Here is a 57,129-nt window from a genome sequence, read left to right as displayed (position 1 = left end):
TCGTGCTGTCCTACCTGCGGGACGAGCCCGTCGAGGGGACGCTGTCGTGGGAGGAGTTCGAGGCGGCGGGCGAGGGCGGTGAGCTGACCTTCGAGGAGGTGCCGTTCGACCACCCGCTGTGGGTGCTGTACTCCTCGGGCACCACCGGCCTGCCCAAGGCGATCGTGCACGGCCACGGCGGGATCCTGCTGGAGCAGCTCAAGAACCTCCACCTGCACTTGGACGCGCGGGCCGACGATCGGGTGTTCTGGTTCACCACCACCGGCTGGATGATGTGGAACTTCCTGGTCAGCGTGCTGTTGACCGACGCCTCCATCGTCTTGTACGACGGCAACCCCGGCCACCCCGACCTGGGCGCCCTGTGGGACCTGGCCGAACGGGCGCGTGTCACGGTGTTCGGCACCAGCGCCGGATACCTGGCCTCGTGCATGAAGGCGGACGTGCATCCGGCGCGGGGGCGTGACCTGTCGGCGCTGCACGCGATCGGTTCGACCGGATCCCCGCTGTCTCCCGAGGGGTTCGCGTGGTGCTACCGCGAGTTCGGCGACGGCCTGTGGCTGTTCTCCACCAGCGGCGGCACCGACGTGTGCAGCTGCCTGGTGGGAGGCGTGCCCACGTTGCCGGTCTATGAGGGGGAGATCCAGGCCCGCTCGTTGGGCATGGCCGTGGCCGCCTGGGACCCCGAGGGCAGGGAGGTGGTGGGCGAGGTCGGGGAGCTGGTGGTCACCGAGCCGGCGCCGTCGATGCCGTTGCGCTTCTGGGGAGACCCCGAGGGGACCCGGCTGCGCGACAGCTACTTCTCGACCTATCCGGGCGTGTGGCGGCACGGCGATTGGATCGAGATCACCGAGCGCGGCACCGCGGTCATCTACGGCCGTTCCGACTCCACGATCAACCGTGGCGGTGTGCGCATGGGCACCAGCGAGATCTATCGCTCGGTGCTGGCGTTGGACGAGGTCGTCGACGCCCTGGTGGTGGACGTCCCGCAGCCCGACGGAGGATCGCGCATCGAGCTGTTCGTGGTGTTGAGGGAGGGGGCGGTGCTCGACGACGAGCTCACGGCGCGGTTGGTCCGGGGCATTCGTGAGGACTGCTCGCCGCGGCACGTCCCCGACGCGGTGCGCGTCATCCGCGAGGTGCCGCGCACCCTGTCGGGCAAGGTGCTGGAGGTTCCGGTCAAGCGGATTCTCATGGGGGAGCCGCCCGAGAAGGTGGCCAGTCGTGACTCGCTGGCCAACCCGGAGGCGCTCGACCACTTCGCGAAACTCGCCGGGGAGCGGAAGGGCTGAGGTGGGGCCGGCCTCGTCCGTTCTGGCGCGTGGGCGGGGCCGGCCAGGAAAAAGCCACAGGTGGAACAAATGCCTTCAAGACGCCCTAGCCTGGACGCCGTGGCTCAGCACGCGCCCGGAACGGGCACACAGGAGGCGGTCCGGCCGGACAGCGGGCGGATCGTGGGGGTGGACGTCGCCCGGGCGCTGGCGGTGTTCGGGATGTTCACCGTCCACCTCGGTGTGGGCGCGTCGGGGCTGCTCTCCGATCCGGCCATGGAGACCCTGCACGACCTGGCGCGGGGCCGCTCCTCGGCGCTGTTCGCCTTCCTGGCCGGAGTGTCGATCGCCCTGTTGTCGGGGCGCACGGTCCCGTTGACGGGGCCCCCGCTGCACCGCGCCGCGGCGCGCATCCTGGTCCGGGCCGTCATCCTCGCGCTGCTCGGCGGCCTTCTGGACCTCCTGGACACCCCGATCGCGATCATCCTCGCCTACTACGGAGGGTTCTTCCTGCTGGCGCTGCCCCTGCTGCGGCTGCGCGCGCCGGCGCTCGCGGCGATCGCGGTGGGCATCGGCCTGCTCGGCCCACAGGTCTCCTACCTGCTGCGGTCCGTTCTGGGCGAGGAGGGGGCGCGGCAGGGCTCCATCGGTGGGATCACCGATCTCCTCCTCACCGGTTACTACCCGGTGTGCACCTTCATGGCCTTTGTCGTGGCCGGTATGGCGGTGGGCCGGCTGGATCTGAGGGCGGTGTCGACGCGGGTCGGCCTGGCGGCGACGGGGCTGGGCCTGGTCCTGCTCGGGTACGGCGGTTCCTGGGTGCTGCTGCGTCCGCTGGGGGTGCTGGACCGGCTCGTCGTCGCCGAAATGACCGCCTACGGTTACTACGGGCCGGGCGACACCGCCTTCCTTAGCGACGCCGACCTGGGACCGCTGCGCGCGTGGATGGTCGAGCAGATCGCCTCCCTGCACGGGACGGTGCCCACCACCAGCCCACTGTGGCTGCTGGTGGCATCGCCGCACAGCGGAACCTCCTTCGAAGTGGCCGGCGCCACCGGTACGGCGTTGATGGTCTTGGCGGCCTGTCTGGTGGCCGCGGACCTGCTCGGGCGTGGGCTGTACCCGCTGTTCGCGGCCGGTTCCATGGCGCTGACCCTCTACACCGGCCACATTCTGGTGCTCGCCGTGACCGACGCCGACTACGGGCCGCTGTCGGGCTGTCCGTTGGAGGCGTTCGTCGTGGGCGGGCTGTTGTTCGCCACGCTGTGGCGGGCGCTGTTGGGGCGAGGACCCCTGGAACGGGCGCTGGCCGTGGTGGGGGAGGCCGCCGCCCGCAACGTCGCCCCCGAGCCCGCCGTCCCCCGCTCCGCGCCGCGTAAGCCCGGTGTCTGAGGCGGCCTGGACCCGGTGTCAGGCGGGCCAGCGGGGAGGGCGTTTCTCCAGGAAGGCGGAGATCCCCTCGCGGGCCTCGGGGGTCTGGCTGGCCGCGGCCATCACCTCGACCGCATAGGCGTAGGCGTCCGGCTCGGGCCGGTCGAATTGGGCGTACATCGCCTGCTTGCCGAGCGCCTTGCTGTGCCGGGAGCCGCGGGTGGCGCGTTCGAGCAGGTGCGCGGTGGCCCGGTGGAGGTCGGGATCGGGCACGGCGCGGTTGACCAGCCCCCATTCGGCCGCGGTGACGGCGTCGACGACGTCGCCGGTCAGCGCCATCTCCATGGCCCGTTTGCGGCCGATGGAGCGTGAGACGGCGACCATCGGGGTGTGACAGAACCAGCCGCCCTTGCCCCCTGGAGCCGCGAACCCGGCGCTCAACGCGGCGACGGCGAGGTCGCAGCTGGCGACGAGCTGGCAGCCGGCAGCGGTGGCCAGGGCGTGGACGCGGGCGATCACCACCTGGGGGACGGACTGGATCGTGCGCATGAGGCCGGTGCAGGCGCGTAGCAGGTCGCGCGCGCCCGCGTGGTCGGCGGCGGCGACGTCGGCGAAGTCGTGACCGGCGCAGAAGACCGGGCCGTTGGCGGCCAGGATGATCCCCGTCGCGTCGGTCCCGGCGACCTCCTCGAACGCCTCGACCAGCTCGCGCATGTGCGACAGGGACAGCGCGTTGCGCCGCTGCGGCCGGTTCATGGTGATGGTCACGTGGTCGCCGTCGCGGTCGACCAGGAGATGTTCATACCCCATGTCCAGACGTTACGTCGGTCGGGGAGCCACGTCACGTGTCCTTCCACAGGCCGCCCTTTGGGAGTGGTTTGCGCTGTTTTGCCAGGGGAAGGGCGCAGGCATGACAGCAGCCGATGGAGGAAGGGCGGCGAAGCGCAGGGCGCGCGCGGCGGGACGCGAGGCCGCCGACAGCACGTGGCTGCTCCGCCTGGCACGTGTCGGCCTCGCGGCCAAGGGCCTGCTCTACCTTCTGATCGGCTGGCTCGCGGTACGGATCGGCTTCGAGGGCGGTGGGAGCCGCGAGGCCGACAACGCCGGCGCGCTGCAACTCGTCGCCGGCACCCCCGGAGGCACGGTGGTGCTGTGGGCGGCGGTCGCGGGGCTCGCCGGACTGGCGGTGTGGCAGCTGCTCATCGCCCTGGTCGGCGGCCGCTACGGGGAGCGCGGCGCGGGGGAGCGGCTGGCCTGTGCCGGCCGGACCGTCCTGTACGCCGCGCTGTGCGTCACGGTGGCGAGCGTGCTGGTGGGCGGTGGGACGGGCTCCCAAGACGCCCGGTCGCAGACGTTGACGGCACGGATCATGGAGCTGCCGGCGGGACGCCTCCTCGTGGGGGCGGTCGGAGTCGGCCTGGTCGTCGCGGGCGTCGTGTTCGTCTGGATCGGGGTGACCCGCCGGTTCGGCAGGGATCTGCGGACCGGGGCCATCCCCAAGGAGGCCCGTCCCGTCGTCACCGTGCTCGGCGTGGCCGGAAACACCACCAAGGGGGTCGTCGTCGCGGCGGCGGGGGCGCTCGTCTGCTGGGCCGCGATCGCCTTCGACCCGGACCGGGCCCAGGGCCTGGACGGCACGCTGCGCACCTTCGCCGAGACGCCGGCGGGGCCGTGGCTCCTGGTCGCGGTGGCGCTGGGGGTCTGCGTCTACGGCCTCTACTGCTTCTGCGTCGCGCGCTGGCCCAGGGCCTGAGGGGAGGCCCCGGTATACGCGGCGGTGCGATGCCACTGGCCGAGGAACGAGTCGACGAACCGTTCGGCCCGCTCCAGGAGCAGGGGGGTCGTGCAGGCGCCGGGGTCGGCCAGGCGCCGGCGCGCCATCGATGCCAGGGAGTCGGCGGTCTCGTTGAGCAGGTCGCCCGAGTGGCCCTTGACCGCGGTGACCGTGATGTGGGGCCGGCGTGCCATCTCCTCGGCCAGGCGCACCAGGCTGGGACGCCCTCGCGACCTGCGCCGGGTGGCGTCGTAGCCGCCGGGGAGCCGCCGGGTGTGCCCCTGCTGCCACATCCGCAGGTGGTGGCGTGCCGAGGAGGAGTCGACGAGCAGCGTGAAGGGCGTCTCGGGGTCGACCGCCTCCAAGAGCAGCAGCACGGCGCGCAGTTCCTGGACGAGGACCCGCGAGGGGCCGCTGGGATCGTGGAAGGAGCCGCCCCAGGCGCGCATTCCCCACAACCCGTCGGAGGTCACATAGCCCATGCCGGCGTATCTGTCCTTGACGCTGGCGTCGGTCGCCGCGACCAGGGGGGAGGAGCCCGACCAGCGGCGGATACGCGCGTGGTGGCCGTTGAGGATCCCGGTGGTGCGCCGCGCGCTGATGCCGGCGTTGCGCTGCTCGGCCTCGGCGAGCATGGACGCGGCGGCGTCGAGGTCGCCGACGTAGGCCGCGTCGAAGGCCAGGGCCACGCATTCGGCGACCGGTTTGCGGCGGGCTCCACCCGGTTCGTACACCACGTAGTTGCGTAGCGACTCGGCGCGTTCGGCGAGTTCGCGAGGGAGCCGGCGGGCGCACGCGTCGAACTCTCCTGGAGTCATCGCGGCATCACCGCCCCCTCCGCTCACGGAGAAGTAGCGCACGGGTTCACGTAATGAGGATGTATACGCCTTCGCGGCGCCGCCGACAAGACCGTGCATGCCCGAGTCGGGAGGGGGAAGCGAAAGAGGGCAGGTGAACGGGGACGGTGGATCTGGGGCGGGGAAGCCGGTGGCGCAGCGGCACGACGACGGGACGCCGGAGCGGGACGAGAGCCGGATCGGACGGCTCTTCGCGAGGTTCAGGCGGGCGCGGGGATACGGCGGACACGAACGCGAGACGGTCCTGATCGTGCTCAAGTGCGCCCTGGCCGCCTGCGTGGCCTGGGTGATCGCCGACACCGTGGTGAAGGCGGACTCCCCGGCGTTCGCGCCCTTCTCGGCCGTGCTCATGGTGCAGGTGACGGTCTACCAGTCGGTGGTGCAGTCGCTGCGCTACGTCCTGGCGGTCACGCTCGGGGTCGTCGTCCAGGCGGTGCTGGGATTTCTGCTCGGCACCCACCTGTGGACCTTCACCCTGGTCGCGCTCGTGGCGCTGACGATCAGCAGGTGGCGCCGCCTCGGCCCGCAGGGGCCCCAGGTGGCCACGGCGGCGTTCTTCGCCTACTCGTCGTTTGCGACCGTCACCACCACCTACGACCAGGTGACCCGGTTGACGGAGATCGTGGTGCTGGTGCTCGTCGGCTGCGGCCTGGGCGTCGCGGTAAACCTGCTGGTGCTCCCGCCCATGCGCTACCGCAGCGCCGAGTACGGGATCACCACCCTGGCCCGGGCAATGGACGACCTGCTCGGGGACATGGCGCCGGGGCTGCGCGAGGGGGTCCCCGGTGAGGACCGCACGGGCGACTGGTGGCGCCGGGCGCGGCGGATCGAGGGCCTGGTGCCGCAGGCGCTCGCGGCGGTGGAGGGGGCCCAGGAGAGTGTCCGGTTCAACCCGCGGCGGTTGTTGCAGCGCCACCGGGGCGCCTCCTTCCACGGTTACCGCGACGTCGTGGAGGCCCTGGGGCGGATCACCGAGCAGCTCACCTCACTGACGCGCGGACTGTACTACGCCACCGGCACCGCGGCCGAGGACCAGCCCTACCCGGACTTCCTGGCCGAGTACGGCGACTTCCTGGAGGGGATCGGCGGCGCGACGCAGGAGCTGACGGAGCTGACCGGGCAGCGCCTGGCCGAGCAGGTGGACCGGCTGCGCGAGCATCTCGACACCGCGGGGGAGGGCTATGACCGGCTCGCGGCCACGGTGCGGCGCACGTCCCTGGACCCGGCGGAGATCTCCCACGCCTACGGGATCCTGCTGGTGGACGCCGCGCGGCTGCTGGAGGAGCTCCGGTTCGTTCAGGAACGGCTGGCCCGCTCGATCGGTCTGGCCGCCGACCCCCCGACCGCGCAAGGGGAGGGGCGGTGATCCGTCGGCGCCCTCACCCCGCGCCGGCGGCCACGGTGCCGGTCACACCATCGCTTCGAGGTCCCGCCACGGTTCGGTGATCGTCGCACCGAGGTGGTCGAAGCACCGCTCAAAGATGCGGAGGAGGTCGGAGACGTCCCCGCATCCGGTCTCGCACCACATGCTGTGGGCCAGACGGGCCATGGAGGCGAACGCGGCGGCCACCAGCCGTGGACGCGGGTCGATCCGCGGGTCCACACCGGTGCGCCGGGCGATCGCCTCGGCGGCGCGATCCTGGTGTTCGTTGACCTGACGCAGGTGGGCGGCCAGGAGCTGGGGACAGGAGCCGATCAGCCGTCCGGCCACCGAGTGCCGGTGGAGGGCCGGCTCGTCCATCTCGCCCCAGGTCTCCAGGAACGCCCCGCGCAGGGCGGTGAAGGGGTGCTCTTCGGCGGGGCGCCCGGCGAGCTTGGCGTGCATGGTCTCGGCGGTTTCCGCGTCCACGGCGAGGACGACGTCCTCCTTACCGGCGAAGTAGCGGAAGAAGGTGCGTTGGGAGACGTTGACGGAGGCGGCGACCTCCTCGGTGGTGGTCGCGTCGAAGCCGCGCTCGGCGAACAGGCGCAGGGCCGCGTCGATCAGCGCGTCACGGGTCATGGCCTTCTTGCGCTCGCGTAGACCGGCACGGGCGGGAGGTTCCGTCAGGGTCGTCACCGCCGTCACCTCCCGTTCGCCTTCTTGGCGGCGAGAATACACCTGCGTCGACCAGCGGGGCATGGGCTGTCAATGGTCGGCCGCTGACAGTTCTGTCCCGTCTGTCCCGCCGTCGTGGTCCTGGTGGGGGCCGATGCCCGGCGGATCCAGCGGTCACCGGTACGGGGAGCGTGTTCCGCCGGGGCGCCGCCGCCACGGCGATCCGGCGGGGACCGCCTCGACCCACAGGGGGAGGCCACCGTCCCGAGAGCGCGGGCGGCGACGTCTGGCCGGCGAATGCCCGTTCGGGGGCGCGGTCCGCATCGGCCGTGGCCCGGGGCGTGGCCGCGCGGCGCGAACGGCGTGGCCGCACCCTGTCCGTGACCTGGGGAAAGTCAAGAAAAAACTACGGAAGCCGGTAACAGGAGGATGGTTCGCTTCGCGGTGAATCGGTCAGACGTAGCGGGCGGAACGACAACCCCACACCACGAGGTGGCACCATGCCCGACGCGCAGCGCAAGACCGATCCCGCACGCGACGAGAAGGACCAGCAGCTGGAGCGGTACCGCACCGACTCCAGCGGCCCTCTCACCACCGAGACCGGTGTCCGGGTGGAGGACACCGACAACTCGCTGAAGGCCGGGGAACGGGGACCGACCATCCTGGAGGACTTCCACCTCCGCGAGAAGATCACCCACTTCGACCACGAGCGCATCCCCGAGCGGGTCGTGCACGCCCGTGGTTCCGGAGCCTACGGCTACTTCCAGCCCTATGAGTCCATGTCCCGCTACACCTGCGCCGACTTCCTCAGCGACCCCTCGCAGCGCACACCGGTCTTCGTCCGCTTCTCCACGGTCGCCGGTTTCCGCGGCTCCGCCGACACCGTTCGCGATGTCCGGGGCTTCGCCACGAAGTTCTACACCCGGCACGGCAACTTCGACCTGGTGGGCAACAACATCCCGGTGTTCTTCATCCAGGACGGCATCAAGTTCCCCGACTTCGTGCACGCGGTCAAGCCGGAACCGCACAACGAGATCCCTCAGGCCCAGTCGGCCCACGACAACCTGTGGGACTTCGTGGGACTCCAACCCGAGACCACGCACATGATGATGTGGGTGATGTCGGACCGGGCGCTGCCGCGCAGCTACCGGATGATGCAGGGGTTCGGCGTCCACACCTTCCGCTTCGTCAACGCCGACGGTGTGGGCACCTTCGTGAAGTTCCACTGGAAGCCGAAGCTGGGCACGCACTCCCTGGTCTGGGACGAGACCCAGAAGATCGCGGGCAAGGACCCCGACTACAACCGCCGTGACCTGTGGGAGGCGATCGAGAAGGGCGACTACCCCGAGTTCGAGCTGGGCGTGCAGATCGTGCCTGAAAGCGACGAGTTCGCCTTTGACTTCGACCTGCTCGACGCCACGAAGATCATCCCCGAGGAGCGGGTTCCGGTCACGCCCATCGGCAAGATGGTGCTCAACCGTAACCCCGACAACTTCTTCGCCGAGACCGAGCAGGTCGCGTTCTGCACGGGCAACATCGTCCCCGGGATCGACTTCACCAACGACCCGCTGTTGCAGGCCCGCAACTTCTCCTACCTCGACACCCAGCTCATCCGCCTGGGCGGGCCGAACTTCCAGCAGATCCCGGTCAACCGTCCGCTCGCCGAGGTCTCCAACAACCAGCGTGACGGCTACAACCAGCGCCGCGTCCACCGCGGGCGCACCAACTACTTCCCCAACTCCCTGGGCGGCGGCTGCCCCTACATCTCCGATGACACCGAGGGGCTTTTCCGGCACTACCAGGAGCGGGTCGACGGGCACAAGATCCGCAAGCGCAGTGACAGCTTCCAGGACCACTACTCGCAGGCCACGCTGTTCTACAACAGCCTCGCCGACTGGGAACGGGAGCACATGATCGCCGCCTTCCAGTTCGAGCTGAACAAGTGCGACGAGAAGTCGGTCCGGGAGCGGGTCGTCGCCAACCTCAACAACGTCGACCACGAGATGGCCGTGCGCATCGCCAAGGGCATCGGTGTCACGCCGCCCGAGCGCGAGGTCAAACCCAACCACGGGGCCTCCTCGCCCGCGCTCAGCCAGGCCAACACGGCCATGGACACCATCAGCACCCGCAAGATCGCCCTCCTCGCGGCCGACGGTGTCGACGCCAAGGGCGTCACCGCCCTGCGCGAGGCGATGGCCGCCAAGGGCGCGACCGTCGAAGTGCTGGCACCCACCGAGGGCACGGTGACCACCAGCGACGGCGGGACGCTGGAGGTCGACCACGCCATCAACACCATGGCGTCGGTGCTCTACGACGCGGTCGTCGTGCCCGGGGGAGTGGAGGGCGCCGCGGCGCTGGCCGCCGACGGGCTGGCGAAGTTCTATGTGATCGAGGCGTTCAAGCACGCCAAACCGATCGCGGCGATGGGCGCGGGCGTGGACGTGATCGCCAGGCTGCCACTGCCGGAACTGCGGCTCGCCGGCGGAGGCGACGGCATCGTCACCGACCAGGGGGTCGTCACCCACCGCAACGGCGACGACAGGGAGTTCCACGAGACCTTCGCCTCCCTGCTGGCCCGCCACCGCGTGTGGGACCGCGACGTGGCGTCGGTTCCCGCCTGAGACGCGCCCGGGCCGGGACCCCGGCTCCCGGACCGGGCCGTTCGTCCCCTCCCCGGTCACCGAAGACCGGTTTTCCCCCGGATGCGCCGGGGATGATGGGGGCGCCCGCAGGCACGGCTGAGGAGGAGCGGCGTGGGACGGCGCAACCTGATCTTCGACGCGGACGGCACCCTGTGGCGGGAGGGGGAGACCTTCGCCCGGGGAATCGACCTCTTCGTCCGCCACCTCGTCCGGCCGGGGCTCTCTCCCGGGCAGGTGCGCGAGATCCTCGACGAGGCCCAGCGCCTCAACTCCGCCACGCACGGCTACCGCGCCGGGGTCTTCGAGCGTAGCCTCACCGACTGCCTGGCCCGTCTACGCCCGGACTCGGCGCCCACCGAGGCCGACCGCATCGCCCTGGAACGGACCTGCGCGCCCGTCCGCGACCGCGCGCTTCGCCTCGTCGCCGACGCCTCGCCGACGCTGACCGCGCTGGCCGCGGACAACCGGCTGTTCCTCCTGGCCCAGGGCGCCCCGGCCGAGCAGGGCGCGAAGATCGAGGCCTCGGGGCTCGCCCCGATGTTCGCCGGAATCGGCAACGTCCGCCAGAAGGACCCCGCCACCTACCTGGCCTTCGCGCAGGGCCACCACCTCGACCCCGCCGACACCTGGGTGGTCGGCGACACCGCGCAGACCGACGTCTGGCCCGCGCTGGCGGCCGGGATGGGGGCGGTCCTCGTGGCACCGGCCACCGGCGGACACGACGACCTGCCCGAGGAGGACGACCGCTTCCGACGGGTCACCGGACTCGCGGCCCTCGTCGACCTGTTCGGTTGAGGTGCCCGCCGACGGCCGGGTCAGCCGGCGGACGGGGACGGGTCGGCCCGGGTGATGCGGGCCGCGGTGCGTTCGCGATGCTCCAGCGCGTTGCTGGTCGTGCGGGTGTGGGCGCGCATCAGCCGGCGGGCGTCGTCGGCGGCCGCGCGCGCCACCTCGGGCCGGGCGGCCTGGCGCGTCCGCGGCTGGTCGTCGGGGAGGCCGAGGTCCTCCGGCAGCCCGACACGGCCCACGATCCGCAGCTGCGCGCTCTCCTGCGACACCGACGGCCGGATGTCTCCGGTCGGCGTCTTCCAGTTGCGCAACCGGTGCTCCAGCCACTCCTCGCCCTGGTAGCCCTCGCCGCGCGGCCAGGGCTGCCCGTCGGGGCGATGGCTGAGCGCGTGCAGCAGGTCGGCGATCGTCCAGCCGGCCGAGAAGAAGCGGGCCGCCTCGGCGCGCATCCGGCCGAAGTCGACGCCCCGCAGCGAGGTGTCGCGTCGGCGTAGCAGCTCACAGGCGCGGTGCACGTCGCTGCGCGTGTGCACCGGGGTGTTCAGCGGGTCGGGTTCGGCCGTCTGGAGCAGCGCGTCGTCGACGGTCAGGACGACGCTGCCGTCGCGGTTGTCCCAGATGCCCACGCGGTCGCGGGGCCAGCCCTGCGACTCGGCCAACGCCGTCGCGAGCCTGCGCAGATCGAGACCGTCGTGCGACGAGATCCGCAACTCCGCCATGGCCCCTCCTCACCCTCGTGGCACCTTCGTCCCAGCCTAGGTCCTCCTCCGGGGCGTGGGAGGCGCGGCGTCGGCGACGCCGGCGGGCCGGAGGAGACCGGCGCGGGTTAGGGTGGTCGCTGCTGAGAAGCCGAACGATCGAGGTGGCCGTGCCCAGCACCACACCCGCGCCCGACATCGCGGCGTCCAACACGTCGCTGCGGGCCTATTTGCATGGACTCCCCGGGGTCGACGAGGTGGGCGCCCGCGAGCGCGCCGCCCAGCTCGCCACGCGGTCGGTCAAGACGACCGCCAAGGCCCAGGCCATCGACCTCGCCATCCGCATGGTCGACCTGACCACCCTGGAGGGCGCCGACACGCCCGGCAAGGTCCGCTCGCTGGCGGTCAAGGCCGCCCACCCCGACCCCGCGGACCGGTCGGTTCCCCCGGTCGCCGCCGTGTGCGTCTACCCCGACCTGGTCGCGGTCGCCGTCGAGGCGCTCGCCGACACCGGGGTCGCGGTGGCGTCGGTGGCCACCGCGTTCCCCTCCGGGCGCTCCCCCTTGGCGGCCAAACTGTCCGACACCCGCCGCGCGGTCGCCGACGGCGCCTCCGAGATCGACATGGTCATCGACCGCGGCGCCTTCCTCGCCGGCGACTACCGCGCCGTCTTCGACCAGATCGTCGCGGTCAAGGACGCCTGCGCCGGCGCCCACCTCAAGGTCATCCTGGAGACCGGGGAGCTCGTCACCTACGACAACGTGCGCCGCGCCTCCTGGCTGGCCATGCACGCGGGCGCCGACTTCATCAAGACCTCCACCGGCAAGGTCTCCCCGGCCGCCACCCCGCCGGTCACCCTGGTCATGCTGGAGGCCGTCCGCGACTTCCACGCGCTCACCGGCCGCAGGGTCGGGGTCAAACCGGCCGGGGGCATCCGCACCACCAAGGACGCCATCCGCTACCTGGTCCTGGTCAACGAGGTCGCGGGGGCCGCGTGGCTGGATCCGGCGCTGTTCCGGTTGGGCGCCTCCAGCCTCCTCAACGACCTGCTCATGCAGCGGGCCAAGCTGTCCACCGGCGTCTACGCCGGACCCGACTACTACACCCTGGACTAGGCGATGGCGGACGAGATCTTCGAGTACGCGCCCGCGCCGGAGTCACGCGCCGTCGTCTCCCTCAGGTCCTCCTACGACCTGTTCATCGACGGTGAGTTCACCCCGGCCTCCGGCGAGGAACGCATCACCACCCTCAACCCGGCCGACGAGGAGCCCCTGGCCGAGGTCGCGGTCGCCTCCGAGGCCGACATCGACCGCGCGGTCCGCGCCGCCCGTCGCGCCTTCGAGGAGGTGTGGGGCCCGATGCCGGGGGCCGAGCGGGGCAAATACCTGTTCCGCATCAGCCGCATCATCCAGGAGCGGGCCCGCGAGCTCGCCGTGCTGGAGACGTTGGACAACGGTAAACCCATCAAGGAGACGCGCGACGTCGACATCCCCCTGGCGGCGGCGCACTTCTTCTACCACGCCGGCTGGGCCGACAAGCTGGAGCACGCGGGGCTGGGGCCCGCGCCGCGGCCGTTGGGCGTGGCGGCCCAGGTCATCCCGTGGAACTTCCCGCTGCTCATGCTGGCCTGGAAGATCGCCCCGGCGCTGGCCACCGGCAACACCGTCGTCCTCAAACCCGCCGAGACCACCCCGCTGACCGCGCTGCTCTTCGCGGAGATCTGCCAGGAGGCGGGCCTGCCGCCCGGGGTCGTCAACATCGTGACCGGCGCGGCCTCGACCGGGCGCGCGCTCGTGGCCCACCCGGGCACCGACAAGGTCGCCTTCACCGGGTCCACCGCGGTCGGCCGTGAGATCGCCCGGACCGTCGCCGGAACGGACCGCCGGCTCACCCTGGAACTCGGCGGCAAGGGCGCCAACATCGTCTACGACGACGCGGCCATCGACCAGGCCGTCGAGGGCGTGGTCACCGGGATCTTCTTCAACCAGGGCCACGTCTGCTGCGCCGGATCGCGCCTGCTGGTGCAGGAGTCCGTCGCCGAGGAGTTCCTGCCCCGGCTGCGCGCCCGCATCGAGCGGTTGCGCGTGGGCGACCCGCTGGACAAGAACACCGACGTCGGCGCCATCAACTCCGCCGCGCAGCTGGCCCGCATCCGCGACCTCGCCGCCACCGGCGAGCAGGAGGGGGCCACCGCCTGGTCCCCTGCCTGCGACCTGCCCGAACGCGGCTACTGGTTCGCGCCGACCGTGTTCACCGGCGTCAGCCAGGCACACCGTGTCGCGCGCGAGGAGATCTTCGGTCCGGTCCTGTCCGTCCTGACCTTCCGCACCCCCGAGGAGGCGGTGCTCAAGGCCAACAACACGCCCTACGGCCTGTCGGCGGGGGTGTGGACGGAGAAGGGGTCCCGGATGCTGTGGACCGCGAACCGGCTGCGCGCCGGCGTGGTCTGGTCCAACACGTTCAACAAGTTCGACCCCGCGAGCCCCTTCGGCGGCTACAAGGAATCCGGCTACGGCCGTGAGGGCGGGCGACACGGGCTGGAGGCCTACCTCGATGGGTAAGGACGACAAGACGCGGGGACGGGCGCGGGCCGTTCGGGAGCCGGCCGCGCAACCGGCCCGCCTGGTGGTGCGCAAGACCTACAAGCTCTACGTCAAGGGCGCGTTCCCGCGCTCGGAATCGGGCAGGTCCTATCCCGTGACATCCCCTGACGGCCGTCACCTCGCCAACGCCGCGCTGGCCTCCCGCAAGGACGCCCGCGACGCGGTTGTCGCCGCGCGGGCGGCGTTCGCGGGCTGGGTCGGGCGTACCGCCTACAACCGGGGACAGATCCTCTACCGGGTCGCCGAGATGCTGGAGGGGCGCCGCGCCCAGTTCGTCGACGAGGTCGCGGCGGCCACCGGCGGCGACCGGCGCTCCGCCGAGACGGCGGTCGACGCCGCCGTGGACCGTTGGGTCCACTACGCCGGATGGAGCGACAAGATCGCCCAGGTGGCCGGGGCCGCCAACCCGGTCTCGGGCCCCTACTTCAACCTGTCCACGCCCGAGCCGAGCGGGGTGGTCGCGGTCCTCGCGCCCCAGGACGACCCGCTGCTGGGGTTCGTCTCGGTCGTCGCCCCGGTGATCGCCACCGGCAACACCGCGGTCGTCGTCGCCAGCGAGGAGCGGCCGCTCCCCGCCATCACCCTCGCCGAGGTGCTGGCGACCTCCGACCTGCCCGGCGGGGTCGTCAACATCCTCACCGGGCGCACCGCCGAGCTCGCCCCGACGCTGGCCGCACACGCCGACGTCAACGGACTCGACCTGACCGGGGCGGGCGGGCTCGCCGCGGAGCTGGAGCAAAGCGCGGCGGCGACGCTCAAACGGGTCATGCGTCCCCGGCCGGCACCCGACTGGGCCGCGAAACCCCCGATCGAGCGGATGACGCGCTTCCTGGAGACCAAGACCGTCTGGCACCCCATCGGCGTCTGACCAGGAGAGCCGTACGTCCCTTGTGTTTTCCATCGGCGTGGAATACACCGGTTCGTGGAGTCCCCGCGCCGGATCGGCGCGGGGAGCGGACGACGGCGAGGACGGACATGACCGACAGCAGGAGCATCGGTGCGCCGACCGTGACGGTCGGCCCCGCGGACGTGGAACTGGTACGCCTGGACGGCGACGACCCGCGTACCGGAAACCTGCGGGCGGCCGTGCTCAAACACCGGCTCGCCCCCGGACAGCACCGCTTCAGCGACCTCGCGGTCAACACCCTGCCCCGCGCCGACGCCGACTCCCAGCGGATCCCCTTCGCGGTGGTCGCCGAGGGGACCGCGGTCGGCTTCGGCATCATCGACCGCCGCGGCGCGCCCGCGGAGGTCGTCGCGGACCCCTCCCGCACCGTGTTGTTGCGGGCCTTCTACATCGACTCGCGCTGGCAGGGGCACGGGTTCGGGCGTGGGGCGTGTGCCGCGCTGGACCCGCTGGTGCGCGAGGTCGCCCCCGAGGCCGGCGAGGTGCTGCTCACCGTCAACGAGCACAACCACACGGCGATCCGCGCCTATCTCGCCGGAGGGTTCGGCCACACGGGCTACCGCTACCTGAGCGAGGACACGGGCCCCCAATTCGTGCTGCGTCGCGGGCTCAGGACGTGAAATCGGGGGCCGTGGCCGGGGCAGGAGGCGCCCGCCGGGCGGTTCGCCTTTGCCTCGACGGTCCTCAGCCGCCAGGATGCCACCAACGCGGGCGCGACGCCCCGCCGTGAACGAGGCGAAGGAGAGACGACTGTGAGCAGCAACCCCCATGAGGTGGCGCGCAAGGCCGCCGACGAACTCCGCTCCCGGGCCGGGGTCGACTCCTTCGACGTCGCGCTGGTCATGGGGTCGGGCTGGGTGTCGGCGGCCGACGAGCTGGGCGCGGCCGGCGAGGAGTTCCCGGTCCACGAACTGCCGGGCTTCCTGCCGCCCGCGGTCGAGGGACACGCGGGGTTGGTCCGGGCGGTCAAGGCGGGGGAACGCCGGCTGCTGGTATTCCTCGGGCGCACCCACCTGTACGAGGGGCACGGCACCGACGCGGTCGTGCACAACGTCCGCACCGCCACCGCGGCCGGCGCCTCGACGGTCATCCTCACCAACGCCGCCGGATCCCTGCGCCCGGAGCTGCGGGTGGGGCGTCCCGTCGTGATCGCCGACCACATCAACCTGACCGCCCGTTCCCCGTTGCGCGGAGCGTCCTTCGTCGATCTCACCGACACCTACTCGGCCGCGCTGCGCGCACTCGTCCGCGACATCGACCCCTCGCTCGCCGAGGGCGTCTACGCGGCGATGCCCGGCCCCCACTTCGAGACGCCCGCGGAGATCCGCATGCTGCGCGCCCTCGGCGCCGACCTGGTCGGGATGTCCACCGCGCTGGAGGCGATCGCCGCCAAGGAGCAGGGGGCCGACGTCCTCGGCCTCTCCCTGGTCACCAACGTCGCGGCCGGACTGTCCGATCGGCCGCTGGACCACGAGGAGGTCCTGGAGACCGGGCGCGACGCCGCCCCCGGGGTCGGAAGGCTGCTGGCCGCCATCGTCGAGCGGCTGTGACCCGGGCGGGCCGGTCCCGTCCCAACCGGACAAGGCGGAAAGGCGATCCACCCCCATGGGAGACGACCATCGCGAGCAGGCCCTGGCCTGGCTCGCCGACGACCCCGACCCGCGGACCCGGGCGGAGCTGCGCGCCCTGCTGGACGCCGGCGACGAGGCGGGGCTGGCCGACCGTTTCTCCGGCCGGCTGGAGTTCGGCACGGCCGGGTTGCGGGGCGCCCTGGGGGCCGGCCCCAACCGGATGAACCGGGTGACGGTCATGCGCGCCGCGGCCGGCCTCGCCGCCTGGCTCGGCCCCGGCCGCACCGTGGTCATCGGCTATGACGCCCGGCACGGTTCCGCCCGGTTCGCCCGTGACACCGCGGAGGTGCTCACGGGCGCGGGGTGCGTCGCGCTGACCCTGCCCCGCCCCTTGCCCACCCCGGTGCTGGCCCACACGGTGCGCGCCCTGGCCGCCGACGCCGGCGTCATGGTCACCGCCAGCCACAACCCGCCCGGGGACAACGGTTACAAGGTCTACGTCGGCGGCGCCGGTCCCCACGCCGGCAGCCAGATCGTCCCCCCGGCGGACAGCGAGATCTCCGCGCGGATCGACGAGGTCGGCGCGGTGCGCGCGCTCCCGCGCGGCGACGGCGGACGGGTTCTCGGCGAGGAGGCCGTCGAGCGCTACCTCGACGCGGTGACCGCGCTGCCCCTCGGCCCCGACCGCGGCATCGATCTCACCTACACCGCGCTGCACGGAGTCGGCACGGCGACCCTGCTCGCGGCGTTCGAACGGGCGGGCTTCCCGGCGCCCCGCGTGGTCCGCGAACAGGCCGAGCCCGACCCGGACTTTCCCACGGTGGCCTTCCCCAACCCGGAGGAGCCCGGGGCCATGGACCTGGCCTTGGCCGCGGGCGAGCGCGACGGCAGCGACCTGGTCGTCGCCAACGACCCCGACGCCGACCGGCTCGCCGTCGCGGTTCCAGGCCACGGCCTGCTCACCGGCGACGAGATCGGAGGGCTGCTCGCCGAACACGTCCTGACCCACACCCGCGGCCCCGACCGGATCGTCGCCACCACGATCGTCTCGGCGGGCCTGCTGCGCAAGATCGCGGCGGCACACCGGGTGCGCTACGCCGAGACGCTCACCGGTTTCAAGTGGCTGGTGCGCGCCGGGGACGCCACCGCCCGACCGGTCTTCGCCTACGAGGAGGCGCTGGGGTACTGCCTGGGAGGCGACGGGGGGCGCCCCGTCGCCGACAAGGACGGCATTAGCGCCGCGCTGGCCGTGGCGGCCCTCGCCGCGGGCGCGAAGCGGCGCGGCCGCACGCTCGTCGACCTGCTCGACGACCAGGCGCGCCGCTACGGCCTGCACCTGACCCGGCAGGTGTCGCTGCGCGCGGCGGGGATGGAGGGGATGGGCGAACGGATGCGCCGGCTGCGCGCCGAACCCCCGGACGACATCGACGGCCTGCCGGTGGAGTCCGTCGAGGACTTCGCGCGGGGACGCGGCGGCCTGCCGGCCACCGACGCGCTGCGCTACCGGCTGGGCGGTGAGGTGGCCGCCCGGGTCACGTTGCGCCCCTCGGGCACCGAACCCAAGCTCAAGGCCTACCTGGAGGTGGCCCTGCCGGCGCCCGACGACGTCGCGCGGGCGCGCGCCGAAGGGCGCGACCGCCTCGCCGGGATAGGCGAGGCGGTGTCCCGGCTGCTCGACGGGTGAGCCGCGAACGGCGCCGGGACGAGACGGCCCCGGCGCCGGGACTCACCCGTCGATCCGGTCGATGACCAGGGGCAGCGGGTCGTAGCCGCCGTCGATCTCATAGGCCCGCTCCAGCGCCTGGGCGGCGTGGTCGAAACGCCTCGGGTCGTCGGCGTGCAGGGTGAACAACGGTGCCCCGGCGCGGACCTCCTCGCCCGGTTTGACGTGCAGGGTGACGCCGGCGCCGGGCACGACCGGGTCCTCCTTGCGGGCCCGTCCCGCCCCCAGCCTCCAGGCCGCCAGCCCCACGGCGCGCGCGTCCAGGCGGGTCAGCAGCCCCGACTCCGCGGCGAGCACCTGGCGACGTTCGGCCGCCACCGGCAGGGGCGCGTCGGGGTCTCCTCCCTGGGCGGCGACCATCCGCCGCCACACGTCCATCGCCGAGCCGTCGCGCAGCGCGTCGGCCGGGTCCTTGGCCCCCGGGAGGCCCGCAGCCGCCAGCATCTCGCGGGCCAGCGTCACGGTCAGCTCGACCACGTCCTCGGGGCCGCCGCCCGCCAGCACCTCGACCGCCTCGGCGACCTCCAGCGCGTTGCCCACGGCCCGCCCCAACGGGGCCTCCATCGCGGTCAGCAGCGCGACGGTGCCCACGCCGTGGTCGCGGCCGATCCCCACCATGGTGCGGGCGAGCTCCCGCGCCGACGCGGTGTCGCGCATGAACGCGCCGGAACCGACCTTGACGTCGAGCACGAGCGCGCCGGTCCCCTCGGCGAGCTTCTTCGACATGATCGAACTCGCGATGAGGGGGATCGACTCGACCGTCCCGGTGACGTCGCGCAGCGCGTACAGCCTGCGGTCGGCGGGCGCCAGCCCGGGGCCCGCCGCGCACACCACCGCGCCGACGTCGCGCAGCACGCCGCGCATCTCCCCGGGGGTCAGCGACGCCCGCCAGCCGGGGATCGACTCGAGCTTGTCCAGTGTCCCCCCGGTGTGGCCGAGCCCCCGCCCCGACAGCTGGGGGACCGCGGCCCCGCAGGCGGCGACGGCCGGGGTGAGGGCGAGGGTGATCTTGTCGCCGACACCGCCGGTGGAGTGCTTGTCGGTGGTGGGCCGGCCTAGGTCGGAGAAGTCCAGGCGCTCGCCGGAACGCAGCATCGCCTCGGTCCACCGGCTGACCTCGGCCGCCGTCATGCCGCGCCACACGATCGCCATGCACAGGGCGGCCATCTGCTCGTCGGGGACCTCCCCGCGCGCGTAGGCGCCGATGACCCAGTCGATCTGGTCGGGAGCCAGCTCGGCGCCGTCGCGCTTGGCGACGATGATGTCGATGACGTCCATTCGCTCTCCTGTAACCCCCGGACGACCGCGGGCCGGCCCCGAGGGGCCGGCCCGGGCTCAACGGGACGGTGGTGCCTGAAGGGGTCGGTCGAGGTCGCCGGGGCCGAACGCCTGCGGCAGCACCTCGCTCATCGGTACCACGCCCTTGGGCGTGTCGATCAACAGCAGCGCGCCGCCGTGCTCCCACAGCAGCTGCCGGCACCGGCCGCACGGCATGAGCGTGTTGCCGGCGCCGTCCACGCACGTGAACGCCACGAGCCGGCCGCCGCCGCTGGCGTGTAGCTGCGACACCAGACCGCACTCGGCGCACAGGCCCACACCGTAGGAGGCGTTCTCCACGTTGCAGCCGGATACGAGCCGGCCATCGTCGACCAGGGCCGCGGCGCCCACGGGAAACCCCGAGTAGGGCGCGTAGGCGCGTCGCATGGCCGCGGTGGCCGCGGCGCGCAGCCGCGGCCAGTCCACCTCCGCCCCGCCGGTCACGATCCGCCTCCGCGCCGCCATGGCCGTCCGGCCGCGGCGGGTGGTCGGAGGCGTTGCGTGGCCAGCGCCATCACCAGCAGGGTCGCGATGTGCGGGCTGTAGGTGACCAGTTCGCGCGGCAGCGTGTCGGTGAGCAGGTACCAGGCTCCCAACACGACCGCGAACCCGAGCGAGACCCCGGCGACGATCCGCCGCCCGCGCAGCCACTGCCACACCGCCACCGCCACCAGGGCCAGCGCGATCAGCACCAGCAGCGCGTGCACCGCGCCACCGGAGCCGCGGACCTGGAGCGCGTCGGTGTAGCCGAACAGCCCCGCGCCCATCGCCAGACCGCCCGGCCGCCAGTTGCCGAAGATCATCGCGGCCAGGCCGATGTAGCCGCGTCCCCCGGTCTGTCCCTCCTGGTAGATGGAGGAGGCCACCATCGCCAGGAAGACCCCGCCCAGCCCGGCCAGGCCGCCGGACACCAGTACCGCGACGTACTTGTAGCCGTTGACGCGCACCCCCAGCGACTCCGCCGCGTCGGGGTTCTCCCCGCACGAGCGCAGCCGCAACCCGAACGGGGTCCGCCACAGCAGCCAGTAGCTCGCGGGGACCAGCAGGATCGCCAGCAGGGTCACCACCGACATGTCCGTGGTCAGGCCGATGACGAGCCCGGCCAGGTCGGAGACGAGGAACCACTGCCGCTCCTCGACCGGACCGAGCAGGCTGTCGACGAAGGGCAGGCCGACCCGGGGGAAACCCGGCAACGGCGGCGACTGCGACGCGCCACCGCCCGGCGCGTCCTGGAAGTACAGGATCGACAGGTAGCGCATCGCGCCGACCGCCAGGATGTTGATCGCGACGCCGGAGACGATGTGGTCCACGCCGAACGTCACGGTCGCCACCGCGTGGATGAGCCCGCCGAACACGCCGCCCAGGACACCGGCGACCAGGCCGGCCCACGGGTTGCCGGTCGTGTAGGCGGCGAAGGCGCCGAACCAGGTGCCGAACACCATCATGCCCTCAAGGCCGATGTTCACGACACCGGCGCGCTCGGCCCACAGGCCGCCCAGGCCGGCCAGGCCGATCGGCACGGCGAAGGCGAGGGTGGCCTGGATCGTCCCGCTACCGGTCAGCACGGGCTGGCCGGTGAACATGCGCACCGCCGACAGCGCCACGAACGCGGCGAAGACGATGCTGAGGATGCGCCAGCGGTTGCGGGCGCGCGGCGGCGCGACCTGTGGGGTCGCCACCTCCAGGGTCTGGCTCATGACGTCGCCACCTTCACCCGGCCGAGTTCCTTACCGACTTGCTGCTGTTCGTAGCGCCGGCCCCAGCGGTGGACGATCTCGTAGACCACCACGACGGTCAGCACGATCGTGGCCTGGGTGACCACCGCGATCTCCTTGGGGATGCCATCGATGTCGAGGATCTGCGCCGAGTGGTTCAAGAATCCCCAGAACAGGGCGGCCAAGGCGATGCCCACCGGGTGGTTGCGGCCCAGCAGCGCGATCGCGATCCCGGTGAAGCCGAGGCCCGTGGGGAAGTCCAGCGCGTAGTAGTGGGAGTCCCCGAGCAGCTGCGGCATGCCGACCAGCCCGGCCACCATGCCGGAGATGACCATCGAGATCAGCACCATCTTCTTGACGTCGACGCCGCTGGCCTGGGCCGCGGTCGCCGACTGTCCGGTGGCGCGCAGGTCGAAACCGAACCTGGTGCGGTTGAGCAGCAGCCAGTAGCCGACCCCCACCGCGACCGCCAGCAGGCTCAGTCCGAAGATCTCGCGGTCGGCCCCCATGAAGCCGGCGGGGATCCCGGGGATCCAGCCGGACTCGGGGATGGGGGGCGTGCCGACGTTGTTCGTACCGATCTCGATGGCCAGCCGGTCGGTGCTGAGCAGGTAGGCGGTGATGCCGGTCGCGATCGAGTTGAGCATGATCGTGGAGATCACCTCGGAGACGCCGCGCGTCACCTTCAGGTATCCCGCGATCCCCGCCCAGAAACCGCCCACGGCGACCGCGACCAGGATGATGACGAACTGGTGCAGGCCGGGGGGCAGCACCCACGCGCCACCGACGGCCGCGGCGAGCAGCGCGGCCAGCCGGTACTGGCCGTCCACGCCGATGTTGAACAGCTTCATCTTGAAGCCGATCGCCACCGCGACCGCCGACAGGTAGTAGGTGGTGGCGGTGTTGATGATGGTGACGATGCTGTCGGGCTGGCTGCCGTAGGACAGCATCCGCCCGAAGGTGTAGACCGGGTCGACGCCGGTGACCAGCAGGACCAGCGCGGTCAGGGCGAAGGCGAGCACGCCGGCGATGGCGACGGCCGAGATGGCCAACGACAGCAGCGTGCCCAGCCGGCGGTGCAGCCAGAACCCGAGAAGGGAGCCGACCAGCGCGCCCAGCGGGTAGGCGACCGGCTCGATCAGCCACAGGTCGGCGATGACCGCGGTGAGCAGGCCCAGGAGGATCGCGAGGGCGCCGGCGACCAGGGGGACGAGCCGGCGGTGCAGCGGCGAGGCCGCCTCGCCGGAGCCCCGGGGCCCCAGCAGCGCCGCGCAGGCCGCGGCGACGGCCACACCGATCGCCAGGGCGACGGGCGCGATGAGCCCCAGGTCCAGCAGGGCCGTGACGGCGACGCCGACCACGCCGGTGACCGCGGCGGCGACGGCGGGAGTGGACGTGATCATGCCTCAGCCTCGTCTTCCCGAGGGCCCGGTTCCTCGTCGTCACTGCTCAGGCCGGCGCCGGTCATCGCCGAGCCGAGCTGTTCGGGGGTGACCGTGGCGGGGTCGGCCTCGGCGACCAGCCTGCCGCGCAGGATCACGTGCAAGGTGTCGGACATGCCGATGAGCTCGTCGAGGTCGGCGGAGATCAGCAGCACGGCCAGCCCCTTGGCGCGGGCGGCCCGCAGGTGGCCCCAGATGGCGGCCTGGGCGCCGACGTCGACGCCGCGCGTGGGGTGCGCGGCCACCAGGACCTTGGGGTCGTGGCTCATCTCCCGGCCGACGATCAGCTTCTGCTGGTTTCCGCCGCTCAGCGCGCCGGCGAGGACGTCGATCCCCGGCGTGCGCACGTCGTACTCGGCGACGATGCGCTCGGTGTCGGCGCGCGCGCCGGCCCGGTCGATGAGGAGGCCCTTGGAGTTGGGGGGCTGGGTCTGGTGGCCGAGGACGCGGTTCTCCCACAGCGGCGACTCCAGCAGGACACCGTGGCGGTGACGGTCCTCGGGGACGTAGCCGATGCCGGCCTCCCGGATCGCCCGGGTCGTCCACCCGGTGATGTCGGTGCCGCCGAGCTCGACACGGCCGGAGACCGCGGGACGCATCCCCATGATCGTCTCGATCAGCTCCGACTGGCCGTTGCCCTCGACCCCGGCGATGCCGACGATCTCGCCGCGGCGGATCCGCAGGGACACGTCCTGGAGCACGGGTCGGCCGTCCGCGGCCTCGACCCGCAGGTCACGCAGGTCGAGCACGACCTCGTCGGTGACCGTGGACTCGCGCAGCCCGGGAACGGGCAGCTCCCCGCCGACCATGAGCGAGGCCAGGTCCCGGGCGGTGGTGCCCGAGGGGTCCACCGTGGCGACGGTGGTACCGCGCCGGATCACCGTGATCGTGTCGGCGACGGAGAGCACCTCGTCCAGCTTGTGCGAGATGAAGATGACGGTCAGGCCCTCGCGCTTGAGCTCGCGCAGGTTGTCGAAGAGCTCGTCGACCTCCTGCGGGACCAGGACCGCGGTGGGCTCGTCGAGGATGACGATGCGGGCGCCACGGTAGAGGACCTTGAGGATCTCCACGCGCTGACGGTCGCCGACGCCGAGTTCCTCCATGAGCCGGTCGGGGTCCACGCGCAGCCCGTACTGGGCCGACAGCTCCCGCACGCGTGCGCGCGCCCTGGCCCCGATGCCGTGCAGGCGCTCGGCGCCCAAGACGACGTTCTCCAGGACCGTGAGGTTGTCCGCGAGCATGAAGTGCTGGTGGACCATGCCGATGCCATGCGCGATGGCGTCGGAGGGCGAGTGCAGCCGTACGACCTGGCCGTCCACCGAGACGGTGCCCTCGTCGGGCTGGTGCATGCCGTACAGCGTCTTCATCAGTGTCGACTTGCCGGCGCCGTTCTCGCCCACGATCGCGTGGACGCTACCGGGGCGGACGGTGATGTTGATGTCGTGGTTGGCCACGACTCCGGGAAACCGCTTGGTGATCCCGCGCAGCTCGACGGCGGGAGGTGCCGCCCCGCCGCCGGATTGCGTGCTGCTCATCCGACTCCTAGATGTGGATTGAGGGCCGCCTCACGCCTCGTGGGCGCGGCGCGGCTGCGTCAACGACGGAACGCGACGCGATGAGGGCCGGGACGCCTCGGGGCACGCTCCCCGGACGGCCCGGCCGCGTGGACGACCGGCCGGGTCACGGCTCGGTCGGGACCTCGATCTCGCCGTCGATGATCTGCTGCTTGAGCTCGTCGAGCTGCTCCTGGATGTCGGCGATCTCCTCCTCGTTGGAGGTGCTGTAGTCGACGCCGCCGCCGGCCAGGTCGAAGCGCTGGATGCCGGACTGGGCGTTGCCCTCGGCCACCGACTTGACGAACTCGAACACCGCGACGTCGACGTCCTTGAGCGCGGAGGTCAGCACGTGCGGCTTCTGGTCGTCGGCGGCGTTCTGATACTGGTCGCTGTCGACGCCGATGAACAGCTTGTCGTTGGCGACCGCGGAGTTGAGCACGCCGTTGCCGGAGGCGCCGGCGGCGTGGTAGATGACGTCGGCGCCGGCGTCGTACTGGCCGTCGGCGGTGGACTCGCCGCGGGCCGGGTCCTGGAAGCCGTTCATGTCCGGCGGCTGGGTCAGGTAGGCCCGCTCGATCTCGATGTCGGGGGTGATCTCCTGGGCGCCGGCGACGAACCCGGCCTCGAACTTGCGGATCAGCGGGGTCTCGACACCGCCGATGAAGCCGATGTGGTCGGCCTCGCTCTTGAGGGCGGCCGCCGCGCCGGCGAGGAAGGAGGCCTCCTCCTCGGCGAAGACCAGGCTGGTGATGTTGTCGATGCCCTCGATCTCGGAGTCGACGATGGCGAAGTGGACGTCGGGGTACTCCGGGGCGACCTTCTTCATCGGCTCGGCGTAGGCGAAGCCGACGCCGATGACGACGTTGTAGCCCTCCTCCGCCATCAGCTTGAGCCGCTCCTCCTTGTCGGTGTCGGCCTCGCCCTCCGTCGGTTCGAGGTCGCGGACCTCGGTGACGTCGAGTTCCTCCTGGACCTGCTGGAGGCCGCGGTAGGCCGAGTCGTTGAACGACTTGTCCCCGCGCCCGCCGACGTCGTAGGCGAGACCAACCTTGAGGGCCTCGCCGCTCTGGTTCTCCTCGCCGCCGCCCTCGGCCTGGCCACCGGCGCTGCTGTCACAGGCGGTCATGGCCAGACACAGGGCGCCGGCCGCCGCGGCGGCGGCGGTCCTGGCGATCATGTTGCGCTTCACGCTTCCTCCATCCGAGCCCGCAGCGGCTCGCCGACGTGCGAACTCGCTGGGTTGTGCAGCCGGACACTATCCCGTCCGCTAAAAGTCACCAATCAGCGCATAAAGGTTGTTATGAAGGCGAGAGCGGAGCGAAACGGACGTTGCAAAGGCCACTCTCCCCTGTTCCCATCGTCACCTTCCCGCAGGTGACGACATGAATGCGGAACGACAGGACCGGCCGGGGAGAGACGGCCGGTCCTGAGTGGGAAAGCGATATTCAGGATGTCCGGAAAGAGGGGCTCTCCGCGGAGAGGAAATCCCGGACCGCTCGTTTGAACGCCTGAGCCGACACCGCGGTCAGGTGGTCGCGCCGCGGTATCCGCACCACGGCGTCACCCCGGCCCGGCGCGGCCAGGGCCTCCATCCCCTCCGCCAGCGCGTCGCGCTCCCCGGCGACGAGGAGGAGGCGAACCCCCACGGGAGCGGGATCGGGGGAGAAGGGCCGGGACATCTGCCCGCGCACACAGGCGGTCAGGGCCACAGGGTCGGCGCCGGGCGCGGCCACGGCGGCGCGGAACACCCGGTCGAAGGGGGCCTCCCCCGAGCCGGGGGAGGCCGGGTCCACGTCGGCGAAGGGGTCCGACGGACCGAACCCGCCGAGCACCACCCGACGCGCCCGCCCGGGGAAACGCGCCGCGAACTCCCACCCCAGCCGGGCCCCCATCGAGTACCCGACCACGTCGGCCCGCCCCACCCCGAGCGCGTCGAGCAACCGCGCCACGTCGCCGGCCAGCACCTCCGGGAGATAGGCGTCGGGAGTGTGGGGCCGTGCGCTGCCGCCGTGCCCGCGCAGGTCCAGGCCGACCACCTCCCCGCCCGCCTCCTCCAACGCGCGGACCCACCCGGTCCGCACCCACCCGGACTCGAAGTCCGACCCGAAGCCGTGCAGCAGTACAACGGGGGGACGGGAGGCGTGGGAAGGACCGAGGCGCGCGTAACGCAGTGGGACGGGACCGGGCAGCGTCTGGTACATGTCGGCGCTCATCTCGTGGTGGCCTGGCAAAGCCCGCGTCGGGTCGGGGAGAGGGGGTTTCGGCCGCCCGGATCACGGCGGCCCCGGTTCACTCGGCCGGAGGGCGCAGGCGCACCCTGCGGGTCGGGCGTTCCCCGCCGGGCACCGTCCCCACGATCCCGGCGGCGGAGTCCACCTCGAAGGTCACCAGGGCCGCGCCGACCCGCAGGGTCTCCTCCTCGGAGGCGTGCAGCCGCACGACGGTGCCGCTGCACGGGGAGGGGATCTCCACCGCGGACTTCGTGGTCTCCAGCTCCACCAGCGGCTGGTTGCGCTCGACACGCTCGCCGGGGCGCACCAGCCACTCCAACACGGTCGCCTCGACCAGGCCCTCACCGAGATCGGGCAGGGCGAACGTCTGTTCGGCCACGGGTCACGCCTCCAGGGTGCGCTGGACCGCGAGCAGGACGCGGTCGAGGGTCGGCAGGTACTGCGGCTCCAGGGGGCCGGCCGGATAGGGCACGTCGAACCCGGTGACGCGCTGCACCGGCGCCAGGAGATCGCCGAACGTCCGTTCGGTGATGAGGGCGGCGACCTCCGCGCCCAGCCCGGCGGTCAACGGGGCCTCGTGCACCACGACGGCGCGCCGGGTCCGCGCCACCGAGGCGGCCAGCCCGTCGGCGTCGATCGGCTTGAGCCAGCGCAGGTCCACCACCTCCAGGTCCACGCCGTCCTCGGCGGCCAGGTCGGCGACCTGGAGACACCGGTGCACCATCGCCCCCCAGGCGACCAGCGTCGCGTGCCGTCCGGGACGGACCACCCGGCTGCTCCCGATGGGCTCGGTGGGCTCGGCGAGCTCGGCCGGGCCGCGGTCCCAGTAGCGCGCCTTGGGCTCCATGTAGATCACCGGGTCGTCGGCGCGCACGGACTGCAGCAGCAGACGGTAGGCGTCGGCGGGATCGGAGGGGGCGCACACCTTCAGGCCGGGGACGTGGGCGAACAGCGCCTCCAGGCTCTCGCCGTGGTGTTCGGGCGCCTGGATGCCCCCGAAACTGGGCAGCCGCAGGGTGATGGGCATCGGCGCGGTGCCGCGGCTGCGGTAGTGCATGCGGGCCATCTGGTTGACGATCTGGTCCAGCGCCGGATAGGCGAACCCGTCGAACTGCAGCTCGGGGATGGGCCGCCAGCCGTTCATCGCCAGCCCCACCGCCAGCCCGACGATGCCGGACTCGGCCAGGGGGGTGTCGAACACCCGCTCCGCGCCGAACCGGCGTTGCAGGCCGTCGGTGACCCGGAAGACGCCGCCCAGCCGGCCGACGTCCTCCCCGAACACCAGCGTGGTGGGGTCCTCCTCCAGGACCTTCTCCAGGGCGAGGTTGATGGCCTGTTGCATCGAGGGGCCCCGGGCCGGTGCGGGCACGGGTTCCTCCGCGATCGACAGTTCGGTCACAGCTCTGCCTCCTCACGCCAGGCGCGCTGCTGGGCGCGCAGTGCCTCGGTGGGTTCGCGGTAGACGTGGGTGAACATCTCCTCGCCACCGGGGGGCGGGGCGCTGCTGACGCCGTCGCGGATCCGGATGGCCTGTTCGCCCGCCTCGCGTTCGGCCTCCTCGAAGAAGGCGGTGTCGGCGTGGCCGTCGCGCTCAAGGACGGCGCGCAGGCGCGCGATCGGGTCGCGTTCGCGCCATCGCCGTTCCTCGTCGGGGTCGCGGTAGCGGCCGGGATCGTCGGAGGTGGAGTGCGGCCCCAGGCGGTAGGTGCGCGCCTCGATCACCGAGGGACCGGCGCCGGAGCGGGCCCGTTCCAGTGCCTCGCGCACGGCCGCGTGCACGGCGACCACGTCGTTGCCGTCGACGGTGACACCAGGCATGCCGTAACCGGCGGCGCGCGCGGCGATCGACCCGCCGGCGACCTGTCGGTCGTTGGGTACCGAGAGCGCCCACTGGTTGTTCTGGCAGAAGAAGACGACGGGGGCGGCGAAGACGGCGGCGAAGTTCATGGCCTCGTGGACGTCACCCTCGGAGCTGGCGCCGTCCCCGAAGTAGGCGATCGCGCAGCCGGGGTCGCCGCGCAGGCGTTCGCCCAGCGCCCAGCCCACCGCGTGCGGCACCGGGCCGCCCACGACGGCGTTGATCGGGGCGAAGCGCGAGCGCATCGGGTCATAGAGCCCGCCGTGCCACAGCGCGCGGTGGCTGGCCAGGTAACCGACCATGTCCACGTCCAGCGCCAGGGCGACGGCCATCTCCCGGTAGGTGGGGAAGGCGAAGTCGTGGTCGCGGTCCAGCGCCGCGGCGCTGCCGACCTGGGCGGCCTCCTGGCCGCGCAGCGAGACGTAGGCGGGGAAGACGCCCTGGCGTTGCAGGGCGACGGCCTCCTCGTCGAGCAGCCGGGCGGTGAGCATGGTGCGGTAGAAGTCCCGCAGGAGGGCGGGGGAGGCGGTGCCGGTCGTCTCGGGGTGTGGATCCGCTGGTCGGGGCGCGGACATGGGGGGCGGCTCCCTCCGAACGGTGACAGGAGAGGACGGATCTCATCGTCCAGCCCTGATTGTGGGCAGGAGGTGAACGCCCGCGCCAGATCATGGCGAAAAATAGCAACGAATGTAGATGAAAACCCCTTTTTCGTGCGCTTCAGTCCAGAAACGAGGGGTGGAGAACGGGCCGAATAGGACACGATGCCAAACGCGGGGAATCGTCACCCGCATCTCCGCGGCGAACACCTGCCGGGACGTGGCTCACAGCCCCCCGAAGGGGTCGGGAGGCAGCGCGTCCTGCCCGGTCACCTCGGCGTCGGCCGCGTTGACCACCGGGACGTACTCATCGTCGATCTCGAACCGTTGACCGCCCAGCTCGAACGACGGGGGAGGACCGGGGTCGATGGGGCCGATGCGCACGTTCCGGGGGAAGACGTGCCAGACCCCCTTGGGGTGGTTGCGGCTCCACAGCCTGTTGGCCAGCACCGTCACGCTGGAGTCGGTGACGATCACCACGAAGAACGTCGTGTCGTTGTGCGAGGCTGGGAAGATGTAGCGGATCTCGGCGCCCTCGGGCAGGAGGGCGCGTGCGCGCTCGCGCACCGTGGTGGAGACGGGCACGGTCAGCGCCCCCTTTCGCGCGGCGGCGGTTGCGGCCGTTGTCCTCATAGTACGGGGGTGGGCCCCGGTGGTCCTCTGGGCCGCTACTGAAAAACCCGGAAAAAACGACGTTTCGTCTCGATAATTGAGAATGGCATGGACGCTGTTGTCCTTTTGCTGGTATTTCGTACCTTGTTGTCTTGAGTGGGGAGCGGGCGCATGGTCGGTGGAGAACAGGGGCGGGCCGGGCGGCTCCCGGATGCCGTCGACCGTACGATCATCGGCGCGCTGGCCGATGACGCGCGGACCGGCATCACCGAGGTCGCCGCACTGGCCAACGTCTCCCGGGCCACCGCCTACAACCGCATCAGGCGCCTCACCGACGACGGGGTCATCCGCGGCTACTCCGTCGTCACCGATCACGCCAAGATGGGGCTGGGGGTCACCGCGCTGGTGCTGATCTCGGGCAGCCAGCCCGACTGGCGCGCCAACCGCGAGGTCCTGTCCTCCTACCCCGAGGTCGAGTACTGCTGGTACGTCGTCGGATCGGCGGACATCGTGCTGCTCGTCCGCGTCGCCGACACCAACCAGCTCCGCGACCTCATCCTGACCCGCCTGCAGGCGCTTCCCGGCGTGACCGCCACCCAGACCCTCACCGTCATCGACGAGGTCGTGCACCGGCCGGTCGTGCGCCCCGTGGGCTGACCACCTCCGCCCCTTCCCCGTCCCGGCGCCTGTCGTGGACGGGGAGCGCGCGGCAAAAAACAATCACTCGCGCTTGTTTTTTCGTGTGACGGCTGACACCCTCTCTGCCATGAGCGTGAGACCACTACGGGTCGGCAACGCCTCCGGGTTCTACGGAGACCGGTTCGCCGCCATGCGGGAAATGCTGGACGGCGGCGAGCTGGACGTCCTCACTGGCGACTACCTCGCCGAACTGACCATGCTCATCCTGGGCAGGGACCGGCTCAAGGACCCCGCACGCGGCTACGCCCGCACCTTCCTGCGTCAGCTGGAGGAGTGCCTGGGCGGCGCGCTGGAACGCGGGGTCCGGATCGTGACCAACGCCGGCGGTCTCAACCCGGCCGGACTCGCCGAACGGGTCCGCGCGCTCGCGGCCGAACTGGGCGTGCCGGCGCGCGTCGCCCACGTCGAGGGTGACGACCTGGTGGCCCGCGCGGGCGAACTCGGCCTCGGCGCGCCCATCGCCGCCAACGCCTACCTCGGCGCGTGGGGGATCGCCGCGTGCCTGCGGGAGGGTGCCGACATCGTCGTCACCGGACGGGTCACCGACGCCTCCCTCGTCGTCGGACCGGCCGCCGCGCACTTCGGATGGGGACCGCAGGAACACGATGCGCTGGCCGGCGCCGTCGTCGCCGGACACGTCATCGAGTGCGGGACACAGGCCACCGGCGGCAACTACCCCTTCTTCGCCGACCTCCAACGGGACGGCCACGACCTCACCCGTCCCGGGTTCCCGATCGCGGAGATCCTGCCCGACGGCTCCTCGGTCATCACCAAACACCCCGGGACCGGCGGAGCCGTCACCGTCGGCACGGTCACCGCCCAACTGGTCTACGAGATCGCGGGCCCCCGATACCCCGGCCCCGACGTCACCGCCCGCCTGGACACCGTCCGGCTGGAGCAACAGGGACCCGATCGGGTGCGGATCAGCGGGGTCCGCGGTGAGGCCCCGCCCCCCGGACTCAAGGTCGTGTGCAACGGCATGACGGGGTTCGCCAACGAGATGACCGTGGTCCTCACCGGCCTCGACGTCGAGGCCAAGGCCGCCCTCGTCGAGACGCAGCTGCGCTCGGCGCTGGCCGGGCGCGAACCGGCCCACCTGTCGTTCCGGCTCACCGGACACGGCGACCCCGACGCCGAGACCCAGCAGGGCGCCGGCCGCCACCTGCGGATCGTGGCCCGCGACACCGACCCGCGCAAGGTGGGACGCGCCTTCAGCGCCACCGCCGTCGAGCTCGCCCTGGCCACCTGCCCGGGCTTCCACGCCACCTCGCCGCCGGGCGACGCCCGCCCCGACGGCCTGTCGATCCACGTGGCCTCCGTCCCCGCCGACCTGGTCCCGCACGTGGCGGTCCTCCCCGACGGAACGCGCCTCGACATCGCCCCCGCCTCCGTCACACGCCCCCTCGCCGAACTTCCCGCCCCCGCCCCACCGCCCCCGCCACCCGCGGGCCCCACGCGGAGCGTCCCGCTGGGGCTGCTGTTCGGCGCGCGCAGCGGCGACAAGGGGCACGACGCCAACGTCGGGGTGTGGGCCGCTGACGACGCGGCCTGGAGCTGGCTGGTGCACAGGCTCACCGTCCGGGAGTTCGGCCGGCTGCTCCCCGAGACCGCGCGCCTGCCGGTCACCCGCCACGTGCTGCCCAACCTGCGCGCGGTCAACTTCGTGGTCGAGGGCCTGCTCGCCCCCGGCGCGGGCGTCAACCCCCGCCCCGACCCCCAGGCCAAGGGGCTTGCCGAGTGGTTGCGCGGCCGCCGCGTCGAGATCCCGGAGGTGATGGTGCCGTGACCCTCCTGCGCTCCACACTGGAGACCTCCTCGGCGGAGTACGCCGCCAACCGCGACGCGATGCTCGCCAAGCTCGCCGAACTCGACGCCGAGCACGCCAAGGCGCTCGACGGTGGCGGTCCGAAATACGTCGAACGTCACCGCCGACGCGGCAAGCTGCTCGCCCGCGAACGTGTCGAGCTCCTGCTCGACGAGGACGCGCCGTTCCTGGAACTGTCCCCCCTGGCGGGATGGGGCAGCGAGTACACGGTGGGCGGCAGCGTCGTCACCGGCATCGGGGTCGTCGAGGGCGTCGAATGTATGATCGTCGCCAACGACCCGACCGTGCGCGGGGGCGCCAGCAACCCCTGGACCCTGAAGAAGACCTTCCGCGCCGCCGACATCGCCTGGGAGAACCGGCTCCCCCTGATCAACCTGGTCGAGTCCGGTGGCGCGGACCTGCCCAGCCAGAAGGAGATCTTCATCCCCGGAGGCCGCGTCTTCCGCGACCTCACCCGCTTCTCCGCGGCCGGCATCCCCACGGTCGCGCTCGTCTTCGGCAACTCCACGGCCGGCGGAGCCTACGTGCCGGGCATGAGCGACCACGTCGTGATGATCCGGGAGCGCTCCAAGGTCTTCCTCGGCGGCCCGCCGCTGGTACGGATGGCCACCGGTGAGGACAGCGACGACGAGTCGCTGGGCGGGGCCCGGATGCACGCCCACGTCTCCGGACTCGCCGACTACCTGGCCGACGACGAGGTCGACGCCATCAGGATCGGGCGACGCGTCATCGCCCGCCTCAACCACCGCAAGGCCGGCCCCGCGCCCCTCGCCCCGCCGGTGGAACCCCGCTACGACCCCGAAGAACTGCTCGGGATCGTCCCCACCGACCTGAAGGTGCCCTTCGACCCGCGCGAGGTGATCGCCCGGGTCGTCGACGGGTCCGACTTCGACGAGTTCAAACCGGCCTACGGGCCCAGTCTCGTCACCGGATGGGCGCGGTTGCACGGCTATCCCGTCGGGATCCTCGCCAACGCCCAGGGGGTCCTGTTCAGCGCGGAGTCGCAGAAGGCCGCCCAGTTCATCCAGCTCGCCAACCGCTCCGCCACGCCCCTGGTGTTCCTGCACAACACGACCGGCTACATGGTCGGCCGCGAGTACGAGCAGGGCGGCATCATCAAACACGGCGCGATGATGATCAACGCCGTCGCCAACAGCACCGTCCCCCACCTGTCCGTGCTGATGGGGGCCTCCTACGGCGCCGGGCACTACGGGATGTGCGGGCGCGCCTACGATCCCCGTTTCCTCTTCGCCTGGCCCAGCGCCAAGTCCGCCGTGATGGGACCCCGTCAGCTCGCCGGCGTCCTGTCGATCGTCGCCCGGGCCTCGGCCCAGGCCAAGGGCCGACCCTACGACGAGGAGGGGGACGCGGCCATGCGCGCGCTGGTCGAGGAGCAGATCGAGGCGGAGTCGCTGCCGATCTTCCTGTCGGGCCGGCTCTACGACGACGGCGTCATCGACCCCCGCGACACCCGCACCGTCCTCGGCATGTGCCTGTCCGCCATCCACACCGCGCCGGTGCGCGGCGCGGAGGGCTTCGGCGTCTTCCGGATGTGAGGCCCCAGTGATCACCACCCTGCTCGTCGCCAACCGGGGCGAGATCGCCCGCCGGATCCTGCGCACCTGCCGCGACCTGGGCGTCGCCACCGTCGCGGTCCACTCCGACCCCGACGCCCACGCGCCCCACGTGCGCGAGGCCGACGCCGCCGTGCGCCTGCCCGGCGCCGCGCCCGCGGACACCTACCTGCGCGGCGACCTCCTCGTCGCCGCGGCGAAGACCGCCGGCGCCGACGCGGTCCACCCCGGTTACGGGTTCCTCTCGGAGAACGCCGGATTCGCGCGTGAGGTCATCGGGGCCGGTCTGACCTGGGTCGGGCCCCGACCGCGCGCCATCGAACTGATGGGCTCCAAGGTCGAGGCCAAACGGCTGATGGCCGAGGCCGGTGTCCCGGTCCTGGCCGAGCTGGACCCCGCGGCGGTCACAGAGGCCGATCTGCCCGTCCTGGTCAAGGCGTCGGCGGGGGGCGGTGGCCGCGGTATGCGGGTGGTGCGCTCCCTCGCCGACCTGCCCGCCGCGGTGGAGTCGGCGCGTTCGGAGGCTGCGGCGGCCTTCGGCGACCCGCTGGTGTTCTGCGAACGCTACGTCGAGTCGGGGCGCCACATCGAGGTCCAGGTCCTCGCCGACGCCCACGGCACGGTGTGGGCCCTGGGGGAACGGGACTGCTCGGTCCAGCGCCGGCACCAGAAGCTGGTGGAGGAGACCCCGGCCCCCGGGATCAGCGCGGCGCTCCGCCGCTCGCTGCACGAGGCCGCGATCCGCGCCGCCGAACGGATCGACTACGTCGGCGCGGGGACCGTGGAGTTCCTGGTCGCCCCCGACGGCGGTTTCGCGTTCCTGGAGATGAACACCCGGCTCCAGGTGGAACACCCGGTCACCGAGTGCGTCACAGGGCTGGACCTGGTGGAACGGCAGATCCGGATCGCCGAGGGACGGCCCCTGGAGGGGCGCCCCCCGGCCCCCGACGGGCACGCGGTCGAGGCCCGGCTCTACGCCGAGGATCCGGCCCGCGACTGGGCGCCGGGCACCGGTACGGTGCTGCGATTCGAGGTGCCCGGCACCGACGCGGTCTTCCGGTCGCCGGACCGGGCCGGCATCCGGGTGGACAGCGGGGTCGAGGACGGCTCGGAGGTCGGCGCCCACTACGACGCGATGCTGGCCAAGGTCGTCGCGTGGGCGCCCGAACGCGAGGACGCCCTGCGCAGGCTCGCCGGCGCGCTCGCCCGTGCCCGCCTGCACGGACCGGTGACCAACCGTGACCTGCTCGTGCGGGTACTGCGCCATCCCGCCTTCCTCCAGGGGGAGGTGCACACCCGCTTCCTGGAGGAGCACGCGGCCGACGGGCTCACCGCGCCGCAGGCCGGTCCCGGGACCGTGCGCCTGGCGGCGCTGGCCGCCGCCCTGGCCGAGTCCGCCGCCCGACGCGCGCGGGCGGCGGTGCTCGGGGCGGTCCCCGCGGGCTGGCGCAACCTCCCCTCACAGCCGCGCCGCGCCCGCTACGCCACCCGTGGCGCGGAGGTGGAGGCCGTCTACCGGTCCACGCGCTCGGGGCCCTCCGCCGACGGGGTCGTCGTCGTGGCGGTCGACCCCGACCGGGTCGTCTTGGAGGTCGACGGCCTGCGCCACCCCTTCACCGTCACCCGCCACCCCGGTCTGATCTGCGTCGACTCGGCCCTGGGCGCGGTCGAGCTGACGCCGCTGGACCGCTTCCCCGACCCGGCGGACGAGATCGACCCCGCGAACCTGGTCGCCCCGATGCCCGGCACCGTGCGCAGGGTCGAGGTGCGGGAGGGGGAACGTGTCGAGGCCGGCCGGGTGCTGCTGTGGTTGGAGGCCATGAAGATGGAGCACCGCGTCACCGCGCCCGCGGCCGGGACCGTCACCCGGCTGCCCGTCGCGCCCGGCACCCAGGTCGGCAAGGGCACCGTCCTGGCCGTCGTCTCCCCCGACGGGCCGGACGAGGCTTCCGAACCCACCGAGTGAATGGAGCGTTGCCGATGGACTTCACCGAATCCGAGGAGCGCCTGGCGTTGCGCTCGGCGGTCGCCGGACTCGTCGCCGGCTACGGTCCCACCTACTACCGGTCGAAGGCCCAGGCGGGAGAGTACCTGTCGGAACTGTGGACCAAGGCGGGCGAACTCGGCTACCTGGGCGTCAACCTGCCCGAGGAGCACGGCGGGGGCGGCGGGGGGATCGGCGACCTCGCCGCCGTGCTGGAGGAACTGAGCGCCGGAGGATGTCCGACCCTGATGATGGTGGTGTCCCCGGCCATCTGCGGCACCGTGATCGCCCGTTTCGGCACGCCCGAGCAGCAGCGGCGCTGGCTGCCGGGGATCGCCTCCGGCGAGAGCATCCTGGCCTTCGCCATCACCGAGCCCGACGCCGGGTCCAACTCCCACCGGATCACCACCACCGCCCGCCGCGACGGGTCGGACTGGCTGCTCGACGGACGCAAAACGTTCATCTCCGGCGTGGACGTCGCCGACGCGGTCCTCGTCGTCGGCCGTACCGAGGACGCGCGGACCGGCCGGCTCAAGCCGGCGCTGTTCCTCGTCCCCACCGACGCCCCCGGTTTCGAGGCGCGCCGGATCGAGATGGACCTGGTCAGCCCGGACCACCAGTTCGCGCTGTTCCTGGACGGGGTGCGGCTGCCCGGGGACGCGCTGGTCGGCGACCCCGACAGCGGCCTGCTCCAGTTGTTCGCCGGGCTCAACCCCGAACGCATCATGGCGGCGTCCCTGGCCGCGGGTTCGGCCCGGCACGCGCTCGAACGCGCGGTCGGCTACGCCCGCGAACGCCAGGTGTGGGGAACCCCCATCGGCGCCCACCAGGGGCTGGCGCATCCGCTCGCCCAGGTCAAGATCGAGCTGGAGCTGGCCCGGTTGATGACGCAGAAGGCGGCGGCCCTCTACGACGCGGGCGACGACGCGGCGGCGGGCGAGGCCGCCAACATGGCCAAGTACGCGGCGGGCGAGGTGTCGGCGCGCGCGGTCGACCAGGCCGTCCAGACGCTCGGCGGCAACGGCCTGGCCAGCGAGTACGGTCTGGGGGCGGCGATCGCGGCGTCCCGGCTGGGCCGGATCGCCCCGGTCAGCCGCGAGATGATCCTCAACTTCGTCGCCCAGCACTCCCTGGGACTGCCCAAGTCCTACTGACCCCCTCCCGCGCCGGGGAGCCGCGAGGTGGGCGGGAAGGGGGCGCGCGCCGGTAGCGTCATGGTGCGGGCGCCCCATCGGACGCCCACAGGACTGCGGGGAAGGACACGACGTGGACACGGCGACGGCGCGGGAACCGCGGCAGGAACGCAGCCGCGCGACGCGGCGACGGCTGCTGGCGGCGGCGGTGCGCTGCCTGGCCGAGGTCGGCTGGTCGGGCAGCACGGTCGCCGCGGTGGCCGAGCGCGCAGGGGTCTCCCGCGGGGCCGCGCAGCACCACTTCCCGACGCGCGAGGCCCTGTTCACCGCGGCCGTGCGCTACGTCAGCGAGGCCCGCAGCCTGGAACTGCGCCGCCGCGCCGCCGACCTGCCCCAGGGACCGGCCCGTACCGAGGCGGTCGTGGAACTGCTGGTGGACTCCTACGTCGGTCCGGAGTTCGCCGCCGCCCTCCAACTGTGGGCGGCGGCGGCCAACGACGCGCGGTTGCGCGCCGACGTCCTCCCCTTGGAGGAGCACGTCGGCCGCGAGTCCCACCGGCTCGCCCTGGACCTGCTCGGCGTGGACGAGTCGGCCTCCGGGGTGCGCGAGATCGTCCAGGCCACCCTCGACCTGGCGCGCGGCCTCGGCCTGGCCGGTCTCCTCGCCGACGACCGCGCCCGCCGCCGGCGCATCGTCCAGCGCTGGGCCCGCGCGCTGGAGCGGGAGCTGGCCGCGGTGCGCTGAGACGGTCGGCCCCGGCCCCGTTCCCGCGATCCCGCCGCACTAGGATCGACGGGGATTCACGAGAAGGGACGGCCATGGTGGACGTTGCGGTCGTCGACGTGGGAACGGCTGCGGTCAAGGCCGCCCTGGTCGACTCCGCCGGGCGGGTGCGCGCCCGCGCCGTCGAGACCCACCCCACCGACCGTCCCCGGCCGGGGTGGGTCGAACAGGACCCGCGCCACTGGTGGGACGCCGTGGTCCGCGCGTTGCGCGCGACCGTCCCGCCGGCCCACGACCTCGGCGCCCTCGTGGTCACCGGCCAGATGCAGGATCTCGTCGCGGTGGACGACGACGGCCCGTTGCGTCCGGCGATCCTCTACACCGACCACCGCGCCGTCGCCGAACACGAGGGGCTGCGGGCGCGGCTCGGCGCCGACTGGGAGCGCGTCACCCGCAACGCCCAGGACAGCGCCAACCTCGCCGCCAAGCTGCGCTGGCTCCTCCTGAACGAGCCCGAGGTCCACGAACGCGCCCGCCACGTCCTGCTCGGGGCGCACTCCTACGTCGTGTGGCGGGCGACGGGCCACGCCCTGTGCGATGCGACGACCGCGTCCACGACCGGCCTGTTCGACGCGCGGGCCCGGGGGTGGTGGGAGGAACCGCTGCGCGCCGCGGGCGTACGCGCCGACCTGCTGCCCGAGCTCATCGGCGGTCCGGGAACCGACCGCCCCCGGCCGTTGGCCCCGGGCCCGGCCCGGGAGCTGGGGCTGTCCGCGGGGCTGCCCGTCGTGCATGCGCCCGGCGACGCGCTGACCACCACCCTCGGCATCACCGGGGGACGGTCCGGCGCCGACTACGCCTACCTCGGCACCAGCGGCTGGCTCGCCGCGGTGGTGGGACGGGCCCCCAAGGTCCCCGGAACGGTCCGCCTCGCGGCCGAGGGCGAGACGGAACTGCTCATCGCCCCCACGCTCAACGCCGGATCCGCCGCCGACTGGGCGCGGCGCGCGCTGTTGGGCGATCCCGGCCACGCCGCCTTCGACGAGGCCCTGCGCGGTGTCGGGGCCGCGACCCACGGGCTGATCGCCCTGCCCTACCTCGACGGGGAGCGCGCCCCCCACGCCGACCCCTTCGCGCGCGGCGCGTTCGTCGGGATGACCGGTTCCACCACCGGCGCCCAGCTCGCCGTCGCCGTACTGGAGGGGGTGGCGTTCGTGTACCGGACGTTGCGGGAGGCCGTCGTGGGGACCGCCGCGGCCGGGCCGTTGCCGGTGTGCGGTGGCGCGAGCCGGTCGGACGTCTGGTGCTCGCTGCTGGCCAACGCGCTGGGCGTTGAGGTGCAACGCGTCGAGGACGCCGACACCGGCCTGCGCGGCGCCCACCGGTATGCGTCGGGCGTCTTGGGAACGGACACACCCGAGCTCACCGAGGAGGAACCGCGGACCGTGTTCGCTCCCGATCCCGAAACGGCGGTGGACTACGAACGCGCCTACGCGCTCCACCGCGAGCTCTACCCCCGGCTGAGCCCGGTGATGACCGGTCTGGCCGCCCCGGCGGTCGCCGGCTGACCCCCTCCGGAGCCGCCCGCCACGCGCATAGGCCGGCCCCGCCGTGGTAGCGGAGCGGTGAACAGCCGCCCGGCCCTCCCGGCGCCCCGCCCCTCAGGGGAGCCGGGGCGGGAACGCGGCCGGGCGCGCCCAGCCGCGAAAGGGGAGGCATGCCGGACCCGAGCACCCGATCCACCGAGATAGCGGGGACCCCGTTGGACCCCGGTGAGCTCCGCCAGGTCGACCTGTACTGGCGGGCCGCGAACTACCTCTCTGCGGGGCAGATCTACCTGCTCGACAACCCGTTGCTACGCGAACCGCTCGCGCCGGAGCACATCAAGCCGCGGCTGTTGGGTCACTGGGGGACCACCCCGGGACTCAACTTCGTCTACGCCCACCTGTCGCGCCAGGTCAGACGCCGGGGCACCGAGATGATGTGGATCGTCGGTCCCGGCCACGGCGGCCCCGCCGCGGTGGCCACGGCCTGGCTCGACGGCACCTACAGCGAGATCTACCCGCGGGTGTCCCGCGACGCCGAGGGCATGCGCCGGCTGTTCCGGCAGTTCTCCTTCCCGGGCGGGGTGCCCAGCCACGCCGCCCCCGAGACCCCCGGCTCGATCCACGAGGGGGGCGAACTCGGCTACGCGCTCTCCCACGCCTACGGCGCTGCCTTCGACAACCCGTCCCTGGTGGTCGCGGCGGTCGTCGGCGACGGGGAGGCCGAGACCGGCCCGCTCGCGGGGAGCTGGTCGTCGACCCGCTTCCTCGACCCGGTCCGCGACGGCGCGGTGCTGCCGATCCTGCACCTGAACGGGTACAAGATCGCCGGTCCCACCGTGCTCGCCCGTATCCCCGAGTCCGACCTGGTGGCGCTGCTGGAGGGACACGGACACCGTCCCTACCTCGTCTCCGGCGACGACCCCGAGACCATGCACCGGCAGATGGCGGCGACGTTGGACACCGCCTTGGACGAGATCGACGCGATCCGGACCCGTGCGCGAGAGGAGGGCGTCACCGGCCCCTTCCGGTGGCCGATGATCGTGCTGCGCTCGCCCAAGGGGTGGACCGGCCCGGCCGAGGTCGACGGCGAACCCGTGGCGGGAACGTGGCGCTCCCACCAGGTGCCGCTGCCGGGGGTGCGGGAGAACGCCGACCACCTGCGGCAGCTGGAGGAGTGGTTGCGCGGCTACCGTCCCGAGGAGCTGTTCGACGACGACGGCCGTCCGCGCCCCGAGGTCGTCGCCCAGGTGCCGCGGGGCGACCGGCGGATCAGCGCCAGTCCGCACGCCAACGGGGGGCGGTTGCTCACCGACCTCGCCCTCCCGGACTTCCGCGACTACGCGGTCGACGTGCCCGCGCCCGGCGCCGACACGGCCGAACCGACCCGGGTGCTCGGAGGGTTCCTCCGGGACGTGATCACGGCCAATCCGCGGACCTTCCGCGTCATGGGCCCCGACGAAACCGCCTCCAACCGGTTGGACGCGATGTTCGACGCGACCGGCCGCACCTGGGAGGCGGCGACCCTGCCCACCGACCGTGGGCTCGCCCCCGACGGGCGGGTCATGGAGGTTCTCAGCGAACACCTGTGCCAGGGATGGCTGGAGGGCTACCTGCTGACCGGCCGGCACGGGCTGCTCAACTCCTACGAGGCGTTCGTCCACATCGTCGACTCGATGTTCAACCAGCACGCCAAATGGCTGAAGGTGGCGCGGACGCTGCCTTGGCGCAAGCCGGTCGCGTCCCTGAACTACCTGCTCAGCTCGCACGTCTGGCGTCAGGACCACAACGGGTTCAGCCACCAGGACCCCGGCTTCCTCGACCACGTCGTCAACAAGAAGGCCGAGGTGGTCCGGGTGTACCTGCCGCCGGACGCCAACACGCTGCTGTCGATGGCCGACCACTGCCTGCGCTCCCGGGACTACGTGAACGTCATCGTCTCGGGCAAACAGCCCAGCCTCAACCTGCTGCCGATGGACGCGGCGATCGAGCACTGCGCACGCGGCCTGGGCGTCCTCGACTGGGCGAGCAGCGACGAGGGCGGGCACCCCGACGTCGTGCTGGCCTGCGCCGGGGACGTGCCGACCCTGGAGGCGCTGGCAGCCGCCGACCTGCTCCGCCGGCACCTGCCGGACCTGCGGGTCCGCCTGGTCAACGTGGTCGACCTGATGCGCCTGCAACCGGACTCGGAGCACCCGCACGGCCTGTCCGACCGGGACTACGACGCCCTGTTCACCGTCGACCGGCCGGTCGTCTTCGCCTTCCACGGCTATCCCGCGCTGATCCACCGCCTGGCCTACCGCCGCGCCGGCCACGCCAACCTGCACGTGCGCGGTTACAAGGAGGAGGGGACCACGACCACGCCGTTCGACATGGTCATGATGAACGACCTCGACCGTTTCCACCTGGTCATGGACGTGATCGACCGGGTGCCGGGACTGGCGGACAGGGCCGCCGACCTGCGCCGGCACATGGAGGAGGAGAGGCGGCGCTGCCGGGCCCACACGCGGGAGCACGGCGAGGACGCCCCCGACATCCGGGACTGGACGTGGCCGCACCGGGGGTGAGGGGCGTGGCCGGGGCGGCGACCGCCCCGGCCACCCCTCTCAGCTCACGGCCGCCCCCACGGCCGTGCCCTCTCCGGGGCCGCCCGCGATGGGCGCGGCCAGCCACTCCTGTTCCAGACCGAACCCGTCGACCAGGGCGCGCGCGTGGGGACGCAACGACCCGCACAGCGCGTTCACCGCGGCGGTGACCGCCTTGGAGCGCGCCGGGGTCAGCCGGCCGTGCTCCAGGAACCAGGCGCGGTCGGCCTCGATCGTGGACAGCGCGTACAGGTCGCAGACACGTTCCAGCAGGTTCCGCACGTCCGGGTCGGCGCACCGGTCGACACCGGCGATGAACGCCTCCAGGACGGTCCGCTCCACGTGGACCCGGGCGGCCCGCAGCACGTGGTCCTGGGCGTTGTTGAACACCTCGAAGGCGTCCTCCCCCTCGCGTCCGGCTCGGCGCAGCCGCCGCGCCAGCCCTTCGAGCACGTGGCGCTCCCGGTCCTCCAACAGCCGGTACTGCCAGCCCCGGTCGTAGAGGTCGGCCTCCTCGTCCCGTCCCGGCGCGGCCTCCACCAGCCGGTCCACCAGGGTGCGGGCCGCGGTGCGTTCGATGACCGCCTCGAAGAAACGCCCGGTGAGCAGGCGCACGGTGCCCAGCGTGTCCAGGCTGCCGAACTCGTCGCGGTAGTGCGTGAGCAGGCCCTTCGCGACGAGCTGGAGCAGGACGGTGTTGGCCCCCTCGAACGTGGTGAAGACGTCGGTGTCCGCGCGCAGCTGCGCCAGCCGGTTCTCCGACAGGTAGCCGGCTCCGCCGCAGGCCTCCCGGCACGCCTGGATGGTCGCGCTGGCATGCCAGGTGGCGACGGCCTTGAGACCGGCGGCCTGCGACTCCAGTTCCCGGCGCTCCCGTTCACTGGTCGGTTCGCCGACGGAGGCGTCGTGCAACCTGCCGACGAGCTCCTCCTGGGCGAAGTGCAGGGCGTAGGTGGTGGCCAGCGCGGGCAGCAGGCGTCGCTGGTGGGCGAGGTAGTCCAGCAGCCGGACCTCCTCGGCGGAGCCGGGGCGGGTGAACTGCCGCCGCGACTCGGCGTGGCGCACGGCGATGGCCAGGGCGGCCTTGGCCGCCGACCCCGCACCGCCGGCGACGCTGACACGGCCGCGTACGAGCGTGCCGAGCATGGTGAAGAACCTGCGCCGGGGGTTGTCGATGGGGCTGGAGTAACCGCCGTCGGCGGCGACCCGGCCGTAGCGGTCGAGGAGGGCGGTACGCGGCACCCGCACCCGGTCGAACTCCAGCCTGCCGTTGTCGACCCCGTTGAGCCCGGCCTTGTGCCCGCAGTCCTCGATGCGCACGCCCGGCATCGGGCGGCCCTGCTCGTCGCGGATCGGCACCAGCAGCGCGTGCACCCCGTGCCGTTCTCCCGCGGTGACCAGCTGGGCGAACACCACCGCGACGCGCCCGTCGCGTGCGGCGTTGCCGATGTAGTCCTTGCGCGCCGTGGGGTCGGGGGTGTGGACGACGAACTCCTCCGTCGCCGGATCGTAGGTGGCGGTCGTGCGCAGCCGTTGCACGTCGGAGCCGTGCCCGGTCTCGGTCATGGCGAAGCAGCCGGGCAGCTCCAACGACATCACCGCCGGCAGGTAGGCGGCATGATGGCGTTCGGTCCCCAGCGCCTGGATCGCGCCGCCGAACAACCCCCACTGCACCCCCACCTTGACCATGAGCGACAGGTCGCACACGAGCATCTCGAAGGCGACGACGGAGCCGCCCACGTCTTCTGCGCCGCCGTGGGCGGTGGAGAACCCCAACCGGGGCACCTCGGTGGCCGCGATCTCCCGCAGTTGCCGGGCCACCCGTTCGCGGTGCTCCTCCACCGTCAGGCCGTGCACCGGCGCGAACAGCTCGCCTCGCAGGGACTGCCGGGCCATTTGTCGGATGTGTGCCCAGCGTCCGTCCAGAAGCGAACGCAACACGTCGGTGTCGATGTTCTCCGGAACGCTCGTCGTGGCCATGGGCCCTCCGGGGGTCGGGTCGGTGGGGTCGTCGCCCTACTCCTGCTCGTTCCCCGACGGCCCTAACCCGTCCGGGCCCTTCCTCGACCCTTCACCGTCCCCACGCCGCCGGGTCCGGCGGTCGTCATCTCGAAGCGCGCCAATACGTTACGACCCCGACCCCGACCGGAGCGGAACATGCGACGCCATCTCGCCATCGTCACCACCGCCACCCTCCTCCTCGGTCTCGCGGCACCGGCGGGGGCGGCCACCGGGCAGGACACCGCAGACGTCCTGCCCGCGACGCCCCTGCCGCTGGGCCCGGCCGGCCTCACCGAAACCCGCGAGACCACGGAGGTCGCGCCGGGGCTGACCCTGACGACGATCCGGCGCGGCGCGCCCTCGCCCGACGACGTCTGGACCGTCCACGTCAACCTGCCCGACACCGTGGGGGGCGACGCCGCCACGGCCACGGCCGCGCTGGGGACGCGGGAGATCGCCCTCGACGTCGCCGCGCGCCTGCGCCAGGAGGGGGAGACGCCCCGGGTGGAGGAGGTCACCGGGCCGGACTTCGCCGACGTCCCCGGCGGCACGGTCGGCCACGCCGTGCGGATCGGCCGCTACACGACGGAGGAGGACGCCGCGTCGGCGCTGCGCCGGGTCCGCGCCGCCGGGTTCGCCGCTACCACCCGCTACACGGCCCAGGACGGGGGGACGACGAGCGGCCCGTGGCGCGTCCACGTACTGACCATCGACTTCGACCGTTTCGACGGCCGCCTCGTCCCCTCCCACGGGCCGACCCTGGCCGGCACCGAGACGCTGTCGGAGCTGGTCGTCGAGCAGGACGCGCTGGCGGGCGTCAACGCCCAGTGGTTCTACGACGACGCGCCCGCCGGCCTGTACGCGGTGGACGGTGAACTGCTCGGAGCGGCCACCGACGGTCGCGCGGGGCTGCGCCTCACCGACGGTGGCCGCGCGGCGGAGATCGGCGCCTACCGGACGGAACTGTCCGTCCGCTCGCGCGGGGCGACCCGCGAGATCGACGGCGTGAACCGCCTCCCGGGCGTCATCCGCAACTGTGGCGGGGTCGGCGGCGACCTGCCCACCCAGCGTCCTCAGCACGATCGCACCTGCACCGACCCCGGGGAACTGGTCCGCTTCACCCCCGACTACGGGCCGGACAGCCCGGCCGGTGACGACGGGGTGGAGGCCGTGCTCGACGGGAAAGGGCGGGTCGTGACACTGGCCCCGGCGCGGGGCACGGCCATCCCCGAGGAGGGCTCCACCCTCCAGGGCATCGGCGACGGCGCCCAGTGGCTACGGGACAACGCGCGGCCGGGCAGCAGGCTGAAGATCACCGAGCGGGTCGAGGACAGGTCGGGCCGGCGCGTCCGGATCGGCCCGGACACCTCCGTCATCCAGGTCGGCCCGACCCTGGTGCGCGGCGGTGAACCGTGGGTGGACGCCTACGCCGACGGTCTGGTCCACGAGGGGACGGACGCCACCTTCTACTACAACTGGGTGCTGCGCCGTAACCCGCGCTCGATGGTCGGCGTCGACGGCGAGGGCAGGGTGCTGCTGGTCACGATCGACGGGCGTCAGGCCGGGTTCAGCGAGGGCGCCTCGATCGCCGAGGCCGCCGACGTCATGGCGGCGCTGGGCGCGCGGCGGGCGATGAACCTCGACGGCGGCGGATCGACCGCGATGGCGCTGCGGGGAGGCGCGCTCGTCAACTCGCCCTCCGACGCCGCCGGCCAGCGGTCCCTGGGCAACGCGTTGCTGGTCGTGCCCCGAAGCTGAGACACCGGGCGGCGAGAGCCCCGCCGCCCGGCCACAATCGGCCACCGCGCCCGAAGGGGCCGATGCGGCCCGGTCACGGGCCACGTTTGGCCCGGGGTTGGCCGTCTCACTGCCCGAAGAGGAGTTACGGAGAGCACCGCGACGGGCACGCAGGATGAGTACGTCCACACTCTGGAGTGACCGATGGGCCACATCACCGAGACCGACGTCCACGACTACATCAACGGCATCTGCTTCAAGACGGGCCCGCCCGGAAGGGTCGGTGTCGAAGCCGAATGGCTCGTCACCGACCCCGCCCGGCCACACGAACCCGTACCGATCGACCTCCTCTCCGCGCTCGTCACCGAGGCCGGCCCGCTGCCCGGGGGCAGCGCCGTCAGCTACGAACCCGGGGGCCAGCTCGAACTCAGCTCGCCCCCCTGCGTGGGGCCGGCCGCCACCTATGCCGCGCTGGCCCGCGATCTCGACCACGTCGCCGCCCATCTGGAAGCCGCCGGTCTGCGGCTTCGCGGCGCCGGACTGGACCCGGTGCGCGACCCCGTCCGCCAACTGAGCTCGCCCCGCTACAACGCCATGGCGCACTACTTCGCCGCGGGAAGCCCCACCGGCAGGACCATGATGTGCTCCACCGCCTCGCTCCAGGTCTGCCTCGACATCGGCGCGGATTCGGCCGACGCCGCGCGTCGTTGGCGACTGGCGCACCGGCTCGGCCCGGTGTTCGTCGCGGCCTTCGCCAACTCGCCGCTGTGGCGGGGCCGCCCCACCGGCTGGAAGTCCACCCGCTGGGCGGTGTGGACCGCCATCGACCCCTCGCGGACGGCGGCCCCCTGCGGCGCCGAACCGGCCACGGCCTGGGCCGGTTACGCGCTCGACGCGCGCGTGATGTCGATCCGCGAGGCCCATGGGGCGTGGACCTCGCCGCCGGGGCTCACCTTCCGGGCCTGGCTGGCCGGACGCCACTCGTCGCGCCCCACCCTGGACGATCTCGCCCACCACCTGAGCACGCTCTTCCCGCCGGTGCGGCCCCGTGGCTGGCTGGAACTGCGCATGATCGACGCCCTGCCGCGACGGTGGTGGCCGGTCCCGGCCGCGGTCGCCGCCGCGTTGCTGGACGATCCGCACGCCGCCGCGGTCGCCACCAAGGTCACCGCGGAACTGTGGGACGACACGCCCCCGTCACGGGCGGACTGGCTGGCCGCCGCGCGCGACGGGCTGGCCGCGCCCGCGCTGGCCGCCTGCGCCCGGGCCTGCTTCGCCGCGGCCGTCGAGGCGCTGCCGGCCCTGGGGGCCGGCGAGCTCGTCCCGATCGTGGACGCCTATCGCGACCGGTTCGTCGAACGTGACCGCTGCCCCGCCGACGACATGCTGATCGAGGAACGCGCATGAGCGAACAGACGACCCCCGAACGGCTCAAGGACCACATCGCCGCCCAGCTCCAGCAGGCGCGAGAACGCAGCGAGGGCCTCACCCTCGACATCCTCGACGACGACGAGCTGACCCGACAGCACTCGCCGCTGATGTCCCCCCTGGTGTGGGACCTGGCCCACGTGGGCAACTACGAGGAGCAGTGGCTGGTGCGCGCCGCCGCCGGCCAGCGGGCCCTGCGTCCCGACATCGACGTCATCTACGACGCCTTCGAGAACCCCCGGGCCGAGCGCGTCCACCTTCCCCTGCTCTCCCCCGGCGAGGCGCGCGCCTACAACGCCGCCGTGCGCGCCCGGGTGCTGGACTCGCTGGAGCGCGCCCGTTTCGAGGGAGGCCCGCCGCTGCTGAACGGGGGGTTCGTCTACGGCATGGTGATCCAGCACGAACACCAGCACGACGAGACGATGCTCGCCACCCACCAGCTGCGCCGCGGCGCCCCGGCCCTGCCCGATCCGCCGCCGCCCGCCCCCGCCTCCGCCGGCCGGCCGGCCGGCGAGGAGGTGCTGATCGAGGCGGGCCCCTTCACGATGGGCACCGACGATCCCTGGGCCTACGACAACGAGCGCCCCGCCCACACCGTCCACCTCCCCGCCTACCTGATCGACACCGTCCCGGTGAGCAACGCCCGCTACCTGGAGTTCATGGCCGACGGCGGCTACGACGAGCGGCGCTGGTGGAGCGACGCCGGCTGGGAGTGGCGCACCCGGTCGGGCAAGCGCGCACCGGCGTTTTGGCACCGTGACCCCGGGGGATGGCTGCGCCGCAGGTTCGGCCGGATCGAACCGGTACCGCCGGAGGAGCCCGTGCAGCACGTCTGCTTCCACGAGGCGCAGGCCTACGCCGCCTGGGCGGGCAAACGGCTGCCCACCGAGGCCGAGTGGGAGAAGGCGGCCCGCTACGACCCGGCCTCGGGTACGACGCGCAGGTTCCCGTGGGGGGAGGAGGAGCCCTCCCCCCGCCACGCCAACCTCGGCCAGCGGCTGCTGCGGCCCGCCCCCGCCAAAAGCCTGCCCGCGGGGGCCTCCCCGGCCGGGGTCCACCAGCTCGTCGGCGACGTCTGGGAGTGGACGTCGACACCCTTCCGGGCCTATCCCGGATTCCGGGTCTTCCCCTACTCCGAGTACTCCGAGGTGTTCTTCGGTTCCGAGTACCGGGTGCTGCGTGGCGGCTCCTGGGCCACCCACCCCGGGATGGCGCGGGCCACGTTCCGCAACTGGGACTTCCCGATCCGGCGGCAGATCTTCGCGGGCTTCCGCTGCGCGCGCGACGCGGAGCCCGTCTGATGGCCGCCACACGGGGGAGGGGCCGCTGATGTGCCGTCATCTCGCCTACCTCGGACCACCGGTCACGCTGTACGACCTGCTCTACACGCCACCCCACTCCCTGCACACGCAGTCCTACGCGCCGCGTGAGCAGGTGCACGGTTCGGTCAACGCCGACGGTTTCGGGGTCGGATGGTACGCGCCGGAACGCGCCGAACCGGTGCGCTACCGGCGCGCCATGCCGATCTGGGCCGACACCTCCTTCGCCGACGTCGCGCGGGTGGTCCGCTCCTCCTGCGTGGTCGCGGCGGTGCGCGACGCGACCGTCGGCTTTCCCGTCGACGAGTCGTGCGCGCAGCCCTTCCGCGGCGACGGGTGGCTGTTCAGCCACAACGGGGCGATCGCCGACTACGAGGCGGTGGCCGACGCGCTGGCGACGCCCGTGCCCAACGGCGTCTTGGACGCGCGCTCCCCGGTCGACTCGGCGCCGTTGTTCGCGCTGGCCGTCCGGCTGTGGCGGGACGGCGCGGAGCTGGGCGCCGCGCTGGCCCGGGTCACCGTCGCCGCCGCGGCACGCTCGCCGGGCCGCTACAACCTGCTGGCCTGTGACGGGACCGCCCTGGCCGCGACGGCCTGCGGCGACACCCTCTACGCGCGCCGCCGCCACGGCGCCGTCACGATCGCCTCCGAACCGGTCGACGACGCTCCGGGGTGGATGCGTGTCCCCGACGGTTCACTGGTCACCGCCAAGGCCGGTGACATCACCATCACTCCGATCCACTGACGGGGAAGCCGCGATGTTCACGATCGACCACCATCTCACCGTCGACGACCTCGCCAAGGCGCTGCGTCACGACGTCCATGACGGGTTGACGGCGACACCGAAGACACTGCCCCCCAAATGGTTCTACGACGAGCGGGGCAGCGCCCTGTTCGAGGAGATCACCCGCCTTCCCGAGTACTACCCGACACGCGCCGAGCGTTCCATCCTGGAGGCCCGCGCCGCCGAGATCGCCGAGGCGACGGGGGCCGACCACCTCGTGGAACTCGGGTCCGGCTCGGGGGAGAAGACCAGGCTCCTCCTGGACGCCCTGCGTGCCGCCGGGACGCTGCGCGGGTTCGTGCCGGTCGACGTCAGCGGGGACTTCCTGGAGACGGCGGCCCGGCGCGTGGCCGAGGAGTACCCCTCCGTCACGGTGCACGCGGTCGTCGCCGACTTCGAACGTCACCTGAACCTGCTCCCCTCGGGAGGGCGCCGTCTCATCGCCATGCTCGGCTCCACCATCGGCAACCAGACACCGGGCCGGCGCCACGCCTTCCTCGCCGACCTGCGGCAGGCCGCGTCGGCCGGGGACGGCCTGCTGCTGGGCCTGGACCTGGTCAAGGACCCCGACCGGCTGGTCGCCGCCTACGACGACGCCGCTGGTGTGACCGCCGAGTTCAACCGCAACGTCCTGCGGGTGATCGACCGCGAACTCGACGCCGACGCCGACCCGGAGGCGTTCGCCCACGTCGCGTTGTGGAACCCCGAGGCCGAGTGGATCGAGATGCACCTGCGGGCCGGCAGGGCGATGCGGGTGCGCCTGCGCGCCCTGGACCTGGTCGTCCACTTCGAGCGGGGCGAGACCGTCCGCACCGAGATCTCCGCGAAGTTCCGTCCCGACGGGGCGCGCGCCGAACTCGCCGCCGCCGGGTTCGAGACGACCCACTGGTGGACCGATCCAGGTGGGGACTTCGCGTTGCTGCTGGCCCGTCCCGTCTGAGCGCCCGTCCCCGTCGCGTGGGGAGGGGGCCGCCGCACCGTCAGCTGTGAGTCATGACTTGTCCGCCCGATGGAACCCAAACTCCGAAATAGTCGTCTCAGCCCCGTATCCCCATGCAAAGGCGGCTCGGTAGGCTCGGCTCACCGGACCGCGTGAACGACGGAAACGGGTACATGACGTGGAACTTCTACTGCTGGTCCTGCTCGCCGTAGCGGTGGCCGCCATCGTCCTCCTGCTGTGGCGCAACAGGGCCAGGAGTGGGGCCAAGGCCGGGACGGTGGTCCCCGACGCCCCGCAGGACCCCTTCGCCGACGTGGCGGGGACGAACGGCGATCCGCGGTCGCTCAAGGCGGGGGACATGGTCGAGTTCGGTGCCGAGCGCACCTGGATCCGCGGCACGCTCCGCCTGTCCGAGGGCGGTGCGACGTGGGCCGAGCACTTCCTGGAGGTCGAAGGGGGCCGACGATGGTTGTCGGTCGAGGAGGATCCCGACGTCCAGATCGCCATGTGGACCGGTCGCCCCGACCTCGACCTCACCCCGCACTCCGAGGTGATCGAGTTGGAGGGGGTCCGCTACCGGCTCACCGAGCGGGGCAGCGCCTCCTACCGTTCGGAGGGCACCACCGGACTGCGCGCCCAGGGCGGCATGGACTACGCCGACTACGAGGGGCCGGACGGCCGTCTCCTGTCCTTCGAGCGCTTCGACCACGGAAGCTGGGAACCCAGTCTCGGCGAGACCGTCCACCCCGGGGCCTTCACGATCTATCCGGGGAGTTAGCGATGCGGGAGACGGTCGCGGTGCCGTTCGTCGACACCCGGGCCGCCGACCTCGTCTGGACCCTCGACCACCCGCCCGCCGACGCGCTCGCGGCGCGCGTGCTGTCCCACGGCGCAACGCGCCTGGAGCTCCGCGTTCTCGGCGCCTCCCACCAGGTGCTGGTGGAGACGGGCGGAACCCGGCTGGTCGAGACGGTGGCCTGCCTGCCCGGAACCCCGGGACGGATGCCGGCCCGGCAGGGGAGGACGGTGCCCGGAGCGGCCTCCTACACGTTCCGTTCCCGGGTGCGGCGGCTGGGACCGGCCAGGTTCGCCGGCCGGGTGGCCGCGCTCCGCCGACGACTGGACGCGCACCCCTGCTCGCTGTTCGCCGTCTTCCCCGGCCACCCCCTGGCGGTCACCGCGCTCAGCGCGCACGTCGGCGGCCGCATCCTGCGCTGGCGTACCTGGCACGCCTACCCCCAGGCCGGGGAGCTGGTGACCACCACCACGTCGGTACGGCTCTCCCCCGACACGGAGCAGAAAACGGAGGACGGCGATGACCGCCGGTGAGGGAACCAGAAACTGGGGGAGAATCATCGCGATCTCCTTTCTGGGCGTCGTGGTGCTCCTGGTACTGATCGCCGCCTGTTCGGCGAACGACTGCGGCGACTACGACCGCGAATCCGGAGGGTTCGAGTACGACGCGGTCACGGGCGAGTACGAGAGGAGACCCGACATCTACGTCTACGACCCCGACGACGGCGACTACGACAAGGTCGGCAACGACTACGTCTACGTCGGCTGCGGCGGCTCCTCGTCCTCCTCGACGACGGTGACATCCGGTTCCACGGGATCCGGTGGCGCCAGCGACAATCGTGGCGGCGGCCCCGGTTTCGGCAAGTGACCGGAGTCTCCCCACCTCCTCCCACCCCCTGACCCCGCTCCCCCACGAGAAGAGAGCCGCAATGGACCTGCTCTACAACATCGGTGCCTGCTTCGCCTACGGCGTCGTCGGCACGCTCCTCATGGCGGTGGGCTACGTGCTCGTCGACCTGCTCACCCCCGGCAAGCTGCACGAGCTGATCTGGGTGCAGCGCAATCGCAACGCCACCCTCATCGTCTCCGCCAACACGCTGGGAACCGCGATCGTGGTGGCGTCGGCGATCCTGGCCAGCGAGGTCGGTCTCGTCGACGGCCTGATCACCACCGCCGTGTACGGCCTGGTCGGCCTGGTGCTGATGCTCGCCTCGTTCCTCATCCTGGACGCGCTCACCCCGGGCAAGCTCGGCTCGATCGTCAACGAGACCGAACTGCACCCGGCCGCCTGGGTGAACGCCAGCGCCCACTTCGCCGTCGCGGTGGTGGTCGCGGCGGCCATCTCCTGATGTCCGAGGCGGCGGAGGCGACCACCACGGCGCGCCCCGGACCGGAGACGGCCCCGTTGCCGGTCGGGCCGCGCCTCGCCAGGTTCCTGGTGTTGCTGGCGGTGTTCGTCTGCGCCGCCTGCGGGCTGGTCTACGAGCTCGCGCTCGTCGCGCTCGGCAGCTACCTGCTGGGCGACACGATCACCCAGGCGTCGATCGTGCTGTCGGTCATGGTGTTCGCCATGGGGATCGGCTCGCTCGCCTCCAAACGGCTGACCGCGCGCCCCGCGCTGTGGTTCGCGGTCGTCGAGGGGGTGCTCTCCCTGGTCGGCGGGCTGTCGGTGCTGATGCTCTACGCCGCCTTCGCCTGGTTCTCGCTGTACCAGCCGGCGCTCGTGCTGATCGCCTTCGTCATCGGCGCGCTCATCGGCGCCGAGATCCCGTTGCTGATGACCCTGATCCAGCGCATCCGCCGCCAAGACGCCGCGAGCGCCGTCGCCGACCTCTTCGCCGCCGACTACGTCGGGGGCCTGGTCGGCGGTCTGGCCTTCCCATTCCTGCTCCTGCCGGTGTTCGGGCTGCTGGAGGGCGCGCTGGTGGTCGGCGCGGTCAACGCGGTGGTCGGGGTGGCGATCGTCCTGTGGCTGTTCCGCGGCGAACTCCCGTTGCGGGGACGCGCGCTGCTGGGGGGCGGACTGATCCTGGTGCTGGGCGCGCTCGCCACCGCCTTCCTCATGGCCGGGAAATTCGAGGTGGACGCGCGCCAGGCCCTGTACCGCGACCCGATCCGCTACGCGGAGCGCAGCGACTACCAGGAGATCGTGGTCACCCAGACCGGCGACGGTGCCGACACGCGGCTGTTCCTCAACGGAGACCTCCAGTTCAGCTCCCTGGACGAGTACCGCTACCACGAGTCACTGGTCCATCCGGCGATGGACGGCCCACGCTCCGACGTCCTCGTGCTGGGGGGAGGCGACGGCCTGGGACTGCGCGAGATCCTGCGCTATGACGACGTCCACAACGTCACGCTGGTGGACCTGGACCCGGCGGTCGTCGAGCTCGCGCGCACCGATCCGGGCATCCGCGCCCTGAACGAGAACGCGTTCGCCGACGAACGGGTCGAGGTGGTCGCCGCCGATGCGTTCAACTGGCTGCGTGACAACCGGGAACGCTATGACGTGATCGTGGTCGACATGCCCGACCCCGACGACGTGGGAACCGCGAAGCTGTACTCGGTGGAGTTCTACTCGCTGGTCCGTCAGGCGCTGGCCGAGCAGGGACGTGTCGTCGTCCAGGCCGGATCGCCGTTCTTCGCCTCCGACGCCTACTGGAGCGTGGGCGCGGGCATGGCCGAGGCCGGGCTGAACTCCACGCCCTATAACGTGGACGTGCCGAGTTTCGGCAACTGGGGGTTCTTCCTCGCGTCGGCCTCCTCATCCGCCCCGCCGCTGGGGCTGCCGGCGGAGCTCCCCCCGACCCGCTTCCTGGACGAGGCGGTGCTGCGCGCCGCGCAGGTCTTCCCCAAGGACCGGCGTCCCACGGAGGCGGCGGCCTCCACGTTGCTGGAGCCGCGCATCATCACCTACCACGAGCGCGCCTGGGTCGGCTACTGATAGGAGTAGGTGTTCCCCCGAGGGGCGCGTACGCGCCGTCCTCTCGGGGACCCTCCCACCCGTCGTGAACAGGGAAGGGGTGGGGAGAGCGGGGGCTATGTGTTTAGATCCCCCGGAAACGGGTGAATGAGGGATGTCCGTTCCCGAAGCAATTCGGCAGGTATCCCCATGGACTCCCTTGACGTCTGGAATGACCGCCCCTCCACCCCGTTGAGCGAATCCGAGATCCGCTCCTTCGACGCGATCGTGGCGAGGTCCACCGTCACCCGTCACCGCCGCGCCCTCTCCCGCTTCGTCGCCCACCTCACTCCCACGACGTGCCGCTGGCTCTGCGACCTCTCCGTTCCCCGGCAGATGTGGCGTTCCCCCTGCTGACCCGTCCCCGTTGCCCGGAGCCGGGGCGAGCGCCACGGCCTAGATGTGGATCGCCACCTTGAACTGGGCGTGGGTGAGCGCGAGCGAACCGGGGGCGTTGTGCTGGACCAGCAACGCCAGGGGGGTTCCCACGTGGCTGAACAGCCCCCAGTGCTTGGCCCGGTACTGCCCGCCCGGCGTACGCGCGTCGTCCTCGGTGCACGTGGAGTCGTAACCGGTGGACAGGTCGAGCGGATCGCGCACGAAGCGGCTGCGGACCTCGGTGTAGTCTCCGGACTCCCAGTACATGAGGCCGTAGAGGTCGGCCCACCCGTCCGCGGAGGGCCAGATGAGCCCGGAGCGGTCGTCCTTGCGCCAGTCGGTGATCTCGTATCCGTCGGGCTGTGCCACCTGGTGCATGCCGTGGGCGTCGTAGGACTCCGCCGTTCCGAACGGGAAGCGGACCACGTGGTAACCGCCCGAGGGGATGGCCTGCGGCTCGTTGCGGATCAGGCTGCACACGTAGACGGGCATGGGGGCTCCTCACCGTTGGGTACGTGGACCGTTGTGGATCATCCTCGACAGACGGGGATAAGTCCAAACGACCTGGAGTACCGGCCTGCGCGGTGGGGGCGGGGGAGGGGCAGTGTCCCCTAACCACAGGCGACGACCTTGGCGGGGCGATGCCCGTCAAGGCCGTCGGGAGGGCGCTGCCACGTGTCGCGCGGCGGTCGTGGCCGGTCTAGAAACGGGGTCGAGGTCCCGCCACGGCGTTGAGCTCGGCGTTGTAGGCCCCGTCGGGGCCTGCGTAGGAGAAGCCCTGGCTGTAGAGGCTGCCGCCCACTCCGCCGATCCCACCGGAGGCGGCGATGAGGTAGGCGCTGTAGGCTCCCTTCGGTCCGGCGAAGGCGAACGAGGTGTGGTAGAGACTGCCGCCCCCGCCGATACCCGCGCTGGCCGCGCCGACCGCGCCCACCGCCATCGGTGCCGCGAGCAGGCCGATGACCGCGGCGCGTTGGATGATCCGCATCTCGTGTCTCCTTGACTGCGATGGTGGACATCTCGGGCCCGGTTCCCGCCGCTCCGCGGCCGGAGACCGATCCCTCTCGTTCGGGTCATACGACCCATCAGGCGCGCTACCGATACATAACGTGACCATTCAACGATTCGTTGTGATGTATCTCGTAGCAATGGCGGACAACCCGGAAGGGCGCGCGGCGGTCTCGTGTGCGATATCCGCTGAGGACGTGCCACCGCGAGCGCGAAAGCCGGCCGGGCGGGGCGGTTCAGGGGCCTGACGCGGGCCGACGCGAACAGCGGCGGGCCGCGTCCGGGGATGGAGTCCGGCGCGGTCCTGGCCGGAAGCGGCCTCGGCGACGTGTCGGTCTAGCGCCGTGCGCCGAAGGGGAGGAAGCGGCGGCGCCGCGCGGTCCCCCGCAGGAGTTCCCAGCCGGGAAAGGCCCCGCTCTCCTCCATCACGTGTCGCAGGGCGTGGAAGAGCCCTTCCTGGGCGAAGTCGGGATCCGGGGCGAGGCAGCCGATGCCCAGTCGAACACCGTCGACGTCGGCTCGGACCCGGTGGGAGAGGCCGAGGATCGCGCCGCCCCCGGGGCCGGTCACGTAGCGGACCTCCCTGGCCCCCCGACCGAGGATCCGGACCAGCGGGGGGCCGGTGACCTCGTCGAGACGGGGGGCGCCGGCGGGGAGGCGGGCGAACCATTCGGTGTGGACGAGAGGCACTTTCGGTCCTTTCGAGCCGGGCGGCGGGCGTCACGGATGGGACGGGAACGCTGGAACGTGTGGGAACGGTGTGGTCCCTGGGGCGGATCAGCCCCAGGGACCACGCGAAGGAGAGGAGTGGCGGTGCCGCTACCGGGCTCTCACCATTCAGAAGGGGCCGAAACCGCCCTCGACGGTCGCGTCGCCCCAGCTCCCCCAGTGGTCGGAGCCCTCATGCACCTCGACCTCGTATCCCTCTTCTTCCTCCCACTCGCCGTGACCCCAGCCGCCATGGCCCCAGCCCCAGCCGCCGTGCCCCCAGCCGGGGAAGCCCCAGCCGCCGTGGCCGGCGCCCCAGCCACCGTGGCCCCAGCCGGGGAAGCCCCAGCCGCCGTGCCCCCGGCCAGGGAGGCCCCAGGCCCCGGGATGACTTTCGGCGGCGGCGGTGCCGGTGATTCCCAGCGCCACGGGCGCCGAAATCAGACCGATGATCACCGCGCGTTTGATGCTTCGCATGTCGTGCTCCTCGTGTGAGGCGTTGGGCACTCGGAGAGGGGCCTTCGTTGTGTCGGGTCGAAGAGGACCGACCTCGTCCGAGTCGGGTTCCCATGTGGATCCCACGAGGTGCGCTACCACGACAAAAGGCGTCCATTCGACCATGACCCATGTCCGATCTCATAAACGCTCGTGCCATCCGAAACGAAGGCGGAAAAGGAGGGAACGCGGTATCTCGTCATGAAACGGAGCTGCGAAAAGGAGGGGGAGGGGAAAGGTGTACGTGCGTATTGGGGGTTTTCCCCTTATATATGTGTGAACCCTGGCGAGCGGGTGCTCGCCAGGGTCTTCCCTGGGAAGGAAGTCGTGGGCGGTGTGGTGGCCGCCGGTTGGTGTGGGTTAGTAGAAGAGGCCGTCGTTGGTGGAGGCGGTGACGTTGACTTCACCGGCGCCCTTGGGGCCGGCGAAGGAGGCGTTCTCCTCGTAGAAGGAGCCGCCGCCCCAACCGCCCCAGCCGCCACCCCAGCCGCCGCCCCAGCCGCCGCCGAAGCCCCAGCCGTCGCCGCCGGCGAAGCTGGTGACGTCCCATTCGGCCGCGCCGTAGGGGCCGGCGAAGGAGGCGCTCTCGTTGAACAGGGAGCCTCCGCCCCCGAACCCGCCCCCGATGCTCGCGTTGGCCGCACCGGCGATTCCCATGGCCATCGGCACCGTGAGGAGGCCGACGGTCACACCGCGCTTGATCCAGCTCATGTCGTGCTCCCTTGTCGTTGACAGGAGTGTGGGCACTGCCGGGCCGGCCGTTCGTCGTGGTGAAAGGGGGCCGGTGCCGGCGTGAGGGTGGTGACCCTCGCCCCCCAGCTACCAGAACCCATAGTGGCCAATCAGTGACAACGAGTGTCGATCTTCACGTTCGCAACGAGCAACCCACCACCCCACCAACCACCACAACCCCCCTTATCACCAACAAAAAACACCACCAC

General features: G+C 72.3%; 52 protein-coding genes (1 of these 52 only partly in view). 31 read left to right on the top strand and 21 right to left on the bottom strand.

Annotation, left to right across the window (positions count from 1 at the left end; genetic code table 11):
- Window positions 1-1,289: the 3' portion of an acetoacetate--CoA ligase gene (locus B5D66_RS13745; RefSeq protein ID WP_078762130.1), read on the top strand. 688 nt of this gene lie to the left of the window's left edge; only the last 1,289 of its 1,977 coding nucleotides appear in the window; its start codon lies off the left edge, out of view; its stop codon occupies window positions 1,287-1,289.
- A gap of 99 nt (window positions 1,290-1,388) precedes the next feature.
- Window positions 1,389-2,660 (top strand): heparan-alpha-glucosaminide N-acetyltransferase domain-containing protein, encoded by a 1,272-nt coding sequence (locus B5D66_RS13740; protein ID WP_078762129.1) that lies wholly within the window; start codon window positions 1,389-1,391, stop codon window positions 2,658-2,660.
- Window positions 2,661-2,678: 18 nt separating this feature from the next.
- On the opposite strand, the gene B5D66_RS13735 is transcribed toward B5D66_RS13740, so the two are convergent.
- A complete protein-coding gene (locus B5D66_RS13735; protein ID WP_078762128.1) occupies window positions 2,679-3,449 on the bottom strand; it encodes an enoyl-CoA hydratase-related protein in 771 nt (256 codons plus the stop codon).
- Between the two features lie 100 nt (window positions 3,450-3,549).
- Here B5D66_RS13735 and B5D66_RS13730 point away from each other — a divergent pair, with 100 nt between their 5' ends.
- Window positions 3,550-4,392 (top strand): DUF1206 domain-containing protein, encoded by an 843-nt coding sequence (locus tag B5D66_RS13730; protein WP_078762127.1) that lies wholly within the window; start codon window positions 3,550-3,552, stop codon window positions 4,390-4,392.
- Here B5D66_RS13730 and B5D66_RS13725 read toward each other — a convergent pair.
- A complete protein-coding gene (locus B5D66_RS13725) occupies window positions 4,356-5,231 on the bottom strand; it encodes a ribonuclease HI (RefSeq protein WP_159457268.1) in 876 nt (291 codons plus the stop codon). The two genes, B5D66_RS13730 and B5D66_RS13725, sit on opposite strands and share 37 nt — an antisense overlap.
- A gap of 169 nt (window positions 5,232-5,400) precedes the next feature.
- Between B5D66_RS13725 and B5D66_RS13720 the strand changes: the two genes are divergently transcribed.
- The gene (locus tag B5D66_RS13720; RefSeq protein ID WP_200813642.1) at window positions 5,401-6,636 is read left to right on the top strand and encodes an FUSC family protein; all 1,236 of its coding nucleotides are present in this window, start codon (window positions 5,401-5,403) and stop codon (window positions 6,634-6,636) included.
- Between the two features lie 42 nt (window positions 6,637-6,678).
- On the opposite strand, the gene B5D66_RS13715 is transcribed toward B5D66_RS13720, so the two are convergent.
- On the bottom strand, window positions 6,679-7,329 hold the full coding sequence (locus B5D66_RS13715; protein ID WP_159457267.1) for a TetR family transcriptional regulator: 651 nt from the start codon (window positions 7,327-7,329) through the stop codon (window positions 6,679-6,681).
- Window positions 7,330-7,808: 479 nt separating this feature from the next.
- On the opposite strand from B5D66_RS13715, the gene B5D66_RS13710 reads away from it, so the two are divergent.
- Together B5D66_RS13710 and B5D66_RS13705 are read left to right on the top strand one after the other, a co-directional pair.
- Window positions 7,809-9,929, top strand: coding sequence for a catalase (locus B5D66_RS13710; protein ID WP_078762123.1), 2,121 nt, complete (start codon window positions 7,809-7,811; stop codon window positions 9,927-9,929).
- A gap of 132 nt (window positions 9,930-10,061) precedes the next feature.
- Entirely contained in the window at window positions 10,062-10,745 is a 684-nt protein-coding gene (locus tag B5D66_RS13705) for an HAD family hydrolase (RefSeq protein WP_078762122.1), read from the top strand.
- Between the two features lie 20 nt (window positions 10,746-10,765).
- On the opposite strand, the gene B5D66_RS13700 is transcribed toward B5D66_RS13705, so the two are convergent.
- Window positions 10,766-11,458, bottom strand: a complete 693-nt coding sequence (locus B5D66_RS13700; protein ID WP_078762121.1) for a hypothetical protein — start codon at window positions 11,456-11,458, stop codon at window positions 10,766-10,768.
- A 149-nt stretch (window positions 11,459-11,607) separates the two neighbouring features.
- Here B5D66_RS13700 and deoC point away from each other — a divergent pair, with 149 nt between their 5' ends.
- The 6 genes from deoC to B5D66_RS13670 all read left to right on the top strand — a co-directional run bounded on the left by deoC (window position 11,608) and on the right by B5D66_RS13670 (window position 18,202).
- Entirely contained in the window at window positions 11,608-12,552 is a 945-nt protein-coding gene (gene deoC / locus B5D66_RS13695) for a deoxyribose-phosphate aldolase (protein WP_078762343.1), read from the top strand.
- Window positions 12,553-12,555: 3 nt separating this feature from the next.
- Window positions 12,556-13,998 (top strand): aldehyde dehydrogenase family protein, encoded by a 1,443-nt coding sequence (locus B5D66_RS13690; RefSeq protein WP_078762120.1) that lies wholly within the window; start codon window positions 12,556-12,558, stop codon window positions 13,996-13,998.
- A complete protein-coding gene (locus B5D66_RS13685) occupies window positions 13,991-14,908 on the top strand; it encodes an aldehyde dehydrogenase family protein (RefSeq protein WP_078762119.1) in 918 nt (305 codons plus the stop codon). Before B5D66_RS13690 ends, B5D66_RS13685 begins: the two co-directional genes overlap by 8 nt.
- A 107-nt stretch (window positions 14,909-15,015) precedes the next feature.
- On the top strand, window positions 15,016-15,567 hold the full coding sequence (locus tag B5D66_RS13680) for a GNAT family N-acetyltransferase (protein ID WP_078762118.1): 552 nt from the start codon (window positions 15,016-15,018) through the stop codon (window positions 15,565-15,567).
- Window positions 15,568-15,699: 132 nt separating this feature from the next.
- Window positions 15,700-16,497 carry a purine-nucleoside phosphorylase gene (locus B5D66_RS13675; RefSeq protein ID WP_078762117.1) on the top strand — a complete coding sequence of 266 codons (798 nt, stop codon included), beginning with the start codon at window positions 15,700-15,702 and terminating at the stop codon, window positions 16,495-16,497.
- 55 nt (window positions 16,498-16,552) lie between these two features.
- Window positions 16,553-18,202: a phospho-sugar mutase gene (locus B5D66_RS13670; RefSeq protein WP_078762116.1), complete on the top strand. Its 1,650-nt coding sequence runs from the start codon at window positions 16,553-16,555 to the stop codon at window positions 18,200-18,202.
- A gap of 42 nt (window positions 18,203-18,244) precedes the next feature.
- On the opposite strand, the gene B5D66_RS13665 is transcribed toward B5D66_RS13670, so the two are convergent.
- The 11 genes from B5D66_RS13665 to B5D66_RS13615 all read right to left on the bottom strand — a co-directional run bounded on the left by B5D66_RS13665 (window position 18,245) and on the right by B5D66_RS13615 (window position 29,541).
- Window positions 18,245-19,519, bottom strand: coding sequence for a thymidine phosphorylase (locus B5D66_RS13665; protein WP_078762115.1), 1,275 nt, complete (start codon window positions 19,517-19,519; stop codon window positions 18,245-18,247).
- 57 nt (window positions 19,520-19,576) lie between these two features.
- A complete protein-coding gene (locus tag B5D66_RS13660) occupies window positions 19,577-20,023 on the bottom strand; it encodes a cytidine deaminase (protein WP_078762114.1) in 447 nt (148 codons plus the stop codon).
- Window positions 19,999-21,255, bottom strand: coding sequence for an ABC transporter permease (locus B5D66_RS13655; RefSeq protein ID WP_078762113.1), 1,257 nt, complete (start codon window positions 21,253-21,255; stop codon window positions 19,999-20,001). Before B5D66_RS13655 ends, B5D66_RS13660 begins: the two co-directional genes overlap by 25 nt.
- Complete coding sequence (locus B5D66_RS13650) at window positions 21,252-22,676, bottom strand: ABC transporter permease (RefSeq protein WP_078762112.1); 1,425 nt, start codon at window positions 22,674-22,676, stop codon at window positions 21,252-21,254. The genes B5D66_RS13655 and B5D66_RS13650 overlap by 4 nt, the downstream gene beginning before the upstream one ends.
- On the bottom strand, window positions 22,673-24,250 hold the full coding sequence (locus B5D66_RS13645; RefSeq protein ID WP_078762111.1) for an ABC transporter ATP-binding protein: 1,578 nt from the start codon (window positions 24,248-24,250) through the stop codon (window positions 22,673-22,675). The genes B5D66_RS13650 and B5D66_RS13645 overlap by 4 nt, the downstream gene beginning before the upstream one ends.
- 145 nt (window positions 24,251-24,395) lie before the next feature.
- The gene (locus B5D66_RS13640) at window positions 24,396-25,460 is read right to left on the bottom strand and encodes a BMP family lipoprotein (protein ID WP_078762110.1); all 1,065 of its coding nucleotides are present in this window, start codon (window positions 25,458-25,460) and stop codon (window positions 24,396-24,398) included.
- Between the two features lie 256 nt (window positions 25,461-25,716).
- Window positions 25,717-26,484, bottom strand: coding sequence for an alpha/beta fold hydrolase (locus tag B5D66_RS13635; protein ID WP_235000983.1), 768 nt, complete (start codon window positions 26,482-26,484; stop codon window positions 25,717-25,719).
- A 76-nt stretch (window positions 26,485-26,560) separates the two neighbouring features.
- Complete coding sequence (locus B5D66_RS13630; protein WP_078762108.1) at window positions 26,561-26,881, bottom strand: biotin/lipoyl-containing protein; 321 nt, start codon at window positions 26,879-26,881, stop codon at window positions 26,561-26,563.
- Window positions 26,882-26,884: 3 nt separating this feature from the next.
- Window positions 26,885-27,901, bottom strand: a complete 1,017-nt coding sequence (locus B5D66_RS13625; protein ID WP_394330054.1) for an alpha-ketoacid dehydrogenase subunit beta — start codon at window positions 27,899-27,901, stop codon at window positions 26,885-26,887.
- Window positions 27,898-28,935, bottom strand: coding sequence for a thiamine pyrophosphate-dependent dehydrogenase E1 component subunit alpha (locus tag B5D66_RS13620; RefSeq protein WP_078762107.1), 1,038 nt, complete (start codon window positions 28,933-28,935; stop codon window positions 27,898-27,900). Before B5D66_RS13620 ends, B5D66_RS13625 begins: the two co-directional genes overlap by 4 nt.
- Window positions 28,936-29,181: 246 nt before the next feature.
- Window positions 29,182-29,541 carry a hypothetical protein gene (locus B5D66_RS13615; RefSeq protein ID WP_078762106.1) on the bottom strand — a complete coding sequence of 120 codons (360 nt, stop codon included), beginning with the start codon at window positions 29,539-29,541 and terminating at the stop codon, window positions 29,182-29,184.
- Window positions 29,542-29,739: 198 nt separating this feature from the next.
- Between B5D66_RS13615 and B5D66_RS13610 the strand changes: the two genes are divergently transcribed.
- The 8 genes from B5D66_RS13610 to B5D66_RS13575 all read left to right on the top strand — a co-directional run bounded on the left by B5D66_RS13610 (window position 29,740) and on the right by B5D66_RS13575 (window position 41,618).
- Window positions 29,740-30,225 carry an Lrp/AsnC family transcriptional regulator gene (locus B5D66_RS13610; protein WP_078762105.1) on the top strand — a complete coding sequence of 162 codons (486 nt, stop codon included), beginning with the start codon at window positions 29,740-29,742 and terminating at the stop codon, window positions 30,223-30,225.
- Between the two features lie 109 nt (window positions 30,226-30,334).
- On the top strand, window positions 30,335-32,053 hold the full coding sequence (locus B5D66_RS13605) for an acyclic terpene utilization AtuA family protein (RefSeq protein ID WP_078762104.1): 1,719 nt from the start codon (window positions 30,335-30,337) through the stop codon (window positions 32,051-32,053).
- A complete protein-coding gene (locus tag B5D66_RS13600; protein ID WP_078762103.1) occupies window positions 32,050-33,648 on the top strand; it encodes an acyl-CoA carboxylase subunit beta in 1,599 nt (532 codons plus the stop codon). Before B5D66_RS13605 ends, B5D66_RS13600 begins: the two co-directional genes overlap by 4 nt.
- A 7-nt stretch (window positions 33,649-33,655) precedes the next feature.
- On the top strand, window positions 33,656-35,632 hold the full coding sequence (locus tag B5D66_RS13595) for an acetyl/propionyl/methylcrotonyl-CoA carboxylase subunit alpha (RefSeq protein ID WP_078762102.1): 1,977 nt from the start codon (window positions 33,656-33,658) through the stop codon (window positions 35,630-35,632).
- A 14-nt stretch (window positions 35,633-35,646) separates the two neighbouring features.
- Window positions 35,647-36,804 carry an acyl-CoA dehydrogenase family protein gene (locus B5D66_RS13590; protein WP_144390117.1) on the top strand — a complete coding sequence of 386 codons (1,158 nt, stop codon included), beginning with the start codon at window positions 35,647-35,649 and terminating at the stop codon, window positions 36,802-36,804.
- A gap of 112 nt (window positions 36,805-36,916) precedes the next feature.
- The gene (locus B5D66_RS13585) at window positions 36,917-37,528 is read left to right on the top strand and encodes a TetR/AcrR family transcriptional regulator (protein WP_078762100.1); all 612 of its coding nucleotides are present in this window, start codon (window positions 36,917-36,919) and stop codon (window positions 37,526-37,528) included.
- Window positions 37,529-37,602: 74 nt separating this feature from the next.
- Window positions 37,603-39,075, top strand: coding sequence for a xylulokinase (locus tag B5D66_RS13580; protein ID WP_078762099.1), 1,473 nt, complete (start codon window positions 37,603-37,605; stop codon window positions 39,073-39,075).
- A 149-nt stretch (window positions 39,076-39,224) separates the two neighbouring features.
- Entirely contained in the window at window positions 39,225-41,618 is a 2,394-nt protein-coding gene (locus B5D66_RS13575) for a phosphoketolase family protein (protein WP_078762098.1), read from the top strand.
- Window positions 41,619-41,657: 39 nt separating this feature from the next.
- Here the strand turns inward: B5D66_RS13575 and B5D66_RS13570 are convergent, their stop codons facing one another.
- On the bottom strand, window positions 41,658-43,616 hold the full coding sequence (locus tag B5D66_RS13570; RefSeq protein WP_078762097.1) for an acyl-CoA dehydrogenase family protein: 1,959 nt from the start codon (window positions 43,614-43,616) through the stop codon (window positions 41,658-41,660).
- A 177-nt stretch (window positions 43,617-43,793) separates the two neighbouring features.
- Here B5D66_RS13570 and B5D66_RS13565 point away from each other — a divergent pair, with 177 nt between their 5' ends.
- From B5D66_RS13565 to B5D66_RS13515, 11 genes are all read left to right on the top strand, one after another.
- The gene (locus tag B5D66_RS13565) at window positions 43,794-45,395 is read left to right on the top strand and encodes a phosphodiester glycosidase family protein (RefSeq protein ID WP_078762096.1); all 1,602 of its coding nucleotides are present in this window, start codon (window positions 43,794-43,796) and stop codon (window positions 45,393-45,395) included.
- A 183-nt stretch (window positions 45,396-45,578) separates the two neighbouring features.
- Entirely contained in the window at window positions 45,579-46,781 is a 1,203-nt protein-coding gene (gene egtA, locus B5D66_RS13560; protein ID WP_078762095.1) for an ergothioneine biosynthesis glutamate--cysteine ligase EgtA, read from the top strand.
- Window positions 46,778-48,103: an ergothioneine biosynthesis protein EgtB gene (gene egtB, locus B5D66_RS13555; RefSeq protein ID WP_078762094.1), complete on the top strand. Its 1,326-nt coding sequence runs from the start codon at window positions 46,778-46,780 to the stop codon at window positions 48,101-48,103. Before egtA ends, egtB begins: the two co-directional genes overlap by 4 nt.
- A 28-nt stretch (window positions 48,104-48,131) precedes the next feature.
- Window positions 48,132-48,866, top strand: coding sequence for an ergothioneine biosynthesis protein EgtC (gene egtC / locus B5D66_RS13550; RefSeq protein ID WP_078762093.1), 735 nt, complete (start codon window positions 48,132-48,134; stop codon window positions 48,864-48,866).
- Window positions 48,867-48,879: 13 nt separating this feature from the next.
- A complete protein-coding gene (gene egtD / locus B5D66_RS13545; RefSeq protein WP_078762092.1) occupies window positions 48,880-49,845 on the top strand; it encodes an L-histidine N(alpha)-methyltransferase in 966 nt (321 codons plus the stop codon).
- A 232-nt stretch (window positions 49,846-50,077) separates the two neighbouring features.
- Window positions 50,078-50,623, top strand: a complete 546-nt coding sequence (locus tag B5D66_RS13540) for a DUF4178 domain-containing protein (RefSeq protein ID WP_394330057.1) — start codon at window positions 50,078-50,080, stop codon at window positions 50,621-50,623.
- A gap of 2 nt (window positions 50,624-50,625) precedes the next feature.
- Window positions 50,626-51,174 carry a DUF2617 family protein gene (locus B5D66_RS13535; protein ID WP_078762090.1) on the top strand — a complete coding sequence of 183 codons (549 nt, stop codon included), beginning with the start codon at window positions 50,626-50,628 and terminating at the stop codon, window positions 51,172-51,174.
- Entirely contained in the window at window positions 51,161-51,508 is a 348-nt protein-coding gene (locus tag B5D66_RS13530) for a hypothetical protein (protein WP_078762089.1), read from the top strand. The genes B5D66_RS13535 and B5D66_RS13530 overlap by 14 nt, the downstream gene beginning before the upstream one ends.
- A 61-nt stretch (window positions 51,509-51,569) precedes the next feature.
- Complete coding sequence (locus B5D66_RS13525; RefSeq protein ID WP_078762088.1) at window positions 51,570-51,989, top strand: DUF350 domain-containing protein; 420 nt, start codon at window positions 51,570-51,572, stop codon at window positions 51,987-51,989.
- Window positions 51,989-53,581 carry a polyamine aminopropyltransferase gene (locus B5D66_RS13520; protein ID WP_078762087.1) on the top strand — a complete coding sequence of 531 codons (1,593 nt, stop codon included), beginning with the start codon at window positions 51,989-51,991 and terminating at the stop codon, window positions 53,579-53,581. The genes B5D66_RS13525 and B5D66_RS13520 overlap by 1 nt, the downstream gene beginning before the upstream one ends.
- Window positions 53,582-53,749: 168 nt before the next feature.
- The gene (locus B5D66_RS13515) at window positions 53,750-53,956 is read left to right on the top strand and encodes a hypothetical protein (protein ID WP_078762086.1); all 207 of its coding nucleotides are present in this window, start codon (window positions 53,750-53,752) and stop codon (window positions 53,954-53,956) included.
- A 39-nt stretch (window positions 53,957-53,995) separates the two neighbouring features.
- Here the strand turns inward: B5D66_RS13515 and B5D66_RS13510 are convergent, their stop codons facing one another.
- The 5 genes from B5D66_RS13510 to B5D66_RS25745 all read right to left on the bottom strand — a co-directional run bounded on the left by B5D66_RS13510 (window position 53,996) and on the right by B5D66_RS25745 (window position 56,899).
- Window positions 53,996-54,469 carry a hypothetical protein gene (locus tag B5D66_RS13510; protein ID WP_078762085.1) on the bottom strand — a complete coding sequence of 158 codons (474 nt, stop codon included), beginning with the start codon at window positions 54,467-54,469 and terminating at the stop codon, window positions 53,996-53,998.
- Between the two features lie 208 nt (window positions 54,470-54,677).
- Window positions 54,678-54,965 carry a hypothetical protein gene (locus B5D66_RS13505; RefSeq protein WP_078762084.1) on the bottom strand — a complete coding sequence of 96 codons (288 nt, stop codon included), beginning with the start codon at window positions 54,963-54,965 and terminating at the stop codon, window positions 54,678-54,680.
- 356 nt (window positions 54,966-55,321) lie between these two features.
- Window positions 55,322-55,675 carry a hypothetical protein gene (locus B5D66_RS13500; protein WP_078762083.1) on the bottom strand — a complete coding sequence of 118 codons (354 nt, stop codon included), beginning with the start codon at window positions 55,673-55,675 and terminating at the stop codon, window positions 55,322-55,324.
- 147 nt (window positions 55,676-55,822) lie between these two features.
- Window positions 55,823-56,170 (bottom strand): hypothetical protein, encoded by a 348-nt coding sequence (locus tag B5D66_RS25105; RefSeq protein ID WP_144390116.1) that lies wholly within the window; start codon window positions 56,168-56,170, stop codon window positions 55,823-55,825.
- A gap of 378 nt (window positions 56,171-56,548) precedes the next feature.
- Window positions 56,549-56,899, bottom strand: a complete 351-nt coding sequence (locus B5D66_RS25745; protein WP_078762082.1) for a hypothetical protein — start codon at window positions 56,897-56,899, stop codon at window positions 56,549-56,551.
- Window positions 56,900-57,129 lie beyond the last annotated feature (230 nt).

Source organism: Marinactinospora thermotolerans DSM 45154 (genome assembly GCF_900167435.1).
GTDB lineage: Bacteria > Actinomycetota > Actinomycetes > Streptosporangiales > Streptosporangiaceae > Marinactinospora > Marinactinospora thermotolerans.
This window is presented reverse-complemented; position numbering and strand designations above follow the sequence as displayed.

Excerpts from the sequence above, each read along its gene's own strand:
- B5D66_RS13515 (WP_078762086.1), top strand. The coding sequence starts at position 53,750 with ATGGACTCCCTTGACGTCTGGAATGACCGCCCCTCCACCCCGTTGAGC.
- B5D66_RS13510 (WP_078762085.1), bottom strand. The coding sequence starts at position 54,469 with ATGCCCGTCTACGTGTGCAGCCTGATCCGCAACGAGCCGCAGGCCATC.
- B5D66_RS13570 (WP_078762097.1), bottom strand. The coding sequence starts at position 43,616 with ATGGCCACGACGAGCGTTCCGGAGAACATCGACACCGACGTGTTGCGT.
- B5D66_RS13530 (WP_078762089.1), top strand. The coding sequence starts at position 51,161 with ATGACCGCCGGTGAGGGAACCAGAAACTGGGGGAGAATCATCGCGATC.
- B5D66_RS13730 (WP_078762127.1), top strand. The coding sequence starts at position 3,550 with ATGACAGCAGCCGATGGAGGAAGGGCGGCGAAGCGCAGGGCGCGCGCG.
- egtA (WP_078762095.1), top strand. The coding sequence starts at position 45,579 with ATGGGCCACATCACCGAGACCGACGTCCACGACTACATCAACGGCATC.
- B5D66_RS13525 (WP_078762088.1), top strand. The coding sequence starts at position 51,570 with ATGGACCTGCTCTACAACATCGGTGCCTGCTTCGCCTACGGCGTCGTC.
- B5D66_RS13635 (WP_235000983.1), bottom strand. The coding sequence starts at position 26,484 with ATGAGCGCCGACATGTACCAGACGCTGCCCGGTCCCGTCCCACTGCGT.
- B5D66_RS13610 (WP_078762105.1), top strand. The coding sequence starts at position 29,740 with ATGGTCGGTGGAGAACAGGGGCGGGCCGGGCGGCTCCCGGATGCCGTC.
- B5D66_RS13565 (WP_078762096.1), top strand. The coding sequence starts at position 43,794 with ATGCGACGCCATCTCGCCATCGTCACCACCGCCACCCTCCTCCTCGGT.
- B5D66_RS13520 (WP_078762087.1), top strand. The coding sequence starts at position 51,989 with ATGTCCGAGGCGGCGGAGGCGACCACCACGGCGCGCCCCGGACCGGAG.
- B5D66_RS13690 (WP_078762120.1), top strand. The coding sequence starts at position 12,556 with ATGGCGGACGAGATCTTCGAGTACGCGCCCGCGCCGGAGTCACGCGCC.
- B5D66_RS13660 (WP_078762114.1), bottom strand. The coding sequence starts at position 20,023 with ATGGCGGCGCGGAGGCGGATCGTGACCGGCGGGGCGGAGGTGGACTGG.
- B5D66_RS13700 (WP_078762121.1), bottom strand. The coding sequence starts at position 11,458 with ATGGCGGAGTTGCGGATCTCGTCGCACGACGGTCTCGATCTGCGCAGG.
- B5D66_RS25745 (WP_078762082.1), bottom strand. The coding sequence starts at position 56,899 with ATGAGCTGGATCAAGCGCGGTGTGACCGTCGGCCTCCTCACGGTGCCG.
- B5D66_RS13670 (WP_078762116.1), top strand. The coding sequence starts at position 16,553 with ATGGGAGACGACCATCGCGAGCAGGCCCTGGCCTGGCTCGCCGACGAC.
- B5D66_RS13580 (WP_078762099.1), top strand. The coding sequence starts at position 37,603 with ATGGTGGACGTTGCGGTCGTCGACGTGGGAACGGCTGCGGTCAAGGCC.
- B5D66_RS13505 (WP_078762084.1), bottom strand. The coding sequence starts at position 54,965 with ATGCGGATCATCCAACGCGCCGCGGTCATCGGCCTGCTCGCGGCACCG.
- B5D66_RS13645 (WP_078762111.1), bottom strand. The coding sequence starts at position 24,250 with ATGAGCAGCACGCAATCCGGCGGCGGGGCGGCACCTCCCGCCGTCGAG.
- egtC (WP_078762093.1), top strand. The coding sequence starts at position 48,132 with ATGTGCCGTCATCTCGCCTACCTCGGACCACCGGTCACGCTGTACGAC.
- B5D66_RS13620 (WP_078762107.1), bottom strand. The coding sequence starts at position 28,935 with ATGTCCGCGCCCCGACCAGCGGATCCACACCCCGAGACGACCGGCACC.
- B5D66_RS13665 (WP_078762115.1), bottom strand. The coding sequence starts at position 19,519 with ATGGACGTCATCGACATCATCGTCGCCAAGCGCGACGGCGCCGAGCTG.
- B5D66_RS13590 (WP_144390117.1), top strand. The coding sequence starts at position 35,647 with ATGGACTTCACCGAATCCGAGGAGCGCCTGGCGTTGCGCTCGGCGGTC.
- B5D66_RS25105 (WP_144390116.1), bottom strand. The coding sequence starts at position 56,170 with ATGCGAAGCATCAAACGCGCGGTGATCATCGGTCTGATTTCGGCGCCC.
- B5D66_RS13605 (WP_078762104.1), top strand. The coding sequence starts at position 30,335 with ATGAGCGTGAGACCACTACGGGTCGGCAACGCCTCCGGGTTCTACGGA.
- B5D66_RS13685 (WP_078762119.1), top strand. The coding sequence starts at position 13,991 with ATGGGTAAGGACGACAAGACGCGGGGACGGGCGCGGGCCGTTCGGGAG.
- egtD (WP_078762092.1), top strand. The coding sequence starts at position 48,880 with ATGTTCACGATCGACCACCATCTCACCGTCGACGACCTCGCCAAGGCG.
- B5D66_RS13655 (WP_078762113.1), bottom strand. The coding sequence starts at position 21,255 with ATGAGCCAGACCCTGGAGGTGGCGACCCCACAGGTCGCGCCGCCGCGC.
- egtB (WP_078762094.1), top strand. The coding sequence starts at position 46,778 with ATGAGCGAACAGACGACCCCCGAACGGCTCAAGGACCACATCGCCGCC.
- B5D66_RS13650 (WP_078762112.1), bottom strand. The coding sequence starts at position 22,676 with ATGATCACGTCCACTCCCGCCGTCGCCGCCGCGGTCACCGGCGTGGTC.
- B5D66_RS13735 (WP_078762128.1), bottom strand. The coding sequence starts at position 3,449 with ATGGGGTATGAACATCTCCTGGTCGACCGCGACGGCGACCACGTGACC.
- B5D66_RS13575 (WP_078762098.1), top strand. The coding sequence starts at position 39,225 with ATGCCGGACCCGAGCACCCGATCCACCGAGATAGCGGGGACCCCGTTG.
- B5D66_RS13680 (WP_078762118.1), top strand. The coding sequence starts at position 15,016 with ATGACCGACAGCAGGAGCATCGGTGCGCCGACCGTGACGGTCGGCCCC.
- B5D66_RS13535 (WP_078762090.1), top strand. The coding sequence starts at position 50,626 with ATGCGGGAGACGGTCGCGGTGCCGTTCGTCGACACCCGGGCCGCCGAC.
- B5D66_RS13710 (WP_078762123.1), top strand. The coding sequence starts at position 7,809 with ATGCCCGACGCGCAGCGCAAGACCGATCCCGCACGCGACGAGAAGGAC.
- B5D66_RS13725 (WP_159457268.1), bottom strand. The coding sequence starts at position 5,231 with ATGACTCCAGGAGAGTTCGACGCGTGCGCCCGCCGGCTCCCTCGCGAA.